Here is a 56,508-nt window from a genome sequence, read left to right as displayed (position 1 = left end):
CGACATCGTCCCGACGCTCGATGGCAATGTGTTCGACGAGACGGCGCCCAATGTCAATCGCGTTCTGATGCCGGGACCTCTCAGCCCCCTCGCAGCGCACGACAACCAGACATACGCTGACTCGGTCGCTGAATGGGAGAAGCAGTATGCCCAGTCGCACGGCGGTCCACCACCGGGCCTCGATGTACTCACCGGCGAAGTGGTGGACCACAGCGTCTTCACGACGCACGAGTGAGAACCTCGTACATTCGCCTGCACGAGCGGCGACCGACCGTGCCGCCGGCGTCGCCTCCCGCGCTCAAAGCATTCGCATAGGGCTGCGGTGAAAGGATGGAGGCATGAGCGAGTCCGTCACACCCCGCCGCCCGGTCGTCGTCGCGATCTGGCTGATCTTCGCGGGCGTCGTGGGATGGATCGCAGCGTTCTCTCTGACCATGGAACGCTTCCACCAGTTGCAGAACCCCGGGGCCGCGGCATCCTGTGACTTCAGCGTGCTGGTGCAGTGCTCGACGAACCTGCAGTCGGCGCAGGGAAGCGTGTTCGGCTTCCCGAACCCGATCATCGGCCTGGGAGCATGGATCGCGCCCATCGTGGTCGGAATGGCGCTGCTGGCCGGAGCGCGCTTCGCGAAGTGGTTCTGGGCGCTGTTCTGGCTCGGATTCGCGGGAGCGCTGACCTTCGTGATCTGGTTGATCGCGCAGAGCATCTTCGTCCTGGCCACCTTGTGCCCGTGGTGCATGGTGACGTGGTCGGTCGTGATCCCCTCGTTCTTTGTCGTGACTTTGCATGTGCTGCGCGAGGGCGTCGTTCCCGGAGCTCGGGTGCGCGAGGTCGCGGATCGATTGATGGTGTGGGTCCCGCTCATGACGCTCGCGGCCTACGTCGTGGTCGCCGTGCTCGCTCAGGCGCGACTGGACGTGCTCGCGCAGTTCTGAGCCGCGCGCGGACTGCTGCGTTGGTGTGCGCGGTCACGCTACGTCGTGCACAACCTCCGCGATGTGCACAACCTCCGCGATGTGAACAACCTCACCCCCCGGGCCGCGGATGCCGCGGAGGTTGCGCACATCACGGAAGTTCCGCGCGCGGCCGCCCCGCCTCGCGTCGTGCACAACCTCCGCGATGCGCACAACCTCACCCCGCGGGCTGCGGATGCCGCGGAGGTTGTGCACATCACGAAAGTTCCGCGCGCGGCCGAACACGACGAAGGCCGCCGCCCTGACGGGACGGCGGCCTCACGGCATCCGGCGAACCGGGTCAGACGCGGCTGGTCAGGCGAACCAGATGGCGAGCTCGCGCTCGGCCGACTCGACACTGTCCGAGCCGTGGACGAGGTTCTGCTGCACCTTGACGCCCCAGTCACGACCGAAGTCGCCGCGGATCGTGCCGGGAGCGGCGGTGGTGGGGTCGGTCGTGCCCGCGAGCGAGCGGAAGCCCTCGATGACGCGGTTGCCGGCGAGGCGGATCGCGACGGAGGGACCCGAGAGCATGAACTCGAGGAGCGGCTCGTAGAACGGCTTGCCCTCGTGCTCGGCGTAGTGCTGGGCGAGGGTCTCGCGGTCGGGCTCGACGAGGCGGATGTCGACGAGCGCATAGCCCTTCGCCTCGATGCGGGCGAGGATCGCACCGGTCAGTCCGCGGGCGACGCCGTCGGGCTTGACCAGGACGAGGGTCTCTTCGGTGGCCATGGGTCATTCTCCGTTCGAGAGGTCGGGGTCGGCGGCGTGCCGGGCGTTGCGTCGGTCCAGTGCCGCTCCCTTGATCGTTGCATACGCCCACATGCCACCGAAAATGACGGCGACGACCGCGAGCGCCGGAACGAGGAGCCCGCCGAGCAGCAGGATCACCTGCAGGGCCCAGCCGGCGAACAGCGCCCACCGATGGCGCAGCAGTCCCGACACAGCCACCATGGCCACCGCCAGGACGACACCGCCGACGATCCCCCACCATGGTTCAATCCCCGCGGGGAGCACCTTGAGGCCGTACACGACCAGACCGCCGAGGAAGACGACGATCGACTCGAAGCCGAGCACGACCGCACCGAGCGACTCCTGGGCGCCGCGCTGACGGCGCGGGCGCGGAGCGCGCGGCTCACGCGGACTCATGCCTGCCACCCGGCCTTCCAGTCCTCGAGCTCCGACAGGCGCAGCGCCTCTCCGGCGAGCACGACCGAACCGGCGATGACCACCGCGCGACGGTCGGACTCGGCGGCCCACGCGCGGGCCGCGTCGGCCGCGTCCTCGAGGGTGGGGTGAACGGTGACCGGGAGGTCGGCCGCCTCGGCGACATCGGCGATCGCGTCGGGGTCGGTGGCGCGGTCGCTGTCGGGAGCGGTGGCGAAGACGCGCGCCACGCCGGGGACCAGCGCCGACATGATGCCCGCGGCATCCTTGCCCTCGAGGATGCCGATGACGGCACCCCACTCGTCGATGTCGAAGGACTCGTCGAGGGCGGCGACCAGCGCCCGCGCGCCGTGCGGGTTGTGCGCGGCGTCCACCAGCACCGTCGGTGCCGTGCCGATGAGCTGCAGGCGGCCCGGAGACGTGGCGTTGCCGAGGCCGTCGGCCACCACGTCGGCGGCGAGAGGCTGCGTGCCTCCGCCGACGAGCGATTCGACGGCGGCCACGGCGAGGGCCGCGTTCGCTCCCTGGTGCGCCCCGTAGAGCGGCAGGTAGACCTCGCGGTAGGTTCCGGCGACCCCGCGGATGTCGAGCTGCTGACCGCCCACCGCCAGGGTCTGCGACTCCAGGGCGAACCCGTCGCCAGCCACGGCCACGGTCGCGCCCTCCTTGTCGGCGCGAGCGCGGATCGCGCGCAGGGCCTCGGCGGGCTGAGCGGCCGAGACGACCGCCGCGCCCGGCTTGATGATCCCGGCCTTGACCGTGGCGATCTCGGCGATGGTGGATCCGAGACGATCCGCGTGATCGATGTCGATGGGCGCGAACACGGCCACGTCGCCGTCGGCGGTGTTCGTGGAGTCCCACTCCCCGCCCATGCCGACCTCGAGCACGAGCACGTCGATCGGCGCGTCGGCGGCGACCACGAAGGCCAGCACCGTGAGCAGCTCGAAGAACGTCAGCGGGGCGTCTCCGGCGGCGTCGAGCTCACCGTCGACCATGCCGACGAACGGCTGGATCTCGTCCCAGGCGTCGGCGATGGCGGCATCCGCCACCGGTTCGCCGTCGATCAGGATGCGCTCGGTGAAACGCTCCAGGTGGGGGCTTGTGAACAGGCCGGTGCGCAGGCCCATCGCGCGCAGCAGGCTCTCGATCATGCGGCTGGTCGAGGTCTTGCCGTTGGTGCCGGTGACGTGGATCACACGGTACGTGCGCTGCGGGTCGGCGAGCAGCTCGAGCACGCGCCGCGTGCGCTCGACGCGCGGCTGGACCCACTGCTCGCCCTGGCGCTCGAGGAGGGCCGCATACACGGCATCGGCCCGGGTGCGGTCGCTCATGCGGGCGCTCCGATCCGCGCGACGGCCACCGTGACGGCGCCGACGTTCGCGTAGGTCTTGGCGGCGATCTGCGTCTCGTACTCGGCGGGCAGGGCCGAGCCGTGCTCGACGAGGCGGCCCTCGGGTCCAGCGAGCACGACCGCCTCGGCGAGGGTCTCGGATGCCACGCCCGCCACGTCGAAGGCCTGGGCGACGGCGCGGGCGTCGGCGTCGTCGACGAACGTCAGCGACAGGAAGATCCGGTCGCTCACGTCGAAGCCGGCGGCCTTGCGGGTGTCCTGGATGCCGCGGATCATGTCGCGCGCCAGTCCCTCGGCCTCGAGCTCGGGCGTCGTGACCGTGTCGAGCAGCACGAAGCCGCCCGACGACAGCACGGCCAACGCCTCACCCTCGGGACGGCCCGCGGTCTCGACGACGAGGTCGTACTCGGCGGGCTCGAGGGCGATCCCGCCCGCGACCACCTGTCCGTCGACCTCGCTCCAGTCGCCCTCTCGCGCGGCCTTGATCGCCTGCTGCACCTGCTTGCCCAGGCGCGGCCCCGCGGCGCGGGCGTTGACCGACAGGCGGTGGGTGATGCCGTACTCAGCGGCCGTGCCGTCCTGCAGGGCGACCTGCTCGACGCTCTTGACGTTGAGCTCCTCGCGCAGGATGTCGTCGAACTGCGCCAGGCCCGCGGCATCCGGAGTCACCACCGTCAGACGCGGCAACGGCAGGCGCACGCGCTTGCCCTCGCGCTTGCGCAGCGCGTTGGCGACGCTCGAGACCTCGCGCACGGTGTCCATCGCGGTGCGGATGTCTTCCGCGGCGGGGAACGCCGAGGCGTCGGGCCAGTCGGTCAGGTGGACGCTCCGTCCGCCCGTGAGGCCCTGCCACACGCGCTCGGTGACCAGCGGCAGCAGCGGGGCGGCGACGCGGGTCAGCGTCTCGAGCACGGTGTAGAGCGTGTCGAAGGCCTCGCGGCTGCGCGGGTCGTCGGTGACGCCCACCCAGAAGCGGTCGCGCGAGCGGCGGATGTACCAGTTGGTCAGCACCTCGGCGAAGTCGCGCAGGCGCTCGGCCGCGGTCGTGGAGTCGAGGCCCTCGAGGTCGGCGGCGACGTTCGCCACGAGGTCGCCGGTCAGCGCGAGGATGTACCGGTCGAGCACGTCGGTGGAGTCGGTGCGCCACTCGGCGGTGTACCCGTCGGGGCCCGAGGCGTTGCTGTACGTCGCGAAGAAGTACCACGCGTTCCACAGCGGCAGCAGGAACTCGCGCACGCCCGAACGGATGCCCTCCTCGGTCACGACGAGGTTGCCGCCGCGAAGCACGCTCGACGACATGAGGAACCACCGCATGGCATCCGACCCGTCGCGGTCGAACACCTCGCGCACGTCGGGGTAGTTGCGCAGCGACTTCGACATCTTCTGGCCGTCGTTGCCGAGCACGATGCCGTGGCACGACACGCCCGTGTAGGCCGGGCGGTCGAACAGCGCGGTCGAGAGCACGTGCATGACGTAGAACCAGCCGCGGGTCTGGCCGATGTACTCGACGATGAAGTCGGCGGGGGCGTGCTCGTCGAACCACTCGTGGTTCTCGAACGGGTAGTGCACCTGTGCGAACGGCATCGAACCCGAGTCGAACCACACGTCGAGCACGTCTTCGATGCGGCGCATCGTCGACTTTCCGGTCGGGTCGTCGGGGTTGGGCCGGGTGAGGTCGTCGATGTACGGGCGGTGCAGGTCGACCTCGCCCTCGGCGTTCACCGGCAGACGGCCGAAGTCGGCCTCCATCTCGGCGAGCGAGCCGTACACGTCGACGCGCGGGTAGTCGGGGTCGTCGCTCTTCCACACCGGGATCGGCGAGCCCCAGTACCGGTTGCGGCTGATCGACCAGTCGCGCGCGCCCTCGAGCCACTTTCCGAACTGGCCCTCTTTGACGTTCTCGGGCACCCAGGTGATCTGCTGGTTGTTGGCGAGCAGGTCTTCCTTGATGTCGGTCACGCGCACGAACCAGCTCGACACGGCCTTGTAGATCAGGGGGTTCCGGCAGCGCCAGCAGTGCGGGTACGAGTGCTCGTACGAGGCCTCGCGCAGCAGGCGCCCGCCCTGCTTGAGCAGGCGGATGAGGGGGCGGTTGGCCTCGAGCCACAGCTCGCCCGCGACGTCGGTGACGGCCGACAGGAACCGTCCGCCGTCGTCGAGCGAGATGATCGTCGGCAGGCCCGCGGCATCCGCGAGGCGCTTGTCGTCCTCACCGTAGGCGGGAGCCTGGTGCACGATGCCGGTGCCGTCGCTGACCGTGACGTAGTCGTCGACCAGGATCTTCCACGCGTCCTGCGTGCCCCACACCGACGCGTCGGCGTAGTAGTCGAAGAGCCGGTCGTACGACACGCCCTCGAGCTCCGCGCCCGAGATCGTCGTCTGCACGGCCGCGCGGGCGGCATCCGCGCTCTCGTATCCGAGGTCCTTGGCGTAGTTGGGCAGCAGATCCTCGGCCAGCAGGTAGCGGTGCGCGACCGCTTCGAAGGCCTCGTCGGGCGTACCGTCGGGCGTCGTGTGCACGTCGGCCGCGCCGCTCGGGCCGCCCTCGACCACGGCGTAGCGGATGCCGGGGCCCACCGCGAGCGCCAGGTTCGTCGGCAGGGTCCAGGGCGTCGTCGTCCACGCGAGGGCGCGGACGCCGGTCAGACCGAGCGCCTCGGCCTTGGCGCCGACGAGCGGGAAGGTCACGGTGACCGAGGGGTCCTGACGCATCTTGTAGACGTCGTCGTCCATGCGCAGCTCGTGCGTCGACAGGGGCGTCTCGTCGCGCCAGCAGTAGGGCAGCACGCGGTAGCCCTCGTACGCGAGCCCCTTGTCGTGCAGGGTCTTGAACGCCCAGAGCACGCTCTCCATGTACGTGGTGTCGAGCGTCTTGTAGCCGCGCTCGAAGTCGACCCAGCGCGCCTGGCGGGTGACGTAGTCCTGCCACTCGCGCGTGTACTCGAGCACCGACTCGCGGGCCTTGCCGTTGAAGGTCGCGACGCCCATGGCCTCGATCTCGTCCTTCTCGGTGATCCCGAGCTGCTTCATCGCCTCGAGTTCGGCCGGCAGCCCGTGGGTGTCCCAGCCGAAGACGCGGTCGACCTTCTTGCCGCGCATGGTCTGGAAGCGCGGGAAGACGTCCTTGGCGTATCCGGTGAGCAGGTGACCGTAGTGCGGCAGTCCGTTCGCGAACGGGGGCCCGTCGTAGAAGACCCACTCCTCGGCGCCCTCGCGGTTCGCGATCGAGGCGCGGAAGGTGTCGTCGGCCTTCCAGAAGGCGAGGGTCTCGTCTTCGATCGCCGGGAAGCGGGGACTGGGGACGACGGATGCCGAGCCCGCAGCGCTGGCGTCAGCGGCGGGGCCGAAGGATGAGGGGCGTGGGTAGGTCATGTCACTCCGCGGGTCGAGGTTCTCTCGCCGGGACGATCCGTGCGGACCGCGGTACCACCCTGCGTTGCGTCCCCTGGCGAGGACGCCGCTCTCACTGCGGCGGTGACGGGCCTGCCCCGCGCGGTTCTACTGGGGGCCGTGACCCCGTTCTTCCGCGAGCTCCCCGGTGATGGCCGGATCGGTGCTGATGGGTCCAGTCTACGCGAGGCGCGCGCGCCGCGCGCGGCCCGTCGAGTGTCCAGGACACGCCGGTCGCGCCGGCACGGGCGCGGCGCGTCTCGGACACTCGAGCGAAGGCGGACGCGGCCAGGGATGCACCCATCCGGTGGCGAGTGTCCAGGACACGCCGGTCGCGCCGGCACGGGCGCGGCGCGTCTTGGACACTCGGCGGAAGCGGAGGCGCCGCCGAGACCCGCGGGCTCAGGCGCGGGCGGGACCCAGACCCGCCGCGGCCAGCAGTTCCCGGGTGAAGGGATGCCGGGGGTCGGCGAACACGCACGACACCGCCCCCTCTTCGACCACCCGTCCGTCCTGCATGACGATCACGTCGTCGGCGATGCCGGCGACCACGTCGAGGTCGTGCGTGACGAAGACCATCGCGAGGTCCCGTCGCCGCTGCAGGTCGCGGAGGCGATCGAGGATGCGGGCGCGCACCGAGGCATCCAGCGCCGAGACGGGTTCGTCGAGCACGAGCAGGTCGGGCGACACCGCCAGCGCGCGGGCGATCGAAACGCGCTGACGCTGGCCGCCCGAGAGCTGCGCGGGCCGGCGCCGGACGAACGCGGGCGACAGCCCCACCTCGTCGAGCAGCCCCTCGACCGCCGCGCGCCGCTCGGCTCGGCGGACGCCACCGGCCGCGACGGCCTCGGCGAGCGTGCGACCCACGCTCCATCGCGGGTCGAGCGCGCCCCAGGGGTTCTGCTGCACGAGCTGCACCCGGCGTCGCGCGACGCCGCGGGCACTGCGCGGGGTCCAGGCCCGACCGTCGAAGGTCAGGGTGCCCTCGTCGGGCGCGGTCACGCCCACGATCATCCGCGCGAGCGTCGTCTTGCCCGACCCCGACTCCCCCACGACCGCCAGGGTGCGGCCCCGACGCACGGCAAACGACACCTCGTCGACCGCGCGACGCCCGTCGAAGCTCTTGACCAGCCCCTCGCCCGTGACGAGGGGCTCGTCGGTGCGCGGAGCGCGGCGCAGGGGCTCGTGCGACACCGCCGCGACCAGCTCACGGGTGTGCGGATCGCGGGGGGATGCCAGGACCTCGGCGGTGGGACCGGTCTCGACGACCCGCCCGTCGCGCATGACCACCACGCGGTCGGCGACGCGGGCGACCGCGCCCAGGTCGTGACTGATGAAGAGCACCGCGACACCGTCGTCGGCGATGCGACGCAGCAGCGTGAGCACGCGCGCCTGGACGGTGGCATCCAGAGCCGTCGTCGGCTCGTCGGCCACCAGGACGGCCGGACCGGCCGCGAGGGCCGAGGCGATCAGCGCGCGCTGGCGCAGTCCCCCCGACAGCTCGTGCGGGTACTGCCGGGCACGCCGGTCGGGCTCGGTAAGCGAGACGCGTTCGAGGCTCGCGCGCACGCGGTCCGCGAGTGCGGCGCCGCGCACGGCGGGCTCGTGGATGCGCACGGGTTCGGCGACCTCGGCACCCACGCGCCGCAGGGGGTCGAGCGACACGAGCGCGTCCTGCGAGACGAGGGCGATGCTCCGTCCGCGCAGCGCCCGCCAGCCGCGCGGAGACAGGTCGCGGACGTCGTTCCCGTCGATCCGCAGCGTCTCGGAGCTGACGCGCGTCGACGTGGGCATCAGCCCGAGCAGGGCTCTGGCCGTCAGGGACTTGCCGGCGCCCGATTCACCGACCAGCGCCACGCACTCCCCCGCGCGCACGTCCAGGTCGAGGTCGCGCACGAGAGCACCCTCGGGCCCGTCGATGCGCAGACCGCGGACCTGCACGCCGTCGCTCATGCGCCCCGCTCCTCTGCTCGGGCGCGCAGGATGCGTCCGACGACGCTGATGCTCACCACGGTCGCCGTGATCGCCAGGCCCGGGAACAGCGCGACCCAGGGCGCCTGCAGCAGCAGGTTGCGGCCGGCCGACAGCATCAGTCCCCACTCCGGCGTGGGCTCGGTGGGGCCGAGGCCCAGGAAGCTGAGCCCCGCCGCCGCGAGGATGCTCGTGCCCACGCCGATCGTGGCGAGTACGCTCACCGCACCGACGACACCCGGCAGCACGTGCCGCACGTGCACCAGGACCGCCGGGACCCCGATGTTCCGCGCGGCCTCGACATGCTCGGCCGCAGCCAGCGAACGCGTCTGCGCCCGCGCCAGCCGCACGTACACGGGAACGGCCGCGAGGGTCACCGCCAGGGCGACGTTCGCGGCCCCCGGACCCAGCACCGCCACGACGAGCAGGGCGACGAGGAACTCGGGGAACGCCAGCAGCACGTCGACCACGCGCATGGCCGCGGCATCAACGAACCGGGGCGCGACCGCCGACAGCGACCCGGCGACGACGCCGACGACCAGGGCCAGACCGGTCGCGAGCAGGCCGATCCCCACCGATCGGGCGGCGCCGTGGACGACCCGCGAGTACACGTCGCGACCGCTCTGGTCGGTGCCGAAGAGGTGCGCGGCGCTCGGCGGCTGCAGCGTCGCCCGCACGTCGGTGAGCAGGGGGTCGTGCGTGGCGAGCAGCCCGGGCGCGACGGCGGCCAGCGCGACGACGGCCAGCACGGCCCCCGCGGCCGAGAGGGCGACGATCCGACCCGCGCGCGCTCGCGCGACGGTGGTGGAGCTCACGCGGGCACCCCCGTCCGGGCCGCCAGGGCGGGTCTCGCCGCGCGCAACCGCGGGTCGATGAGCGGGACGACGAGGTCGACGATCGTGTTGACCACGACGAACACCAGCGCGCTCAGCAGGATCACCCCGGTGATGACGGGCAGGTCGCGATCCGTGATGGCCGTCAGCGTCACACGCCCGATTCCCGGTCGGGCGAAGACGGTCTCGACCAATACGGCGCCGCCCAGGAGCGAGCCCACGAGATACGCCGCCAGGGTGACTCCCCCGACGCTCGCGTGCCGCAGTGTGTGGTGCACGCTCTCGCGCAGCGGGGCCGCGCCGCGGGCCCGCACCGTCAACAGGAACGGTTCGCGCTCGGCCGCCTCGACCCCGTCGCGCAGCACCTGCGACAGCAGCGCCGCCACGGGTAGGGCGAGCGTCACCGCCGGCAGCACGATCGCCGCCCCGTCGCGGGCGCCCGACACGGGGAACCACCCGAGCTGGAACGAGAACACGCTCAGCAGCACCAACCCCGTCCAGAACACCGGCGACGACAGCACGACGAGTTCGATCCCGGATGCCACGGCCCGCCCGGTCCGTCCGCGTACGAGCAGAGCGGATGCCAGGGCCAGGACGACCGCGATCATCAGCGCGAGCGCCGACAGCTGCAGGGTGGGTCCGAGCTGCCGGCCGATGACCTCGGCGACGGGCTGGCGCAGCTGGTACGACTCGCCGAGGTCGCCGCGGACCAGCCGGCCGAGGAAGGCGACGTACTGCTCCCCCACGGGACGGTCCAGCCCCAGGTCGCTGCGGATCCCCGCCTTGACGGACTCGCTCACCTGCGCCTGCGGGCCGAGCATGACCGACACCGGGTCGCCCGGGATGATCCGGAACGCGGCGAACGCCAGCGTCGCCGCGCCCCACAGGACGAGGACGACGGATGCCACGACCCCGCCGAGGCGGCTCAGCAGAGCGCGCGGGCGGGGGCGTGGCATCCGGGGGTCCCTGTTCAGCCGACGGTGGCGGTCGCGAACAGCGGGCGACCGTACAGGTCGAAGGTCAGACCCGACACGTCGGGACGCACGGCCGAGATCAGCGTGGGGCTGTACAGCGGCACGATCGCCGCGTGCTCGGCGTTCCACTGCTGGACCTGCGCGTAGACGTCGTCGCGCGCGGCCTGGTCGGTGGTCGACGCGCCCTGGGCGAGCAGCTCGTCGAGCGTCGGATCGCTCACCTGCGAGGCGTTCTGGAAGCCGTCGGTGGCCAGGTGGCTGCGCAGCAGATCGGCGTCGACGCCCGAGAAGCCCCAGTCGGTGACGTCGTACGTCTTGGGACCGTACTGCTCGTTGTACGCGCCGGGCTCGAGAACCTCGCGCTGCAGGTCGAAGCCGACGGCCTTCAGATCGCTCTGCACGGCGTTGGCGAGCGCCGCCCGGTCGTCGGGTACGGGCGTCCACGCGATCCAGCGAGCCGTGAGGCGCTGACCGTCCTTGGTGCGGATGCCGTCGGCATCCCGTCCCGTCCAGCCGGCCTCGTCGAGAAGGGCGTTGGCCGCGGACGGGTCGAAGGGCCGGCTGTTCTCGAGGCTCGCGTCGTATCCGGGGGTGGTCGCCCCCAGGATGCTCCACGCGCGGGGGTACTGGCCGAAGAAGATCTGCTGCACGGCCGTGTCGACGTCGATCGCCCGCGTGAACGCCTGGCGGACCTTCTGGTCGGCGAAGACGCCGTACTTCTCGTTGAGGAAGAGCGAGTACGGCAGGCCGGGGTAGGCGATCGACTCGACGGTGTCGTCGGCGGGAACCTGCTCGACGAGGTTCGGCGGCAGGTTGGTCACGACGTCGGCCTGCCCGCTCGACAGCGCGCCGACGCGCACCGAGGCCTCGGGGAGGATGTCGACCCGCAGCGTCTTGAACGACGGCTTACCGGTGCCGTCGGGGCCCCAGGTGTAGTCGTCGTTGCGGGTGTAGACGATGTCCTGGTCGGGCGTGTACTCGGTCAGCTCGAAGGGGCCCGTGCCGACGGTCACATCGGGCCCGCCCGCGGCGAGCTGGTCTGCCTTGGTCTCGAGCACCTGCGGCGAGTAGAAGCCGAGCAGAGCCGTGCTCGCGGCCTGCAGGAACGGGGAGTAGGGCTCGCTGAAACGCACGCGCACGGTGTGCTCGTCGACGACGTCGGTGCCGGCGTACAGATCGCCGCCGAGCATGCTCGCGGCCTGCGCCGACGCGGTGTCGGGGTCGACGATGCGATCGAAGTTCGCCTTGACGGCGGCGGCGTCGAAGGGCGTGCCATCGTGGAAGGTCACGTCCGTGCGCAGGCGGAACAGGTAGCTCGCGCCGCCGTCCTCGACGTCCCACGACTCGGCGAGCCACGGCGAGAACGACCCGTCGGCCTCTTGGAACACCAGCGAGTCGAGCACGGCGCGCTGCACCATGGCGGTGACGTCGAGCTGGCTGGTCTGCGGGTCCATCTTGCCGGCCGAGAGGTTGGCGCCCTCGATGGCCCAGACGATCTCTCCGTCGCCCTGGGCGGCCGGGTCGGAACCGGCGCACGACGAGAGCGAGAGAGCGGCGACCGCGGCGACGGCGACCGCCGAGATCACGCGACGGTAAAGCTGTGAAGGCATGACGAAACCTCGAAGTGTCTGGTGGGGAAACTCCAGCCTACCCGCGTTGCTGGACCCGGTGCGGAAAGTGGGGGTTCGTGCGCGCCCCCGACACGACGAGCCCGTCCCGATACGATGGATGCCACACCCATCAGGCACGCTCACACAGTGCCGCCCATATCGCTCGAGGAGTACCCCCATGGCCACCATTCCCGACAAGCCCGCCCTGGAAGGCCTCGAGCAGAAATGGGATGCCGCCTGGAAAGAGCGCGGCACGTACGTGTTCGACCGCCCCCGCGCCGCCGAGGCCGGCCGCCAGGGCGTGTACTCGGTGGACACGCCGCCGCCGACGGCATCCGGAAGCCTGCACATCGGGCACGTGTTCTCGTTCACGCACACGGACGTGAAGGTGCGCTTCGAGCGCATGCGCGGCAAGACGGTGTTCTACCCGATGGGTTGGGACGACAACGGCCTGCCCACCGAGCGCCGCGTGCAGAACTACTACGGCGTGCGCTGCGACCCCTCGCTCCCCTACGACGCCGACTTCACCCCGCCGTTCGCGGGCGGCGACAACAAGAGCAGCAAGGCCGCCGACCAGGTGCCCATCAGCCGCCGCAACTTCATCGAGCTGTGCGAGCAGCTCACGGTCGAGGACGAGAAGCAGTTCGAGGACCTGTTCCGCGAGCTGGGCCTGAGCGTCGACTGGACGCAGACCTACCGCACCATCTCGGACGACTCCATCCGCACGAGCCAGCTGGCGTTCCTGCGCAACGTCGACCGCGGCGAGGCGTATCAGGCGCTCGCCCCGACGCTGTGGGACGTCGACTTCCGCTCCGCGATCGCCCAGGCCGAGCTCGAGGACCGCGATCAGCCCGCCGCGTACCACCGCGTGGGCTTCGCCAAGACCGACGGTTCGGGCGACGTGTTCATCGAGACCACCCGCCCCGAGCTGCTGCCGGCGTGCGTGGCGCTGGTGGCCAACCCGGACGACGAGCGCTACCAGCCCCTGTTCGGCACGACCGTGCGCACCCCGCTGTTCGACGTCGAGGTGCCCGTGCTCGCTCACCCGCTCGCGCAGAAGGACAAGGGCTCGGGCATCGCCATGATCTGCACCTTCGGCGACGTGACCGACATCATCTGGTGGCGCGAGCTCGACCTGCCAAACCGCACGATCATCGGCAAGGACGGCCGCATCGTCGCCGACGCTCCCGATGTGATCGTGACGGATGCCGCGAAGGCGGCCTACGCGGAACTGTCGGGCAAGACGGTGTTCAGCGCCAAGAAGCGCATCGTCGAGCTGCTGCAGGAATCCGGCGCCATGGAGGGCGCCCCCAAGCCCTTCACCCATCCCGTGAAGTTCTTCGAGAAGGGCGACCGCCCGCTCGAGATCGTGTCGACGCGCCAGTGGTACATCCGCAACGGGGCTCGGGATGCCGAGCTGCGCGAGCGCCTGGTGACCCTCGGCCGCGAGATGTCGTGGCATCCCGATTTCATGCGCGTGCGCTTCGAGAACTGGACCAACGGCCTCACGGGCGACTGGCTCGTGTCGCGTCAACGGTTCTTCGGTGTGCCGATCCCGGTCTGGTACGGCCTCGACGAGGACGGAGAGCGCGACTACGACCGCGTGCTCACCCCCGACCTGGCTTCGCTGCCGGTCGACCCGACCACCGACGTGCCCCCGGGCTACACGGAGGACCAGCGCGGCGTCCCGGGCGGCTTCGACGCCGAGCGCGACATCCTCGACACGTGGGCGACGTCGTCGCTCACCCCGCAGCTCGCCGGCGGCTGGCAGCGCGACGAGGAGCTGTGGAACCTCGTGTCGCCGTTCGACCTGCGCCCGCAGGGTCAGGACATCATCCGCACGTGGCTCTTCTCGACCATGCTGCGCAGCGCCCTCGAAGACGACCGGAGCCCCTGGACGGATGCCGCCATCTCGGGCTTCATCGTCGACCCCGACCGCAAGAAGATGTCGAAGTCCAAGGGCAACGTGGTCACGCCCGCCGACATCCTGCAGCAGCACGGCTCTGACGCCGTGCGCTACTGGTCGGCGTCGAGCCGCCTCGGCACCGATGCGGCCTTCGACCCCCAGAACCCGACCCAGGTCAAGATCGGCCGGCGCCTCGCGATCAAGCTGCTCAACGCGGCGAAGTTCGTGCTGTCGTTCCCCGTGCCCAAGGGCGCCGAGGTCACGCACGCGCTCGACGCGTCGATGCTCTCGACCCTGGATGCCGTGGTGCGCGACGCCACCGCCGCGTTCGAGGCGTACGACCACGCGCGGGCGCTCGAGATCACCGAGTCGTTCTTCTGGACCTTCTGCGACGACTACCTCGAGCTGGTGAAGGAGCGCGCGTACGACCAGTCCGACGCGGGACAGGCGTCCGCGGCCCTCGCGCTGCGCACCGCGCTGTCGACGCTCGTGCGGCTGTTCGCGCCCGTGCTGTCGTTCGCGTCCGAAGAGGTGTGGTCGTGGTTCGAAGAGGGCTCGGTGCACACCGCCGCGTGGCCCGAGCCGCTCGGCATCGAGGGCGACCCGGCCGTGCTGACCACCGTCAGCGCCGCGCTCATCGGCATCCGTCGCGCCAAGACCGAGGCGAAGGCCTCGCAGAAGACCCCGGTCACCTCGCTCACCGTCTCGGGCCCGCACGTCGAGGCCCTCCGCCTCGCCGAGGGCGACCTGCGCGCCGTGGGCCGGATCGAGGCGATCTCGTTCGCCGAGGCCGACGCCACCACCGTCACCGACATCGTGTTCGCACCCCAGGAGGCCTGATGCAACTCGGAACCCGTTGGACCGCCCGTGAGCAGCCCCCCAAGGCCGTTCCCGAGGCGCTGCACGCGCAGATCGCCGCGGTCGAGGCCGCTCTCAACCCCGACGGACTCAGTGCCCCCGCCCCGCGGTGGACGCTGACCTTCCTCGAGGGTCGACCCGTCGCCGAGCTCGACACCGGGGTCATCGTGAGCCAGGACGCCTCGGGTGAGGTCGTCGTGCGCTACGACGACGACGCCGAATTCGCCTGAGCCGCGTCTCGACGAGCCCCGAGCCCGCCGTCCCCGTCCGGGGGCGGCGGGCTCGTCCGCTTCGGAGCCTCTCGCGCTCCACCGGAGGGGGTGAGCCCAGGACGCTCGCGGACGTCCGTTCCTCTCCGTGACCGCGCACGGTCCGCCGCCTAGGCTGGACCGATGACGGATGCCCCCAATCCCCTGCTGTCCTCCCCCGCGCTCCCCTACGACCTGCCGCCCTACGGCAGCATCCGGTCCGAGCACTACCTCCCCGCCTTCCGCGAAGCGTTCGCCGCTCAGCGGGCCGAGGTCGACGCGATCACCGCTCAGACCGAGCCGGCGACGTTCGAGAACACGCTCGTCGCCCTCGAGCGCAGCGGAGAGCTGCTCGGTCGTGTCTCGCGCACGTTCTACACGGTGACGGGCGCCGACGGCACTCCCGAGATCCAGGCCGTCGAAGAGCAGCTCGCGCCCCTCATGTCCGCCCACCGCGACGCGATCCAGCTCGATGCCGCTCTGTTCGCCCGCATCGCCGCGGTGCACGAGCAGCTGGGCGATCTGGACCTGGATGCCGAGAGCCGCTACCTGGTGGAACGGCATCACCGCGAGATGGCGTTGGCCGGCGCCGGTCTGGATGCCGCGCAGAAGCAGCGTCTGACCGACCTCAACCAGCGCTTGTCCGTGCTGACGACCACGTTCGAGAAGAACCTGCTCGCCGACACGAACGACCTCGCCGTCGTGTTCGACGATGCCGCCGAGCTCGACGGGCTCGGCGACGGCGAGCTCTCGGCCGCCGCGCAGACCGCGACGAGCCGCGGACTCGACGGTCGTTACGTCGTCACCCTCACGCTCTACACCGGGCACCCGTACCTGTCGTCTCTGACGAACCGCGAGAGCCGCCGACGGCTGCTCGAGGCGTCGCGCTCGCGCGCGGCGCGTGACAACGCGCACGACAACCGCCCGGTGCTGCGTGAGATCGTGCGGCTGCGAGCCGAACGCGCGGCCCTGCTCGGCTACCCCTCTCACGCCGCGGCCGTGCTCGCCGATCAGACCGCCGGCTCCCCCGACGCCGTCGCGTCGCTGCTGCGGCGTCTGGCCGCGCCGGCCGCCGCGAACGCCCGCGACGAACAGGCCGCCCTGCAGCGGATCGCCGACGCCGACGGCATCCGGATCGAGGCCCACGACTGGGCGTTCTACACCGAGAAGGTGCGCGCCGAGAAGTACGACCTCGACCGTGCCGCGCTGCGCCCGTGGTTCGAGGCGGAGCGGGTGCTGCGCGACGGCGTGTTCTTCGCGGCCGAGCAGCTGTACGGCATCCGTGTCACCGAGAGGCACGACCTGCAGGGCTACCACCCCGAGGTCCGCGTCTTCGAGGTGCACAACGCCGACGGCAGTGAGCTCGGGCTCTTCCTGCTCGACCTGTACACGCGCGACACCAAACGCGGCGGCGCGTGGATGAACTCGATCGTCACGCAGTCGGCGCTGCGCGGGACCGCACCGGTCGTGGTGAACAACCTCAACGTGAACAAGCCCGCCCCCGGCACCCCGACGCTGCTGACGCTCGACGAGGTCACGACCCTGTTCCACGAGTTCGGTCACGCCCTGCACGGCCTCTTCGCGACCGTCACCTACCCGCACTTCGCGGGCACCGCGGTGTACCGGGACTTCGTCGAGTTCCCCAGCCAGGTGAACGAGATGTGGATCCTCTGGCCCGAGATCCTCTCGAACTACGCGCGGCACATCGACACCGACGAACCGCTGCCGGCCGACGTGGTCGAACGCCTGCACGCCTCCGAGGCGTTCAACCAGGGCTTCGCCACGAGCGAGTACCTGGCGGCATCCTGGATCGACCAGGCGTGTCACACCCTCTCTCTCGACGAGGCGTCGGCCGACATCGACGTCGCGGCCTTCCAGGCGGCGGCCCTCGCGGACATCGGGCTCGACAACCCCGTCGTCCCGACGCGATACGCCTCGACGTACTTCGCGCACGTGTTCTCGGGCGGGTACAGCGCGGGCTACTACTCGTACATCTGGAGCGAGGTGCTCGACGCCGACACCGTGGAGTGGTTCGGCGAGAACGGCGGACTCACGCGCGAGAACGGCGACCGATTCCGCCATCGTCTGCTGGGCGTCGGCGGTTCGGGCGACCCCCTCGCGGCCTACCGGGATTTCCGCGGTCGGGATGCCGAGATCCAGCCCCTGCTGGAGCGCCGCGGTCTCGCGGGCTGACGCGATTCCGGGCCCGGGTGCGCCGTGTACACGGGCCCGGAGGCGTCACAGCGCGTACTTGAAGCCGATGTGGGAGTCGGCGAAGCCGAGTCGCGTGTAGAACCGGTGGGCATCGACGCGCGCGGCGTCGGAGGTGAGCTGCACGAGGGTCGCGCCGGTCGCCGGGGCCGCGACGTGCATCACCCAGCGCATCACCGCGCTGCCTATTCCGCCGGAACGCGCGCTCGACGCCACCCGCACCGCCTCGACGAGCATGCGCGTGGCGCCCCGACGCGCCATACCGGGGATGACCGTGAGCTGGAGGGTCCCCACCACCGTGCCGTCGGCCGCCTCCACGGCGAGGAGGTCGTTCAGCGGCGCGTCGAGCACGCTGCGCAGAGCGCCGCCGTAGGCCTCGACGTCCGCATCATCGCCGCGGTCACCGCGTGCCGCGCTGATCGCATCGTCCGAGAGCAACGTCACGAGCGCCGAGAGGTCGGTCACGGTCGCCCGTCGGATGACGACCTCTCCGCCGCGGCTGGACAGGACGACAGGAAGCTGCAGGTCGGGGAGCATCCCCTCATCCTGTCGCGATCTCGGCTGCCGCCGGGCGCGACGCTCCGAACCGGTCCCTAGGCGCTGCGTCGCTTCTGCGCCAGCACGATCGTCGGCTGCGCGCGGTCTTCGACGGCAGCGCGGGTGATGACGACCTTGGCGATGTCGTCGGCCGACGGCACGTCGAACATGATCGGGCCGAGCACGTCCTCGAGGATCGCGCGCAATCCGCGGGCTCCGGTCTTGCGGGCGACGGCGAGGTCGGCGATCGCACGCAGGGCGTCCTCGTCGAACTCCAGCTGCACGCCGTCGAGCTCGAACATGCGCTGGTACTGCTTGACCAGGGCGTTGCGGGGCGCCGTGAGGATCTCCATCAGCGCGTCCTGGTCGAGCGGAGACACGGATGCCACGACGGGCAGACGCCCGATGAACTCGGGGATCAGGCCGAACTTGTGCAGATCCTCGGGCAGCGCCTCGCTGAAGAGGTCGGGGGCGTCCTCTTTGCGATGCAGCGGTGCACCGAAGCCGACGCCGTGCTTGCCGACGCGGGCCGAGATGATCTCTTCGAGGCCCGCGAACGCCCCGGCGACGATGAACAGGACGTTCGTCGTGTCGATCTGGATGAACTCCTGATGCGGGTGCTTGCGGCCGCCCTGCGGCGGAACCGAGGCGACCGTGCCCTCGAGGATCTTCAGCAGGGCCTGCTGCACGCCCTCACCCGACACGTCGCGCGTGATCGAGGGGTTCTCGGCCTTGCGAGCGATCTTGTCGACCTCGTCGATGTAGATGATCCCGGTCTCGGCGCGCTTGACGTCGAAGTCAGCCGCCTGCAGGAGCTTTAGCAGGATGTTCTCGACGTCTTCGCCGACGTAGCCGGCCTCGGTGAGGGCCGTGGCATCCGCCACTGCGAAGGGCACGTTGAGGCGCTTGGCGAGGGTCTGCGCCAGGTAGGTCTTGCCGCAGCCGGTCGGGCCGAGCAGCAGGATGTTGCTCTTGGCGATGTCGATCTCTTCGGCGCGGGCCTCGGCGGGCTGCAGGGTGCCGTGCGACCGGACGCGCTTGTAGTGGTTGTAGACGGCGACGGCCAGCGCGCGCTTGGCGGGCTCCTGACCGACGACGTACTCCTCGAGGAACGAGAAGATCTCGCGGGGCTTGGGAAGGTCGAACTCGGCGACCTCGCCGGCGGACGACTCGGCCATGCGCTCTTCGATGATCTCGTTGCACAGCTCGACGCATTCGTCGCAGATGTACACGCCCGGACCGGCGATCAGCTGCTGCACCTGCTTCTGGCTCTTGCCGCAGAAGGAGCACTTGAACAGGTCGGCGCTCTCACCGATGCGTGCCATGGCCGGATCCTCCCGTCACCCGGCCCCCGCCGGTGTGTTACCCGAGCCTAACCCGAGCCCGGGCGAACCGAGGGCATTTGCGCTCTCGGCGGTGTCGTGATCGCCCCCGGCGTCGTCGCCTGGGGCACGGCGGGCGGCGTGATGTCGGTTTCCGGGCGGTCTCGACCGCGGCCGACGCCACGAAACGGCATTCCCCTGACATCTCGGTTGCAGGATGTCGCCGACTTGTCAGCCGGGTGCAGTCTCGAGGCACTACCCGGCGCGGACCGGGTTCCGGCGCGAGACCTGGAGGAGCCGAACACACGCGAGCGCGTGCGGTGCCGCGCACGACGACGCCCCGCAGACCGGAACGGGTCTGCGGGGCGTCGAGGAGCAGCGGGTCAGGCGGTGAGAGCCGCAGGCTGACGCTTGCGGGTCGTCAGCACCTGGTCGACGATGCCGTACTCCATGGCCTCGTGGGCCGAGAGGATCTTGTCGCGGTCGATGTCCTTGTTGACCTTGGCGACGTCCTGGCCGGTGTGGCGGGCCATCGTCTCTTCGAGCCAGGTGCGCATGCGCAGGATCTCTTGCGCCTGGATCTCGATGTCCGACGCCTGACCGTGACCGGCCTCGCCCATGGCGGGCTGGTGGATCAGGATGCGGGCGTTGGGCAGGGCGAGACGCTTGCCGGGGGCGCCGGCGGCGAGAAGGACGGATGCCGCGGACGCGGCCTGTCCGAGCACGACCGTCTGGATCTGCGGCGAGACGTACTGCATCGTGTCGTAGATCGCCGTCATGGCGGTGAACGAGCCACCGGGCGAGTTGATGTACATGATGATGTCGCGGTCGGGGTCCTGCGACTCGAGCACGAGCAGCTGGGCCATGACGTCGTCGGCCGACGCGTCGTCGACCTGCACGCCGAGGAAGATCACGCGATCTTCGAACAGCTTGTTGTACGGGTCCTGGCGCTTGTAGCCGTAGGCCGTGCGCTCCTCGAACTGAGGAAGGACGTAGCGGCTGCTGGGCATGTGCGATGCGGCGCCGCCGAAGGTGGGGATGTTCATGATGGTGTCCTTTTCCTCTCGCCTCAGGCCGCGGTTCCGCCGCCGCCGGTGACGTCGGTGGCGTGCTCGCGCATGTGATCGACGAAGCCGTACTCGAGCGCCTCTTGTGCGGTGAACCAGCGGTCGCGGTCGCCGTCGGCGTTGATCTGCTCGACGCTCTTGCCGGTCTGGTTCGCCGTGATCTCGGCGAGGCGGCGCTTCATGTCGAGGATGAGCTGCGCCTGCGTCTGGATGTCGCTCGACGTTCCGCCGAAGCCGCCGTGCGGCTGGTGCAGCAGCACGCGCGCGTTGGGCGTGATGTACCGCTTGCCCTTGGTGCCGCTGGTCAGCAGCAGCTGACCCATCGACGCCGCCATGCCGATGCCGACCGTGACGATGTCGTTCGGCACGAACTGCATCGTGTCGTAGATCGCCATGCCGGCCGTGATCGAGCCGCCGGGCGAATTGATGTAGAGGTAGATGTCCTTCTGCGGGTCCTCTGCCGCGAGCAGCAGGATCTTGGCGCAGATCTCGTTGGCGTTCTCGTCACGCACCTCCGAACCGAGCCAGATGATGCGGTCCTTCAGCAGCCTGTCGAAGACGCTCGTTGCCATAAGGGGTTCGGGCATGTGTGCTCCTCTTCCGGTGATCTGCAACGAATCTACCGGCGGGCTCCGACACCGGATGCCGTGTTCGCCGCGGGCGGATCAGTCGAGGTGATCGGCGATTTCTCGCGCGTATCCGGTCACGGAACGGGTATAGCGGGGCAGGTGCGGCGCCAGCGCCTGCAGAGCGACGGATGCCGCCCGCTCGGCTTCCCCGTTCGACGCCAGAGCCAGGGCGTAGAAGGCGGCGGCCGCGTCGTGCAGCGGCCCGCGCGGCTCGCGCTCGTACTCGGCCCGGAGCATCCCCAGCGCCTCGTCCGTCTTGCCGAGGTTGCGGATCGTGCTGGCGAGCTGGATTGTCGCCCGCGTGCGCCGCTCGTCGTCGAGCCCGATCGCGAGGGCACGGCGGTACAGCACCTCGGCCTCGTCCTCGACCCCGGCGGAGTCGCGCGCCCCGGCGCGCTCGAAGAGGGCGACCGGGTCGTCGTCCGGCAGCTCGGCGGCGAGGGCGTCGATGCGGGCGATCACGTCGTCGGGGGCGAGCGTGTCGTCGGCCCAGACGGCATCCACTCTGTCCTGCCAGTCGTCCAGGTGTCGCATCACTCTCTGCTTTCTTCGGGTCGCGTGTCCGAGACGCGCCGCGCGATCCCGCGCGACGTTCCGCACACGAGACGGGGTCGGTGTCTCACCCGTCGAGTGTCCAAAACACGCCGCACGAGAAGGTCGTCGGGCGGCGTGCCCTGGACACTCAACGGCATGTGGGGATGAGAAAGGGGGTGGATGCCGTGGCATCCACCCCCTTCGTCAGGACTTACTCGGCGGCGTCGGCCTTCTTCTTGGCCGGGGCGCGCTTCTTGGCGGGCGCCTTCGCGGGGGCCTCGTCGGCGGGAGCCTCGTCGGCGGCGGGCGCCTCGGCGTCGGCCTTCTTCTTGGCCGGGGCGCGCTTCTTGGCGGGCGCCTTGGCGGGGGCCTCTTCGGCGGCGGGAGCCTCGTCGGCCTCGACCGTCTCTTCGTCGCCTTCGACGGGCTCTTCGCCCTCGACGGCGACGAAACCGGTCAGGTCGACGGTCTTGCCGGCGGTGTCGACGACCTTGACCTTGCCGAGCGCGATCGCGAGGGCCTTGTTGCGGGCGACCTCACCGACGAGCGCGGGCAGCTGGTTGCCCTGCTGCAGCGCGTTGACGAAGTCCTGCGGCGCCATGTTGTACTGCGCGGCCGACTGGATGAGGTACTGCGTCAGCTCGTCCTGCGAGACCTGGACGTTGGCCTCTTCGGCGATCTTGTCGAGGACCATCTGCGTGCGGAACTGCTTCTCGCTCGCCTCGGTGACCTCGGCGCGGTGCTCGTCGTCCTCGAGGCGGTTCTCGCCCTCGAGGTGCTGGTGCACCTCGTCCTCGATGAGCTGCGGCGGGACGGGGATCTCGACGGCCTCGAGCAGCGCCTCGATGAACTTGTCGCGCGCAGCGGAACCCTGCGTGAAGACGGCCTGCTGCGACACGCGCTCGCTGAGCGACTCGCGCAGCTCGGCGATGGTGTCGAACTCGGACGCCATCTGCGCGAAGTCGTCGTCGGCGTCGGGGAGCTCGCGCTCCTTGACGGCCTTGATCGTGACGGCCACCTCGGCCTCTTCGCCCGCGTGCTCGCCACCGACGAGTTTGGAGCGGAACGTGGTCTCTTCGTCGGCGGTGAGCGACTCGATGGCCTCGTCGATGCCCTCGAGCAGCTCGCCGGAACCGATCTCGTACGACACGCCCTCGGCGCGGTCGATCTCGTTCCCGTCGATCGTGGCGACCAGGTCGAGCTCGACGAAGTCGCCGGTCTTGGCGGGGCGGTCGACGGTCACGAGCGTGCCGAAGCGCGCGCGCAGACGGTCGAGCTCGGCGTCGATGCCGGCCTCGTCGGCCTCGGCCGCGTCGACGGTCACGGTGATGGTGTCGTAGGCGGGCAGGTCGAACTCGGGGCGGACGTCGACCTCGACGTCGACGACCAGGTCGCCGGAGAAGTCCTTGAGCTCTGGCAGCTCGACGATCTCGGCGTTCGGGCGGCCGATGACGCGCAGCTCGTTGGCCTCGACGGCCTGGCGGTAGAACCCGTCGAGACCCTCGTTGACGGCGTGCTCGATGACGGCGCCGCGGCCCATGCGCTGGTCGATGATCGGCGCGGGAACCTTGCCCTTGCGGAAGCCCGGGATCTGCACGTCGCGTGCGATGTGCTCGTAGGCGTGGGCGATGCTCGGCTTGAGCTCGTCGGGCGAGACCGTGATGTGCAGCTTGACCCGGGTGGGGCTGAGCTTCTCGACGGTGCTGTTGACCATGCGGTTCGTTCTCCTCGTGTGGCCCGCGCGCACGCGGGGGCCGGCTAGGCCTGTGGTCTGTGGGGCCGTGACGTCGGGGCGACAGGATTTGAACCTGCGGCCTCCCGCTCCCAAAGCGGGCGCTCTACCAAGCTGAGCTACGCCCCGGGGCGGCGCGCGGCACGCGCCGACGAAACGACCGCTGAAAGTCTAGTCGATCGGCCTGGATGCGCCGATTTCTCCGCTCGATCCGTGTCGGACTCGGCCCTCGCGCGTTCGCGAGGCGCTGTCGGGTGTCGTACAGTAGAGGACGTCCGATGCTTCGTGGCCGCAAAGCCGCGAAAATCCGGGGCTGTAGCTTAGTGGTAAAGCCTCTGTCTTCCAAACAGATGATGCGAGTTCGATTCTCGTCAGCCCCTCCATCTCACCTGATCGCGCACGTCGTTCAACGACGCCCGGGTCGTCCTCGATCGCGACGAGACCCGCGCACCGCCGCCGGAACGTCGACCACGTCCCCGCAGCGCGCCGATTCGCGGGGGTCCGGCTCACTCCCCGCCGTCGATGTCCGCAGCCGACTGCGCCTGCGCGTGGCGCGCCGAGTGAGACAGGTAGATCTCGGCGTTGCGCAACAGGCGGGAACGCTCCTCGGCGGTGAGCGCCCGGCGCACCTTCGCGGGGACACCCGCGACGAGCGAGCCCTCGGGCACGACGGTGCCCTCGAGGACCACCGCTCCCCCGGCGATCAGGCATCCCGGGCCGATCTGGGCGCCCGACAGGATGACGCTGCCCATGCCCACCAGCGACCCGTCGCCGATCCTGCACCCGTGCACGACCGCGTTGTGGCCCACCGAGACGTCTGCCCCGATGAGGACGGGGTGGTCGGCATCCACGTGCACCGACACGTTGTCCTGCAGATTGCTGCGGGCACCGATCGAGATCGCCGCGCTGTCGCCGCGGACGACGGCGTTGTACCAGACGCTCGCGCCCTCGCTCAGCGTCACGTCCCCCACCACTCGGGCTCCGGATGCCACGAACGCGGTCTCGTGCAGGCGGGGCGTTGCGCCGGGGAGCGACAGGATCGAGGCATCGGGGGCGATGGTCATGCGCCCGAGGCTAGCGCTACCGAGCCCCTACCGAGGACTACGTATCCGCCGTCGAAAACAGTAGACGGAGGCACGCGGTTCGGTAGTGGCGCTCTCTCGACGAACTCATAGCTTCGAGGCACGAAGCCCACCCGCGCCGAGGAGAGATCATGACACTCGCACCCGAGCCCACCGTCCCGACGAGAGCCACCTCGGCGCCGCGCCGCCCACGAGGGCGCGGTAGGGCGATCGTCTCGATCGCCGCAGGTACGGCGTTGCTGCTGGGAGGCGCGGGCACGTACGCCTTCTGGTCGACAGAGGTCGCTCTCGACGCCGCGCCCGTGTCATCCGGAGACCTGGATCTGTCGCTCGGCGACGCGGAGTGGACCTTGCAGGGCGTCCTCGGCCAGGCACAGCCGGTCGGGGACATCACGTCCGTGCGGATCGTGCCGGGTGACGTGCTGACGCTCCGCCAGACTCTCGACGTCACTCTGGTGGGCGACACCATCGAAGCAGACCTTGAGGCATCGCTCGGAGGAACGTTCGATGCGGGGTTGGGTGAGTACCTCGACGTCCAATTGTCGCTGGCCGGCTTCGGGAGCATGGTGGACGCCACCACCTACCACCTGGTCGAAGGCGATGTCACCGACCAGGACGGCACGCAAACGGTGGAGGCCACCCTGACGGTGACCTTCGACCCGCTCACCTCAGGCAGGAACGGCGTCAACAGCTCGGTCAACCTCGAGGATGTCGTCTTCACGTTGACGCAGACCGGTAACTGATCGCGGGCGGCCATGCCGAAGCGCGACAGGGACGTCTCGCATCGATGGCGTTGGGCGTGCGCGCTCTCCTTGGTACTCGTCGTGGGTGCGGGAAGCAGTGCCGCGCAGGCGTACTGGCAGCGCAGTCAACCCCTCCCGGCGGTGACGGTGACCTCGGGCGATCTGAATGTGGTCGCGACGTGGGCGGGCACCATGCCCGCTCCGGGACCTCTCTACCCCGGGCAGTACCGCGACTTGGCAAACCTCATCGTGACCGAGACCTCGGCGTCGGGGAGTACGTTGCGCTGGCGCCTGCGGCCGGCGGTCTTGCTGCCCATCTCAGCGCCTGGTTCGACATACGTCCAGACGACGGTGTACGTGCAATCGTGCGGGACGGGGGTCGTGATCGCGCCGGGTACCTCCTACGCCCCACCCGGTGGCCTGCTGCCCGGGGAATCGGTCGAGCTCTGCGTTCGGATCTCACTCAGGGCGGACGCCCCCGGCGATTTCACGAAAGTCGTACTCGATCCGACCGTCGAGGTGCGCGCTGTGCAGGCTCTGTCATGACTCGCGGGCCCCACCGACGACACGTGGCCTTCGTCGCCGCGCTCGCCGCCGTGACGATGTGGATAGCTCCGTCTTCGACTTCCGCTTCCGCAGCGTGGGACGCCTCCGCGAAGGCACCCGCCGTGTCGCTGACGACAGGGCTTCTGATCCCTCCCGAAACGCGATGCGAGTCCGTCTCGGCATCCCCACGGGCGGCTCGCATCGCCTGGCTGCCGGTCGAGGGCGCGACCGGTTATCGCATCGTGCTCGGGAACACGCAGAACGGGAACGCCGTCGAGCTGGCCGACGATCACGCGGGCCTGAGTTACGACATCACCGGGACACTGTTGCTGACCCTCGTGACGTCCGTGCTCGGATCGTTGCTGTTGGGGGGTTCCGTGTACGTGGAGGTTCAGGCGAAGAACAATGGGTGGATCTCGCCCGCGAGCAATCGTCAGAACGTCGTCCTGGCCGGTTCCCTCCTTCAGGCTCTCGGTGGGGGGCTCAAATGCCAGGGGCCATGACTCTTCGTCGAGACCGCCGAGACCAGTCCCCCCGTGAGCTGCGACAACCGGCCTGGCCGGGGGTCCGCGCCATCCTCGGTACCGTCCTTCTCGCCGTCGTCGCGCTCTTCGCGCTGATCACCGTCGTCATCCCCCTGCTCCTCGGCGCGCAGACCTACACCGTGCTGACGGGCAGCATGCAGCCCGGGATGCCCCCCGGAACCCTCATCGCCGTGCGCCCGACGCCGATCGAGGAGGTGCGTGTCGGCGACGTCGTGACGTACCAGATCCGCTCCGGCGATCCCGCGGTCGTCACGCACCGTGTCGTGGGGACGACCAGCAGCACGGGCGGCGACCGGCTGCTGATCACGCGCGGGGATGCCAACAACACCGACGATCCCCCCGTGCAGACCGAGCAGCTGCGGGGAACGGTGGTGCTCGCCGTCCCCTACCTGGGCTACCCCGGTGTCGTCTTCGGCGGGCAGGAGCGCGGCGCGGTGATCGCCGTGATCGGCGTCGCGGTCGTCGGGTACGGCGTCGCCCTGCTCGTCACCGATCTGCTGAGATCGCGCCGCCGCCGCGCGGCTCCGACCGCGGTGGTCGCCCTCGTCGTCGCGCTGTCGAGCGCTCCGCTGCTGTCTCCCGCACCCGCCGCCGCCGCCGACTCCCCCTCGCGGCTGCTGGTCAGCGACGACGGCGTCCGTTTCGTCGCCGACGGCTCTATCTGGGCCTTCGACGCGTCCGATCGCATCGTCCCCGGCGAGACGCAGCACTCGACGTTGTGGATCCGCAACGCCAGCGCCGACCCCGCGCGGGCCGGAATGCGTCTCGACACGGCACCCGCGTCGACGGACGACGCCGACCGGGCACTCGCCGACGCGATGCGCCTGGTGGTGGCGACGGCATCCCTCCCCCCGGGAACGCAGTGGGTCAGTGAGGTCATCCCCGCCGGTGAGACGCTGCGGGTCGAGATCGGATTGCGAATGGATGCCGCCGCCGACAACACCTCGCGCGAGGGAGACGCCCTCGTCACCCCGGTGGTGCTGCTCATCGATGCGACCGCCGACGGCTCGTCGGGTGCGGCGATCCCCCCGGGCCTCCTGCCGTGGACCGGGATCCGGGACACGCCCTTCGGCCTCTTCGTGGCGGCCGGCGGCGCGGTCGTCGCCGTCGGGATCCTGGTGCGGATCAGGCGCGTCCGGGATAGGTGAGGATTGCCTATTCACCAGGTATTTAGCCGAGCCTCAACTTGCTTGCGGAATGCGAGGGCGTGAGTACGGTTGCAGTCAACAGACTTCGTTCGTTGCGAGAAGGAGCATCACATGAGCACCGTCCAGACCCCCGCCGCCACCACCGTCGACCCGACGATGGCCGCCGGCACCGCCCAGTTCCTCTCCCCCGTCGTCATCGGCCTCGAGGCCCTCGTCGTCAACGGCAAGCAGGCGCACTGGCACGTGCGCGGCTCGAACTTCATCGGCGTGCACGAGCTGCTCGACTCGGTCGTCGCTCACGCGCAGGAGTGGTCCGACCTGGCCGCCGAGCGCATCGTCGCCCTGGGTCTGCCCGTCGACTCGCGCCTGTCGACCGTCGCCGCCAAGGCCAAGGCCACCGAGGTGCCCGCGGGCTTTGCGCAGTCCGACGTCATCATCCGCGCGGTGATCGCCGACATCGACGCCGTCCTCGTCGACATCGAGGCCGCCATCGAGGGCCTCGACGAGATCGACATGTCGAGCCAGGACGTCGCGATCGAGATCAAGCGCGGTCTCGACAAGGACCGCTGGTTCCTCTTCGCGCACCTCGCGGCGTAAGCACGGGTTCGACCCGAGGGGGGTGGCGCTTCGGCGCCGCCCCCCTCGTCGTTTCCGCGCCACCGAGGAAATCAGGCGTGGTGCGTGATCCGGCCGGCGACGAGCGTGGTGTGCACCGGCATGGCCCGCAGCGCCCGCTCGTCGGCCGTGAGCGGGTCGGCATCCACGATGACGAGGTCGGCGAGGGCGCCCGGGGCGATCTCGGCAGCGGCCGTCGACCCGCCGGCGGTGGATGCCGCGATCGCCGTGCCGATGTCGACCCGCTGCTGCGGCTGCCAGGACTCGCGCCCGTCGCGCGTGCGGAAGACCGCCGATGCCATCGCGGCCCACGGGTCGAGCGGGGCCACCGGGGCGTCGGAGCCGAAACGCAGGTTCGCCCCGCTGTCGGCCAGCGCCCGCAGGGGGTAGGGCTGAGCCGACTGCTCGGCCCAGATGGCATCCGTCATGTCCCGATCGTCGAGCGCGTGCTCGGGCTGCACGCTCGCCGCGACACCCAGCCGGGCGAAGCGCGGGATGTCGGCGTGCGCGACCAGCTGGGCGTGCTCGATCGTTCCCACCGCGCCCGTCCGCGCGTACGCGTCGAGGGCGTGGCTGTTGGCGACGTCGCCGATGGCGTGGATCGCGCACTCGATCCCGGACGCCGTGGCGCGCGTCATCATGTCGACGAGGTCGTCCGGGGAGACGGTCAGCAACCCGTGATTGGTCGGATCGCCCGGGTAGTGCTGACCGCACGCCGCGGTGCGCGTGCCGAGCGAACCGTCGGTGATTGCCTTGAGCGGGCCCACGCGGATCAGGTCGTTGCGCGCGCCGCGCACGGGCTCTCCCGTGCGCAGGCCCTCGGCGATCGCCCGGTCGAGATGCTGAGGGTAGGTGCCGTACGACACGCGCAGCACGTCGAAACCGCGCGCCGCCCGCCGCTGCCACGGCTCGTCGTTCCACGTCATGTCGAGGTCGACCAGGCCCACGACGCCGCGGGCGGCCGCGGCCCGGGCCATGCGCTCGACGGCGGTGTCGGCGGCATCCGGCTCCACCGCGTTCAGACGGCGCGAGATCTCGAACGCGTCCTCTTCGAGGAGCATCCCGGATGCCGTGGGCGCGAACCGCTCGCGGCGGAAGGCCGCGGAGTTCATCCACACGCTGTGCACGTCGGCGTTGACCAGATACGTCGGCGTCTCGCCGGTCGCGGCATCCAGCAGGTCGAGAGAGGGCGCATCGGGCCACAGACCGTCGCGGAAACCCGCGCCGATCCGCCGACCGTCGGTCACCGGCGCGGCGGACATGACGGCGGCGGCCTCGCGAGCCGTCGCCACCTCGCCGAGCGGAACGCGATCGGCGGCGAGAGCCCACTGCAGCACGTGCACGTGGTGGTCCCACAGCCCCGGCAGCAGCCAGCCCCCCTCGGCGTCGACGACGAGCCCCGTCGGACGCAGGTTGCCGGTGGGGGCGATGTCGGCGATCACGCCGTCGACGATCGCCAGGTCGACGGGTTCGTCGGTGGGCAGCAGCTCGCGCCCCGGTCCGGCGACGCGCACCGCACGGACGAACCCGACCTGTTCATCGATCATGCGCGCACCCGCGCATCGGCGGCGCGCTGCATCTCGGCAGCGAGGGCCGGATTGCCCTCCTCAAGCCCGGCGATGATGGTCTCGACCACCTCGGGGCTCCTGTTCTGACTGAGCTTGCGCTTCGCGGTGACGCGGGTCGGCGTCAGCCGGAAGCCCACCGTTCCCCGCTCGAGGCGCTCGACGAACGCGGCGTCGTTCGGCAGCGCGTACAGGCCCCGGGCGTCCTCTCCCCGACCCTCGAAGCGGTCGACCAGTCGATCCAGGACACGCAGGTTCTCGTCGGCCGAGAGCAGTTCCGGGATGCCGGACAGGTGCGCCGACACGAAGTTCCACGTCGGCACCGCGGGCACGTCGCCGTACCACCGCGGGGTGATGTAGCCGTGCGGCCCCTGGACGACGACCATCAGCTCGCGCTCCCCCAGGCCGAGGATCGCGTCGTCGGGCTTGCCGACGTGACCCACGATCGTCAGGTCGTCGCGGGAGTCGTCGAGCATGACGGCGTAGTGCGAGGCGACGAGGCCGTCGTCGGTGTGGCTGACGAGCGTCACCCACGGGCTCAGGTCGATGAGCCGGCGGATCTCGCCGACGTCGGTCAGGGCGAAGCTGGGGTTCTGGCGCACCGGATCAGCCTAGAACGCCCCCGCGATCGCTTCGACCGGTCCGGCGGCCCGAGATACGCGACGGGGTCGGTGCCTCCGCAGGGATCAGCCCGTCACGCCTGGCAGTTCGGGCACCAGTAGAGCTTGCGCCCCGCCGCCTCTTCCATCACGATCGCCGTCCCGCACACGCGGCACGGCAGGCCCTCGCGGTGGTAGACCCAGTGCCGGTCGGCGCGACGCGCCATCGCGCGGCGGTAGGCGGCCGGGTCGAGGTCGTCCATCGTCATCATCTGACCGGTCTCGACGCCGATGGGCAGCAGCCTCGCCCAGTCGCGCCACATCTCGCGCACGACCTCTTCGGGCACCTCGCGCCCGGGGGTGTGCGGGTTCTGCCGCGCGCGGAAGAGGATCTCGGCGCGGTAGACGTTGCCGATCCCGCTGACGACCGCCTGGTCCATGAGCAGCAGGCCGATCGGGGTGGGCTTCTTCTTCACCGTCGCGGTGAAGCGCTCCTCACCCTCGTCGAGGTCGTCCACCAACGGGTCGGGTCCGAGCTTGTCGATCGTGGCCTGCACCTCGTCGGGCGTCTGCAGCACGCACGCGGTGGGCCCGCGCAGATCGGCGCACGTCGTCTCGGTCAGCAGGCGCAGGCGCACCGCACCCACGGGCGGCGGAGGCCACTCGGACTGCTCCTCGAGGCCGGTGGTCTGCTCCGACATGCGCACGCGGGAACGACGTGGGGCCCCGATCGAGCTGAGCGAGTTCTCGCCCGCGGCATCCATGATCGCCTCGTCGACGACGGTGCCGCGCTGGTTCGTCTGCCCCATCCGGCCGTTCGACGATGCGATGGTGGCGTCGACCGACACGTCGCCCGAAAAGTCCCACGCGCCGTACATGCCGAGATGCACGCGCAGCCACACGTCACCGTCGAAGCGCAGGAACATCTGCTTCGCGACGGCCCGCACCTCGACGGCCTCGCGACCGTCGATCACCTCCGCGCCCTCGACGAACCGCCCCTGGGGACTGGATGCCGCGACGGTGCGGCCCACGATGTTCCGCTCGAACTGGCGGGCGATGCGGTGGACGGAATGCCCTTCGGGCATCAGCCTGCCTCGGGGTCGAACGAGTCGCTGGCGTCGGTCATGGTGTTCTGCTGGTGCCCCGCGCGCGGGTCGGGGAGCAGCACGCCGTCCTGCTCGTACGCGGCCAGCTGGCCGATGCGGCGGGCGTGACGTTCCTCACCCGAGAAGGGCGTCGCGATGAAGCGGTCGATGAAGGACGCGGCCTCGTCGAAGGTGTGCTGGCGCGCACCGATCGAGATGACGTTGGCGTCGTTGTGCTCGCGCGCCAGCTCGGCGGTCGAGATGTTCCACACCAGAGCGGCGCGGACGCCCAGCACCTTGTTGGCCGCGATCTGCTCGCCGTTGCCCGAGCCGCCGAACACGACGCCCAGGGCCTCGACGCCCGCCGCCTGGTCGCGCACGACGGCCTGCGCCGCGCGGATGCAGAACGAGGGGTAGTCGTCGAGCGGGTCGTACTCGATCGGACCGTGGTCGACGACCTCGTGCCCCTGCGAGGCGAGGTGGTGCTGGATTTGGGTCGAGAATTCGAGACCGGCGTGATCGGTGCCGAGGTGGATGCGCATGGGGCCAATCCTATTGAGGGCCGCCGACACGGCGGGCGCGGATGACGACGCCGCCCGCCCCACGAGGGGACGGGCGGCGTCTCGGGTCGTCAGGGGCGCAGACCTGCGGCGACGGGCTTGAAGCCGGCGCGGATGTTCTCGCAGCACCCGGGGCGGCAGACGTCGTACCACGGACCCAGGTCGGTCAGGTGCGGGCGCTCGGCCTTCGGCGTGCCGTTCAGGCGCTCCTCGACCAGGTCGATCAGGCCGGACACGTAGGCGGGGTCGATCCCGGGGGTGGGGGTGCGCACGGCCTTGATGCCGGCCTCTTCGGCGGCCTCCATCGCCTCGGTGTCGAGATCCCAGAGCACCTCCATGTGATCGCTGACGAAGCCGAGCGGCACGATCACCACGGCCTCGGCTCCGCGGCCGGGGAGCTCGGCGATGACGTCGTTGACGTCGGGCTCGAGCCAGGGCTGGGTGGGCGGGCCGGAGCGCGACTGGTAGACGAGCTCCCACTCGACGTCGGCGACGGCCGCGGCCACCTCGGCCATCACGAACGCGGCGACGGCCTTGTGCTGGGCCTCGTACGCCCCGCCCTCGCCGAAGTCCACGTCACGGGGACCGGAGCGCTCGGCGTCGGCGGTGGGGATCGAGTGCGTCGAGAAGAGCACGCGGATCTTCTCGGGGGCGATCCCCTCGGCGACGTACGCCGACACGGCATCCGTCACCCCGCGGACGAACGTGGTGACGAAGCCGGGGTGGTCGAAGAACTGACGGACCTTGTCGATCGTCACCGTCTCGCCCAGACCGGTCGCCTCGAGCACGCGGGCGTAGTCCTCGCGGTACTGCCGGCAGCTCGAGAACGAGCTGTAGGCGCTCGTCGCGATCGCGATGAGGGTGGTGTCGCCGGCCTGCGCGGCCTCGGTGACGGCCTCTTCGAGGTAGGGCTCCCAGTTGCGGTTGCCCCAGTAGACGGGAAGGTTCAGCCCGCGCTTGGCGATCTCGGCCTCGAGGGCGGCCTTCAGCTCGCGATTGTGCTGATTGATGGGGCTGACGCCGCCGAAGTGACGGTAGTGGTGAGCGACCTCTTCGAGGCGCTCATCGGGGATGCCGCGCCCGCGCGTCACATTGCGCAGGAACGGGATGACGTCGTCCTGGCCCTCGGGCCCGCCGAAACCGGCGAGGAGGATGCCGTCGTACGCGACGGGCGTCTCGACCCACTTGGGTCCGGATGCCGCCGCGGGCGAGGCGTAGAGGACGGTCTCAGGGCTGGTGTCCGTATCGGTCGTGCTCACGCAGACATCTTCGCACCTGCCCGCACAGCCTGGACGGGGGGTATCTCGACACTAGGCTTATGTGGTTGTCGTCGTCGCCGACGGCGTCCGTCGTCACCCACGCCGGCGCGTCATCCGCGACGATCCCACCCTCATCCCCGGGAGAACGCCAGTGCCAGGAGAGAACCTGACCCGCATCGAGGCGCAGGAGCGCCGCGCGATCGTCGACACGCACGAGTACCACGTGCAGCTCGACCTGACCCGCGGAGACGAGGTGTTCTCGTCGCGGACGGTCGTCACCTTCGCCGCCACCGAGGGAGCGTCCACCTTCATCGACCTCATCGCGCGCGACGTGCACAGCGTCACGCTGAACGGTCGTGAGCTCGACCCCTCGGTCGTCTTCGCCGACTCGCGGATCGCGCTCGACGGGCTCGACGCCTCGAACGAGCTCGTCGTCGAGGCCGACTGCGAGTACACGAACACGGGTGAGGGACTGCACCGCTTCGTCGACCCCGTCGACGGCGAGGTCTACCTCTACTCGCAGTTCGAGGTGCCCGACTCGCGTCGCGTCTTCACGGTCTTCGAGCAGCCCGACCTCAAGGCCGCCTTCACCTTCTCGGTCACGGCGCCCGCGCGGTGGAAGGTCGTCTCCAACTCCCCCACCCCCGAGCCCGTCGCGCTCGAGGGCGACGCCGCGCGCTGGGACTTCCCCGCGACGCCGCGCATCTCGTCGTACATCACCGCCCTCGTCGCCGGCCCCTACGAGGCCACCTACAGCGAGCTGACCAGCGCCGACGGCCGCGTGATCCCGCTCGGCGTCTTCGCCCGCAAGAGCCTGTGGCAGTACCTCGACGCCGACTACGTCTTCGAGAAGACCCGTCAGGGCTTCGCCTACTTCGAGCAGAAGTTCGGCTTCCCCTACCCCTTCGCCAAGTACGACCAGCTCTTCGTCCCCGAGTTCAACGCGGGCGCGATGGAGAACGCCGGTGCGGTGACCTTCACCGAGACGTACGTGTTCCGCTCCAAGGTGACGGATGCCGTCAAGGAGCGCCGCGTCGTGACGATCCTGCACGAGCTGGCGCACATGTGGTTCGGCGACCTGGTCACCATGAAGTGGTGGAACGACCTGTGGCTGAACGAGTCGTTCGCCGAGTGGGCGTCGACGATCGCCACCGCCGAGGCCACCGAGTGGGAGGCCGCCTGGACGACCTTCAACGCGATGGAGAAGACCTGGGCCTACCGTCAGGACCAGCTGCCCTCGACGCACCCCGTGGTCGCCGAGATCAACGATCTCGAGGACGTGCAGGTCAACTTCGACGGCATCACCTACGCGAAGGGCGGGTCGGTCCTCAAGCAGCTCGCCGCGTGGGTCGGCATCGAGCAGTTCTTCGCCGGGGTCGGCGCGTACTTCCAGAAGCACCAGTGGTCGAACACCGAGGTGGGCGACCTGCTCGCCGAGCTCGAGGCCACGAGCGGCCGTGACCTCGGTGATTGGGCCAAGAAGTGGCTCGAGACCGCGGGCGTCAACACGCTCACTCCGCTGATCGAAGAGGGGGCCGACGGCACCATCTCGCGCTTCGCGATCGTGCAGACCGCGCCCAGCGACTACCCCACGATCCGTCCCCACCGCCTCGGCATCGGCTTCTACTCGCTGAACGACGCCGGCGCGCTCGAGCGCGTCCACCACATCGAGCTCGACGTGGACGGCGACCGCACCGAGGTCGCCGAGCTGCGCGGCATCCGTCGCCCCGACCTCGTGCTGCTCAACGACGACGACCTCGCGTACGCCAAGATCCGCCTCGACGAGCGCTCGCTGGCCACCGCGATCGCCCACCTGAAGGACATCTCCGACCCGCTCGCGCGCTCGCTCGTGTGGGGTGCGGCCTGGGATCAGACGCGGGATGCCGAGGCCTCGGCGACCGATTACCTCGACCTCGTGCTGCGCAACATCGGCTCCGAGACCGAGTCGACGACCGTTCGCACGACGCTGGCGCAGCTGCAGCAGGCGGCGAACTCGTACGTCGCCCCGGCGACCCGCGACGCGGCGCGTGCACGGGTCGCCGACGGCCTGTGGGAGCTGGCTCAGGCGGCCGAGGCCGGCAGCGACAGCCAGCTGCAGTTCGTCACGGCGTTCGCCTCGGCGGCGTCCACGCCGGCGCACGCCGAGACCGTGAAGGCGCTGCGCGACGGCACGCTGTCGCTCGACGGGCTCGAGATCGACACCGACCTGTCGTGGCAGCTGCTCGTCTCGCTCGCCGCGTCGGGCGTCGTCACCTCCGCCGACATCGACCAGGCGCGCGCCGCCGACAACACGGCCAAGGGCGGCGAGTTCGCCGCCATGGCGAAGGCGTCGCTGCCGTCGCACGAGGCCAAGCAGCAGGCGTGGGACTCGCTCATCGCCCGCGCGGACGCGCCCAACACGATCGTGCGCTCGACGGCCGCCGGGTTCACGAACCCGACGACGGTCGGGGTGCTGGCCGACTTCGTCGAGCCGTACTTCGCCATGCTGCTGCCCATCTGGGAGTCGCGCAGCTACCAGATCGCGAACTACCTCATCGTGGGGCTCTACCCTGCGGCTCTGGCGAACACGGCGCTGCGCGACGCGACGCGTTCGTGGCTGTCGCAGCACAAGGACGCCGCGCCGGCGCTCCGCCGCCTGGTCGGCGAGAACCTCGCCGGTGTCGAGCGGGCGCTCGCCGTGCAGGAGCGCGACGCGCAGTAAGAACACCGAATGACGGATGCCCTCGCCCCACCGGGAGGGGGCATCCGTCGTTCCGGACAGGCGCCGGGGTGTTCAGCCGGCGCCGAGGGTTCGCTCGTTAGTCTGAAACGGATGTCTGTCCTCGCCGAAACCCCCGACCCGAGTCCGACGCCGACCATCACGTCTCCCGCCGACCTGACCAACCCCGACAACCTGAGTTGGTTGGGCGGTCAGCTGCTCAGCTTCGGCGGCACCATGCTGAAGGTGCTCGGCGTGATCATCGGCATCGCCGTCGCCGCCTGGATCCTGCGCGTGATCATCCGCCGCGTCGTCGATCGCATCGTCAACGGCGCCAAGAGCAAGGCGCGCGTCGACGACACCCAGGCCCTCGACCGCTCACCGCTGAGCGCGGTGCGTCTCGTGCAGCGCACCCGCACGCTCGGCACGATCCTGCAGAACATCGTCAACGTGGTGCTCGTCATCGTGGCCCTCGTGTGGGTGGCCTCGATCGTCGCCCCCGACGCCCTGGCATCCCTCACTCTGCTCACCGCGGCGGTCGGTGCCGGTCTGGGCTTCGGCGCGCAGAACATCGTCAAGGACGTGCTGAACGGGATCTTCATCGTCGCCGAGGACCAGATCGGTATCGGCGACGTCGTCGACCTGGGCCTGGCGACGGGCATCGTCGAGTTCGTCAGCGTTCGCATCACGCACGTGCGAGACGTGAACGGGACGCTCTGGTACGTCCGCAACGGAGAGATCACCCGCATCGGCAACATGTCGCAGGGGTGGTCGCGCGTCATCATCGACCTCGCCGTCCCGACCGACGCCGATATCGACGACGTCGAGAAGGCCATGCTGTCGGCCGCGAAGACCATGGCCAAAGAGAACAAGTGGCGCTCGCGCATCATCGAGCAGCCCGAGATCTGGGGGTTGGAGTCGATCAGCGGCGACGCCCTGGTCATCCGCCTCGTCATGAAGACCCGATCCAGCGCCAAGGACGACGTCGCCCGCGAACTGCGCGCCCGCCTCAAGCGCGCGATCGACGAGCTCGGCATCGCCCTGCCGCACCTCAACTCGATCGTCCTGACCGGCGCCGAGGGGGCGCAGAGCATCCGCGGCGCCCACCCGCCGCAGACGAAGGAGACCGCACTGCCCTCGGGTGCCGAGCGGCCCGTGTGGCGTCCGCGTCGCCGCCCGAAGGCATCCGCCGCCGCACAAGGGGACGAGACGCCCGAGGACGAGCCCGCGAAGCCGGTCACGAAGAAGACCATGCGCGACGCGGCGCCCACCACCGCTGTCGAGCTGCCCGGTGCCGACACCCCCAAGCCCACGCCCCCCGCGGTGCGCGCCGACGAAGGGGACCACCCGTGAGCGAGCCGATCAGCTTCTATGACCAGGTGGGCGGCATGGACACGTTCCGTCGCCTGGTGGACGCGTTCTACCGCGGCGTCGCCGTGGACGAGGTGCTCAAGCCCATGTACCCCGAAGAAGACCTGGGTCCCGCCGCCGAGCGTCTGACGCTCTTCCTCGCGCAGTACTGGGGCGGGCCGACCACCTACGGCGAGACCCGCGGCCACCCGCGGCTGCGCATGCGGCACATGCCGTTCCACGTCGATCCCGACGCCCGCGACCGGTGGCTCGCGCACATGCGCGCCGCCGTCGACGAGATCGCGCTTCCGCCGGCCCTCGAAGCGCCCCTCTGGGACTATCTCGAGCGCGCGGCCCACGCGATGGTCAACACGTTCCAGCCACGCGGGATCGGCCCCCAGCAGGACGGTCGGCCCGACACCGGTCTTCCGGTCCGCGCGGCGGACTAGCCGCGGGCGGGCGGGCCTCCCGCCCACCCGCGACGGGCGTCAGCGTCCCAGGAAGTCGCCGAAGCCCGGGATGTCGAGGTTCGACAGCTGCTCGCCGAACCCGCTCACCTGGTCGCCGACGCCCGAGACGGCGTCCTGTGCTCCCCCGGCCCACTCGCCCGCGGCGCCGAGGTCGACACCGGATGCCAGGGCCTCCAGGTCGACGCCCTCGGCGAGACCCGCGAAGTCCACGCCCATCTGCCCGGCCTGCGCCAGCAGCGGTGCCGCGACGGCGCTGACGACCGCACCGCCGGCCACCGCGGCCAGCAGCCCGCCCGCACCGACCACGCCGGCCCCGATCAGCCCGGTCCTCCCGGCGCGCGCGAACAGCTGCGACAGGCGTCCCGGTCGCGTGGCCTCGGCGCGCGCCGCGGTGCGCGCGAGGTCGTCGGGTGCGTCCGAGCGCGGACGCTCGTGGGCCGAGAACTCGGCATCCATCCGCTCTTTGACGTGCGCGCGCTGGGCGGGGGTGAGCCGGGCGAAGGCCTCGCGGTGCATCTGCTCGATGCGGTCGGGGTCGGCCGTGCGCAGCAGGTAGTCGTAGCGGGCGATCGCGGCGCGGTCCTCGGCGGACACGGCCGTCCGGCCGGAGGCGGGCGGGGCGTAGCGGCCCGGCGCCGCGGGACGCGAGTGCGCCGGGGGTGCGTCGTTTCGACGGTCCCCGGTCACCGCGTCGGCGGCGGAGCGGACGACGTCGCGCCAGTCGCGACCTCCCTGCGACGGGTTCGCACGCTGCGACGACGAGGCCTTGTCGACGGCCTTCGAGGCGAGGGAGATGAGACGGGACAGGTTGACCATGACGAGACCTCTCGACGGGCGGCGCACGGCCGCGACGTCAAGGTCTCCTCCGCCCCGCGGGACCGGCGCACCCGGAGCCCAACCGTGGTCTCGTACTGACGGATGCGTCGCGTCGGGAGTACTCCCCTTGCTGCCTCCATCGTACGGAGGCCACCTGTGCGCGTGCTGTACTAGCTGCCGGTCGCGCGCACGGCGGTCAGCCCGGAGCGCACCGGACCGCGCACCAGTACGTGACCGCGGGCCAGGCTCACCCGGGTCCACGAGCCGCTGCGGCGCACCGGCGCCTCTTCGGACCCGGCGATGAAGCCCAGCGCGAAGGCGGCGAAGGCGGTGCCCAGCGGCAGGCCGCCGAGGGCGTCGTCGGGCTGACCCCACACCTGCGCGCGGACCACCCGCACGACGTCCTCGCCGGCGTCGGCCGGAAGGGCGTCGGCCACGGCCGCCACCCCGTACTGGGCCCGGGATGCCAGGACCGAGGCGTCGATGGCATCCGTCTGCTCCCATCCGCTGCGCGGGGGCGAGATCCCCGCCCACGCCGGAAGCGACGCGGTGTCGGGAAGGACCACCGCCGTGGCGTCGTCCGGAGCGGGGAGGAGGGATGCCGCGTCGACGACCAGATCGCACTCGAGCTCGGGGTCGATCGCCGACACCCGCAGACCCAGCACCGTGGGAGTCGCGTCGAGCAGCCCCTTGGGAGCGAGCGGAGCGGCGGTCGACACCAGCACGCCGCCGTCGGCCCGCAGGCGGACGGTACCGTCACCGAGCCGGATGGCGCGGGAGGCGAAGGTGAGCAGGTCGGCTGCCGCCTGCGGGTCGGGGAACAACAGGCGCGCGGACACCCGCCCTAAACTATCAAGCGGTGCGCGTTCGTCGTGCCGGAACGGGAGTCCGCATGTCCGACGCCGTCGATCCCGTGACCTCGCTGCTCGCGGTCCTCGACCTGCGCGATGCGGGCGCGCGGACCACCGAGGACATCTTCACGGGTGTGTCGCAGCCGATGCCGTTCGGCCGGGTCTACGGCGGCCAGGTGCTCGCGCAGTCGATCGTCGCGGCCTCGCGCACGCTCCCTCCCGAGCGCACGGTGCACTCGATGCACGGGTACTTCCTGCGGCCGGGCGACCCCGCCGACGGGATCACCTTCTCGGTCGACCGCATCCACGACGGTCGGTCCTTCTCGACGCGGCGCACGCAGGCCTTCCAGGGCGGCGTGCCGATCTTCTCGATGATCGCGTCGTTCCAGGACGAGGACCCGGGGTTCGAGCATGCCGAGCCGATGCCCGAGGGCATCCCTCAGCCCGAGGAGCTGACGCCGTTCGACCCCGAGGGTCTGCATCCCCTCAGCCGGCGCATGTTCTCGGAGCGTCCCGTCGACGTGCTGCACGTGCCGTCGCCGGTGTACACCTCGGTCGAGGGGCCGCACGTCCCGCGCCAGGCGGTGTGGATGAGGGTCAGCCGCACGCTGCCCGACGACCCCGCGGTGCACCGCGCCGCGCTGGCCTACCTGAGCGATCTGACGATCCAAGAGACCATCCTGCGCGCGCACGGCGTCGCGTGGAACGCCCCCGGGCTGAAGGTCGCGAGCCTCGACCACGCGATGTGGTGGCACCGCCCCGGGCGCGTGGACGACTGGCTGCTGTACGTGCAGGAGTCGCCGAACGCGCGCGGCGGCCGCGGTCTGTCGACGGGCCGCATCTACACGCGCGACGGCGTCCTGGTGGCCAGCGTCGCGCAGGAGGTCATGGTGCGGCTCCCCCGCGACTGACCACCGGATGCCGCCCGCCTGGCGGAGGGACCGCGCGGCGGAGCGATGAGCCGGCGGCAGGCTCCGAGGGTAGTCGCGTCGGAGGCGGACGTCTCAGCTGCGGGCGGAGCGCCGCCGGTAGTCGATCGGATCGCCGACGTAGGGCGCCCACGCCGTGCGCTCCGCTTCGCTCCAGCGGATCGGGCGGCCGCTGGCGGTGTCGACGAGCACGACCACGACGGTCGCGCGAGCGTAGAGCACCTGCTCGGCGTCGCCGACGGGGCTGAAGACCTCGAAGCAGACGTCCGAGCTGGATCCGCCCATCGCGCCGATCCACATGCGCACGTCGAGGGGACGCTGGCTGTAGGGAACCGGGCGCAGGTACTCGATCTCCTGCCGCGCGATGAGCGTGGCGCGTTCGCCCCCGCTGTCGAGCACGCTCATGTCGAACACCGCGGTCGGCAGGGCCTCACCCTCGCCGTCGCTGCGCCAGAAGGCGCGCAGACGGGCCTCTTCGAGCAGCTTGAGCATCGAGGTGTTGTTGACGTGGCCCAGCGCGTCCAGGTCGCCCCAGCGCAGGTGGATCGGCACGTGCAGCCGCTCGGGCCCCGCCGTGGCGGAGCCCGAGCCGGTGGTGACGTTCGCGTCAGTCACGCGTGAGCTTGCGGTAGGTCGAGCGGGCCGGGTTCGCGGCATCCGCTCCGAGACGCTCCACCTTGTTGGCCTCGTAGGCCTCGAAGTTGCCCTCGAACCAGTGCCACTGGTCGGGGTTCTCTTCGGTGCCCTCGTAGGCCAGGATGTGCGTCGCGATGCGGTCGAGGAACCACCGGTCGTGCGTGATGACCACGGCGCAGCCGGGGAACTCGAGCAGGGCGTTCTCGAGCGAGCTCAGGGTCTCGACGTCGAGGTCGTTGGTGGGCTCGTCGAGGAGCAGCAGGTTGCCGCCCTCTTTCAGCGTGAGCGCGAGGTTGAGGCGGTTGCGCTCTCCACCCGACAGCACACCGGCCTTCTTCTGCTGGTCCGGGCCCTTGAAGCCGAACTTCGACACGTAGGCGCGCGAGGGGATCTCGGTCTTGCCGACCGTGATGATGTCGAGCCCGTCGGAGACGACCTCCCAAAGCGTCTTCTCGGGGTCGATGTTGGCGCGGGACTGGTCGACGTAGCTGATCTTGACGGTCTCGCCGATCTTGAGCGTGCCGCCGTCGAGCGGCTCGAGGCCGACGATCGTCTTGAAGAGCGTCGTCTTTCCGACGCCGTTCGGGCCGATCACGCCGACGATGCCGTTCGGGGGCAGGTTGAAGCTGAGGTTGCTGATGAGCGAGCGGTCGCCGAAGCTCTTCTCGAGCTTCTTCGCGTCGATCACGATGCTGCCCAGGCGCGGACCCGCGGGGATCTGAATCTCGTCGAAGTCGAGCTTGCGCGTGCGCTCCGCCTCGGCCGCCATCTCTTCGTAGCGGGCCAGACGCGCCTTGGACTTGACCTGGCGGCCCTTGGCGTTGGAGCGCACCCACTCGAGCTCCTCTTTGAGTCGCTTGGCGAGCTTGGCGTCCTTCTTGCCCTGGACGTCGAGGCGCTGCCCCTTCTTCTCGAGGTAGGTCGAGTAATTGCCCTCGTAGGGGTAGAGGTGACCGCGGTCGACCTCGGCGATCCACTCCGCGACGTTGTCGAGGAAGTACCGGTCGTGGGTGATCGCGATGACAGCGCCCTTGTAGGCCTTGAGGTGCTGCTCGAGCCACAGCACGCTCTCGGCGTCCAGGTGGTTGGTGGGCTCGTCGAGCAGCAGCAGGTCGGGCTTCTGCAGCAGCAGCTTGGCCAGGGCCACGCGGCGACGCTCACCACCGGACAGCGGGACGACGGAGGCATCGGCGGGCGGGGTGCGCAGGGCGTCCATCGCCTGCTCGAGCTGCGAATCGAGGTCCCAGCCGTCGGCGGCGTCGATCTCTTCTTGCAGGGTGCCCATCTCGGCGAGCAGCGCGTCGAAGTCGGCGTCGGGGTCGGCCATGAGCGCCGAGATCTCGTTGAACCGGTCGAGCTTGGGCTTGATGGCCACGCCGTCCTGGATGTTCTCGAGGACCGTCTTGCTGTCGTCGAGCTCGGGCTCCTGCATCAGGATGCCGACGGTGAAGCCCGGGCTGAGCCGCGCCTCGCCGTTCGAGGGGTTGTCGAGTCCGGCCATGATCTTGAGGATCGTGGACTTACCGGCACCGTTGGGACCGACCATGCCGATCTTGGCGCCGGGCAGGAACGACATCGTGACGTCGTCGAGGATCAGCTTGTCGCCCACGGCCTTGCGCGCGCGGACCATGGAGTAGATGTACTCAGCCACCGAGGTGTACCACCTTCGAGATTCGGGGATCGGGCCGTCTCGCACCGGGATGCACCGCCGATGCGGCAGCGAGGTCCTGGTCGAGCGGAAGTCGCTTCGATCCTATCAACCGAGGTGCGTAGGACCGGCGAGGGAGCCCGGCGTCACCAGTCAATCGTGCGCGTCTGGCCGATGAGACAGCCACCCGAGGACAATCCGGGCAGGACCGTCGTGACCGGGTCGCCGATCGAGGGGCCGACCTGGCCGACGAGGCACTGATCGCCCAGCCGCACCGCGAACTCGATGCTCTCCGCCGCGTTTCCGATCGTGGAGTAGTCCGCCGTGACCTGCATCGCCGATTTGTCGAAGCCCGCCGCGGTCAGGGCGTCGATGTACGCCCGGCCGGACACCTGGTCGGGGCCCGACCAGACACCCGACACGACCTGCGCGAAGAACGGGAGGTTCTGCTGCGCGCTCCCCCCGGGAACGAGGACCGGCGCGGCCGCGGTCGGAGCAGCCGAGGGCGCGACGCTCGGGTCAGCCGCCGACGCGGAGGGCTGTTCGGTGGTCGTTGGAGCGGGCTCGGGCGCCTCGCCCGTGCAGCCGGCGAGGCCGAGGGCGGCCACGAGGGCGAGCGCGGCGAGAGGACGACCGAAGGCGCGAGTCACGGGTCGAGTCTACGGAAGCGGCTCGACGCCCCGAACCCGGCCGCCCCGAACCCGACCGCCCCAGGCCGACCGTCCGTCGCGCCCGTCGGCCGTCCTGAGTCCCCGCTCAGAAGGGACCGTCTCCTCCCCCGACGGGGACGGCATCCGTCATCTGCTCGCGATCGGCCACGGCCTCCGCTCCCGCCCCCGGGACGGCCCACCCGTCGGCGCCGGCCGGATCCGTGCGCGCCTGCTCCGACCCGTCCTCGTGCGCGGGCTCGGACGGGCTGCCCGCGGCATCGCCCGGCCGCTCCGCGCGGACGAAACGCGTGGTCCCCCAGCGCAGGTCGTGCCCGATGGCGTCGGCGACGACGTCGGCGCTCACGCCGCGCGTCGTCTCGTTCTCCCACTCGCGCAGGCGCAGCCGTCCGGTCACGACGACCCGCTCGCCCTTGCGCAGGGACCGCAGGGCGTTGGCCCCGAGGTCGCCGAAGGCCGAGATCGCGTAGAAGCTCGTGTGTCCATCGACCCACTCGTTGCGCTCGCGGTCGAGTCGACGCTCGCCGACCGCGAGCCGGAACGCGGCGACGGGACCCCCGTCGCGCGTCGTGCGCCGCTCCAGTTCTCCGACGACGTTGCCCACGAGGCTGATGTGGTCGCTCATGTGTGTTCTCCTCTCGACGTGGTGTGCGCTCCGGCATCCGTGTGCCCGACGGATGCCGGAGCCACGCTCAGACTGACCGCGACGCGGGGACCGCGACGGCGGGAAAGGGCCGATCCGGGGATCGATCGGCCATGCCGCCGGGTGGGGAGGAGAGGCGGACGCTCCCCCGCGGAGGCGATGTCGGAGGTCCGTCGTACGGTCATCGCATGCACACCGCACTGTGGAACGACCCCGCACCGGCTCCGCGCTCGGCCGGCTGGGGCGCGGCGACGCACGTCGCCGCCGGTCTGTGGCGCATCGCCGATCCGCGGGGCATCGTGGTCGGCCACATCCGCGCCATCGCGGCCGAGGGCGGGTGGCGCTACGCGGCTGAGCGCTTCCACGTCGCGTCGGGGGGCTTTCGTCGGCTGGGCGAGTTCTGGTCGTCGTCCGACGCCGTCGAGTGCCTGCGTTACGCGCGGTGAGCGGAGCGGTATGCGACCCATCTCCCGGCGCTCGCGGGCGGAGGCACCGTCACACCACCGTCGCGTAGTCCTCACGGGCGACCACCGCGCTTCCTCCGCGGACGTCGTCCCACGCGGCGCGCAGAATCCCGACGGCCCGCTCGAGGGCGGCCGGGGGTGCGGTGAACGGCACCCGCAACCGGCGGTCGTGTCCCCCCTCGACGGCGAAACGGGATCCCGCCGACAGCGCCAACCCGCGCCCTCGGGCGTTCATCACGAGGGGGGTGCTCAGGGGCTCCCCCAGCCCGACCCACAGCGACACCCCGCCCGACACGTCGGGAACGTCCCACTCCGGCATCGTCGAGCGCAGGGCGCGGACGAGGCTGTCCCGACCGGCGCGCAACAGGTCGCCGCGCTGGTGGGCGATCTCGTCCAGGCGGGGTACGAGACGTGTCGCGATCGCCTGCTCCAGCTCGGGCGTGCCCAGGTCGTGCACCGGTCGTCCCGCGGCCAGCCGTCGCACGATGTCGGGCGCCGCGCGCACCCACCCGACCCGCAGCCCGCCCCACACGGTCTTGCCGAGCGAGCCGATGCGCAGGATGCGCTCGTCGTCGGGGAACGGCGCCGCACCACCGACGCGGTCGATGTCGAGCTGGGCGGTGGTCTCGTCGAGCACCAGCAGAGTGCCCGCCGCTCGTGCCGCCGCGACGAAGGTCTCGACCTCGAGAGCCGTCATCGTCCGCCCGGTGGGGTTGTGGAAGTCGGGCATCAGGTACGCCAACGACGGCGCCGCCCGCGCGAACGTCTGCTCGGCCCGACCGAGATCCCACCCGGTGTCCGAGGCCACCGGTACGCCGATGAGCCTCGCGCCGACCCGGCGGAATGCGTCGGCCGCGTGCGGATAGGTCGGCGTCTCGAGCAGGACGCGACCCGCCCGCCCGAGCAGGACCGACGCGATCAGGTGGATCGCGCTCTGCGCTCCCGTCGTCACCAGCACCTGGTCGGGGGTCGTCACCAGACCGCGAGCCCCGTAGTGCGCGGCGATGGCCGCGCGCAGGCCCGCGTCGCCCACCACGTCGTAGCCGATCCGCGCGACCAGCGCCGGAGCCTCCTGCATCACCTCGGCCATCACCGCCGGCAGTCCGGGCCAGGCGGCGGGGCTCGCTTGCTGCAGATCGATCGCCGCGCCGTCGACCTCGTGCCGCCCCGGATCGGTCCGGCGCAGCGGCAGGGTGACGCTGCCGCTACCGCGCAGACTCTCGATGTGCCGCGTTTCGCGCAAGCTGCGGTAGGCCGCGGCCACGGTGGTGCGGCTCAGCGACAGGGCGGCCGCGAGCTCGCGCTCGGCCGGCAGCGCGGTCGACGGGGCCAGCCTGTTGTCGAGGCAGAGCAGACGGATGCCGTCCGCCAGCGCCTCGTAAGCGGGCCCGGTCCCCCGCCACCCGCCGAGAGCCGTCGCCAGGGCCCGAGCCGATATCCGCGAATCCATGGGTCCACCGTAGTGGAATTGGCATCCTTACCAAGATCCAATCGCGTGATTGGATCGTCACATGGTCACCCGCGTCACCCGTCTGCTCATCGGTCTCGTGCTCTACGGCGTCGGCTGCGCCGTCACCGTCGCCGCCGGACTGGGTGTCGACCCTTGGACGGTTTTCGCCCAGGGAATCGCCCGCGTGACCGGGCTCGGCCTCGGATGGGTCACCAACATCATCGGCCTCGGCGTGCTGCTGCTGTGGATCCCCCTGCGGCAGAAGCCCGGCATCGGGACGGTCGCCAACATCCTGCTCGTCGGCACCAGCCTGCAGCTCGCCCTGGGCGTCCTCCCGCACCCCGACGTCTTCTGGGCCCAGGCCCTCATGCTCGTCGGAGGCGTCGTGCTGGTGGCCGTGGCATCCGGTCTCTACATCGGAGCGCACTTCGGACCCGGCCCGCGCGACGGGCTGATGACCGGCCTGAACGGGCGCTTCGGCTGGCCGATCTGGGCGTGCCGGCTGGTCGTCGAGGGCAGCGTCCTCATCCTCGGTTGGCTGCTCGGCGGAACGGTGGGCATCGGCACGGTCGTCTTCGCGCTCGGCATCGGCCCCCTCGTGCACGTGGCGATGCCCCTGCTCGCCACCCGACGTCCGGCACCGCACGCCCGCCCGGCTGCGCACGTCTGACGCGTCGGGTGCGGCTCCCGCGAGAACGCGACGGACCGCACCCGACGGCGGTCCTCAGTGCTCCCGGAACTCGGGGCGATCGCTCCCCGGCTTCAGGTGCGCGTGCAGGGCGTTCTTGGCGATCTCCATCGAGGGATACACGCCGAGGCGTTCGTCCTTGCCGGCCATGTGGACGGCATAGCCCTCGGCATCCTTCTGGATCTTTCCGACGACGCCCACGGGGCCGTAGGCGACCCAGAGGCGTCGTGTCGCGGTGTCCGACATGAGTGCTCCTTTGCTCTCGTTCGCCGCGAGGGTACGCCCGCATCGGGGCCGCCGCCAGGGGCTGGTGCGGGCCCGGGCCGCCGGTCGCTATCCTGGAGCCGACCCCCAGTAGCTCAGTGGATAGAGCAGCGGCCTTCTAATCCGCCGGTCACACGTTCGAATCGTGTCTGGGGGACCAGACCCCCTCTCCCCCGCGATCACTAAGCTGTGGGGATGGTAAACGCCTCCGAGAACGACCGGCTCGTCTGGATCGACTGCGAGATGACCGGGCTCGACCTCGCGGTCGACGAACTCGTCGAGATCGCCGTCGTCGTCACCGATTTCGAGCTGAACGTGCTCGACCCGGGGTTCCAGATCGTCATCAAACCCGACGCGTCCGCCCTGGCGAACATGGGTGAGTTCGTCACCGACATGCACCGCTCGTCCGGACTGCTCGACGAGATCCCGAACGGTGTGAGCCTCGCGGATGCCGAGTTCCAGACCCTCGAGTACATCCAGCGCTTCGCGCCGGTCGAGGGAAAGGCGCCCCTCGCCGGCAACACGATCGGCACCGACCGCATGTTCCTGGCCAAGTACATGCCGCGCGTGGACCGCTGGCTGCACTACCGAAACGTCGACGTCTCAAGTGTCAAGGAGCTCTCGCGCCGGTGGTACCCGCGGGCGTACTTCCAGGCCCCGGCCAAGAACGGCGGGCACCGCGCCCTCGCCGACATTCGCGAGTCGATCCGCGAGTTGGCGTACTACCGCGCCGCGGTGTTCGTGCCGCAGCCCGGGCCGACCAGCGACGAGGCGAAAGCGGTGTCGCAGGCGGCCGTGTCGTCGTTCGCGCTCGACGTGTGACATAATCTTTCAGTTGTCTTCTTCTGAAGACACATGGTGGCTATAGCTCAGTTGGTAGAGCACCGCGTTGTGGTCGCGGGGGCCGCGGGTTCAAGTCCCGTTAGCCACCCCAACATCGACAAGGCCCGGAAAGTCATCGCTTCCGGGCCTTTGTCGTTCGAGACGGCCGCGCCCGCGCGCCGTAGAATCGACTCCGGATGCCGCGGCCCGACACCGCGGCGCATCACCGGCCCGAACCCCGGGAGGCCCGCCGTGCACGACGATGTCGACGAGCGACCGGCCCTCGAGATGGATGCGATCGCGTTCGAACGCCTCGTCGTCGACGAACTCGACCGGCTGCCCGACGACATGGTCGAGGGACTCGACAACGTCGTCTTCGTCGTCGAGGACCGCCCCGAGGACGGCTCCCTCGATCTGCTCGGCCTGTACGACGGATGGGCGCTGACCGAGCGGGAACGCTACGGAGTCGGCGAGCTGCCGGACCGCATCATCCTCTACCGTGAGCCGCACCTCGCCGTGTGCGCCGACGAGCACGAACTGCGCGACGAGATCCACACGACACTCGTGCACGAGATCGCCCACTTCTACGGCATCGACGACGAGCGCCTGCACGAGTTGGGGTGGGCCTGATGGCGGGCACCGCCGCTCCCGACCTCGATCTCGACCTCGAGGGCCGGGTGGAGTCGTCGCCGCCCTCGTCGTGGCAGACGGTCGTATGGAACGACCCCGTGAACCTCATGAGCTATGTGAGCCACGTCTTCCGCACGTACTTCGGCTTCGACGCGGCGACGGCGCACCGGCTCATGCTCGCCGTGCACCACGACGGTCACGCCGTCGTCGCCCGTGGCCCCCGCGAGGTCATGGAGGCGCACACGCAGGCCATGCACGACTACGGCCTGTGGGCCACCGTCCGGAAGGATCCCGCGTGAGCGAACGCATCGTCGTCCTCGAGATCAGCGGTCTCGAGGCGCTCCACCTCGCGGGCATCGTGGGGCAGTTCCGCGATCTGCTCGCTGACTCGCGCGCCGACACCGACCCCGCCGTGGAGCGCTTGCTGCCCGATGCATACCCCGACGACGCGTCCGCCAGCCGCGAGTTCCGGCGCCTCACCGGCGGCGACCTGCTCGGACGGCGGGCGGAGGATGCCGCCACCGTCCTGCGCACGCTGGGGGGCGACGGCGGCGACCTCGATCCGCACAGCGATCCCGACGCGACCATCGCCGTCGCCCTGGGCGAGACCGAGGCGCTCGCGTGGATGCGCACGCTCGCGGCGGTGCGTCTCGTGCTCGCGGAGCGGCTCGGCATCCGCACCGAAGACGACCACCAGCCCGAGGACCCGCGCTTCGGCGTCTACGACTGGATCGGCTACCGCCTCGACGGTCTGATGACGGCGCTGGACCGCACCTGACGACCGCGTCGGCCGGGTTCAGGGGACGCGGACGACGACCTGGGCGAGGGATGCCGGGTCGTGCTGCGCGATGTGAGCGTCCTCTTGGCGAGCCCAGCGATCCCAGTGCGGGCGATAGGTCTCGCCGTCGCGGTCGAGCGCGCGCGAGCGGCGCGAGGGCGTCGGGGCGTCGACCCAGACCGACACATCGGCGAGCCGCGCCGCCTCGGGCGTGAGCAGACCCGCTCCCTCGACGATCAGGGGCAGCGAGGGATCGACCGCATGGGCTTCGGCGCGGGCGTCGGCGACCCAGTCCCAGCGCTGCCACACGCCCATGATTCCCCGCGCGTGCGGTCGCAGGATCGTCTCCTGCGCGTACTCGGCGCCGGCGGCGAGCCCGTCCCACCCGGGATACACGTCGTCGAGGGCGACGAGCTGCACGCGACCGCGGCCCGGCCACGACGCGACGAGCCGACGCGCCAACGAGCTCTTGCCCGCACCACTGCGCCCGTCGATGACGACCGCGGGGTTGGCGGCCCCCACCGCGACGATGCGCGCCGTCACGGCCGCGATCGCGGCGGAGAGGGCGTCGTCGACCGGGTCCGGGTTACTTCTTGAGGGCGCGGATGACACGGCTGAGGGCGCGACCGGCCACCCACACGAAGGGGATCCCGACCGCGAGGAGCGCCACGAGGTTCGGGTCGAAGCGCAGGTCGTCGCCGCGACGGATGTAGGCGCCGAGCGGCAGCGTGTAGCCGCCGCCCCCGCCGCCGCCGTTGCCCTGCTCGTCGGAGCCGCCGCCGTAACCCGCCCAGGTCAGCGCGACGGGGACGATGCGCACGCCGTCGACGTCCTGCTGCTCCCCGTAGGCGGAGGTGATTCCGAAGCTCGTGGCCTGCTTACCGAGTTCCAGTGCGATGTTGGGCATGGACCGAGCGTAGCGGTCCGTCCGCGACCGGCCCAGGGGCGTTGCGCCCGGCGGCGGGTCGTGTCAGTGCTCGTACGACGGGCGGGGATTGGTCGGCAGGGCTCCCCCGCCGCGCGCGGGCCCGAGCAGCGAGCCGCGCGTCACCGCGCCGCGACCGAACCGGGCCGCCGCCCCGTCCAGGGCGCCCTCGACGCGACGCCACTCGGCGTCGTCGTCCCACAGCGTCGCCGCCATGGCCGCGGGCTTGAGCTTCTCCCCCCGCACCCCGACCAGCCGGACCGCCTGGCGCCGGTCGATGCCGTCGAACAGTTCGATCGCCGCATCGCTGATCCGCTGTCCCACCGACGTGGGCTCCGGGAGCGTGCGCGAACGGCTGAGCGTGGTGAAGTCCGAGAAGCGCACCTTGATCGAGATCGTCGACGCCTCGTACTGCTGCGTGCGCAGGCGGGCGCCGACGCGATCGGCGAGGCGGCGCAGCTCGACGTGCAGCGTCCGCGTGTCCGAGATGTCCGTGTGGAAGGTCTCTTCGTGGCCGACGCTCTTCTCGCTGCGGCCGGTGTGCACCTCGCGCGCGTCGATTCCGCGCGAGAGGTGCCAGATCCGCTCCCCCATCGCGGCGCCGAGCACCTGATCGAGGGCGTGGCGCGGGGTGTCGAGGATGTCGGAGATGAGCCGGATGCCGCGGGACTCCAGCGCCTCGGCGGCTTTGGGACCCACCCCCCACAGCGCGCGCACCGAGCGGGGCCGCAGGAAGGCCTCGGTGTCGGCCGCCGCGACCACGAGCAGCCCGTCGGGCTTGGAGATCGTCGATGCCATCTTGGCCACGTGCTTCGTGGCGGCCACGCCGATGCTGCAGGTGAGCCCCGTCTCGGCCTTGACGCGCGCGCGGAGGTCGCGCGCGATCGTGCCGGGACTGCCCCACAGTCGCCGCGCGCCCCGGACGTCGAGGAATGCCTCGTCGATCGACAACGGCTCCACCAGCGGCGTGACGTCGTGGAAGATCGCCATCACCTGCCGCGACATCTCGGTGTAGCGGTGATACGGCGGGTTGACCACGATCGCCGTCGGGCACAGCCGCAGGGCGATCGACACGGGCATCGCGGACTTCACCCCGTAGCGACGCGCCTCGTACGACGCGCTCGAGACGACGCCACGCCCCTCGGACCCGCCGATGATCAGCGGCTTGCCTGCGAGCGAGGGATCGTCGAGCACGGCGACCGAGGCGAAGAACGCGTCCATGTCGACGTGCAGGATGCCGGTGCCCGTGTCATCGGCGTCGGGGCGCGAGACGAGGCGCCCCGTACCGTCACCGCGTCCCATGGCATCCATTCTCCCCCGGACCTCCGACATCGGGCCCGCCCGTGCCCCGCCCCCGCGCACAACCTCCACCATGCGCACGACCTCCGCGGATCCGTCGGCGTTCGTGCCCATCACCGACCCGGGGCGAGGCTCGCCGTTCCGCTGCGCGCGGCCCGGCAGCACGTCCGCAGATGCACGGATGCCACGGCCCCACCCTCGATACGGGCGGGTGCCGTGGCATCCGGTGTCTCACTGAGCGGCGGCGCGCTCCAGCACGAGCTCGCGCACGCGCGCGGCGTCGGCCTGACCCTTCATGGCCTTCATGACCGCGCCGATGACGGCGCCGGCGGCCTGGACCTTGCCGTCGCGGATCTTGGCGAGCACGTCGGGCTGAGCGGCCAGGGCGTCGTCGATCGCGGCGATGAGGGCCCCGTCGTCCGAGACGACGGCGAGCCCGCGCGCGTCGACGACCTCTTGCGGCGTGCCCTCGCCGGCGATGACGCCCTCGAGCACCTGCCGGGCGAGCTTGTCGGTCAGGGTGCCGGCATCCACCAGCTTCTGCAGCGCGGCGACGTTCTCGGGCGAAACGAGATCGGCGGCATCGCGCTCCTGCGCGTTGGCCACGCGGGTGATCTCACCCGTCCACCACTTGCGCGCGGCGGCCGGGGCGGCACCCGCGGCGATGGTGTCGGCCACGGCGTCGAGCAGGCCGCCGTTGGCGACGTCCTGGAACTCCAGGTCGGTGAAACCCCACTCGCCCTTGAGCCGGCGACGGCGGGCGGCGGGCGGCTCGGGCAGGGCCGCGCGCAGCTCTTCGATCAGTTCGGGCGCGGGCACGACCGGCAGCAGGTCGGGCTCGGGGAAGTACCGGTAGTCGTCGGCATCCGACTTGGGACGACCGGGCGACGTACGACCCGTGTCCTCGTGCCAGTGACGCGTCTCTTGCGTGATCGTCCCGCCCTTGGCGAGGATCGCGGCCTGGCGCTGGATCTCGTACCGGACGGCGCGCTCGACCGAGCGCATCGAGTTCACGTTCTTGGTCTCGGTGCGCGTGCCCAGCTTCTCTTGGCCGCGGGGCCGCAGCGACACGTTGGCATCGCACCGCAGGTTGCCGCGCTCCAGGCGCGCCTCGGAGATGCCGAGACCGCGCACGATGTCGCGGATGGTCGCCACGTACGCCTTCGCCAGGGCGGGAGCGGAGTGCTCGGCGCCGAAGATCGGCTTCGTGACGATCTCGACCAGGGGGACGCCCGCGCGGTTGTAGTCGACGAGCGAGTACTCGGCGCCCTGGATGCGACCCGTGGCGCCACCCATGTGGGTGAGCTTTCCGGCATCCTCTTCCATGTGCGCCCGCTCGATCGGAACGGTGACGACGGTGCCGTCCTCGAGCTCGACCTCGACGGAGCCCTCGAAGGCGATCGGCTCGTCGTACTGCGAGATCTGGTAGTTCTTGCCGAGGTCGGGGTAGAAGTAGTTCTTCCGCGCGAATCGGCTGGACGGCGCGATCGAGCAGCCGAGGGCCAGGCCCAGGCTGATCGACGAACGGATCGCCTCGGCGTTGACCACGGGCAGCGCCCCGGGCAGTCCCATGTCGACCGGGGCGACCAGCGTGTTGGGCTCGGCGCCGTGGTGCGCGTCGTTCGCGGGGTTTGGCGCGGCCGAGAACATCTTGGTCGCGGTGTTCAGCTCGACGTGCACCTCGAAGCCGAGGACGGGCTCGAACATCTCGAGCGCCGCGTCGAAGTCCATCAGGGCGTCTTTCGCCATCAGAGCGACGCTCCGTTCGTGAGAGAGGGGGCCTTGTCGAGAAGCGGTCCGCCCCACTGGTCGACCAGCAGGGCTTCGAGCGCCGCGCCGACGCGGTACAGGCGCGCGTCCTCGCGGGCGGGGGCGAGGAACTGGATGCCGACGGGCAGACCGTCCTCGGCGGCGAGGCCGCTGGGCACCGAGATGCCCGGGACGCCCGCGAGGTTCGCGGGGATCGTCGTGACGTCGTTGAGGTACATCTGCAGCGGGTCGTCGATCTTCTCGCCCAGGCGGAAGGCCGTGGTCGGCGCCGACGGGGTCGCGATGACGTCGACCTCGGCGAACGCCGCGTCGAAGTCCTGCTGGATGAGCGTGCGCACCTTCTGGGCGCTGCCGTAGTAGGCGTCGTAGTAGCCCGCCGACAGCGCGTAGGTGCCCAGGATGATACGGCGCTTGACCTCGGGACCGAAGCCGGCGTCGCGGGTGGCCGCCATGACGTTCTCGACCGTGGCGGCGCCCTGCGGGTTCACCCGCAGGCCGAAGCGCACGGAGTCGAACTTGGCCAGGTTGCTCGACGCCTCGGCGGGGAGGATCAGGTAGTACGCGGCGACGCCGTACTCGAAGTGCGGCGCGCTGATCTCGACGATCTCGGCACCCTGCGCCTGCATGGCCGCGAGCGACGCGCGGAACGAGTCCGACACGCCCTTCTGGAAGCCGCGGTCGTCGAGCTCGCGGATGACGCCGACCTTCAGACCCTTGAGCACCTCGCCGGTCGCGCCCTCGCGGGCGGCCGCGGCGAAGGACGGCCACGCGTCCGACAGCGAGGTCGAATCGTTCGTGTCGTGACCGCCGATCACATCGTGCAGCAGGCCCGCGTCGAGCACGGTGCGCGTCACGGGGCCGACCTGATCGAGGCTGGATGCCAGGGCGATCGCGCCGTAACGGCTCACGCCGCCGTAGGTGGGCTTGACGCCGACCGTGCCGGTGACGTGCGCCGGCTGACGGATCGACCCGCCGGTGTCGGAGCCGAGGGCCAGCGGCGCCTCGAAGGCGGCGACGGCCGCGGCCGAACCGCCACCGGATCCGCCGGGGATGCGGTCGAGGTCCCACGGGTTGCGGGTGGGCCCGTACGCCGAGAACTCGGTGGACGAGCCCATCGCAAACTCGTCCATGTTGGTCTTGCCGAGCGGGATCAGACCCGCGGCGCGGGATCGGGCGACGACCGTGGCGTCGTAGGGCGACATGTAGCCCTCGAGGATCTTGGATCCGCTCGTGGACGGCATGTCGGTGGTGACCAGAACGTCCTTGACCGCGAGCGGCACACCGGCCAGCTCGTGCAGCTGCTCGCCCGCGGCGCGGCGGCGGTCGATGTCGGCGGCGGCGTCGAGGGCGTGGTCGCTGACGTGGAGGAAGGCGTGCACGTCTGCGTCGACGGCGGCGATGCGGTCGAGGTGGGCCTGCGTCGCCTCGACGCTCGACACCTCGTTGCGGGAGAGCGCGGATGCCAGCTCGGCGGCGGTGAGGCGGGTGAGATCGGTCATCGGCCCTCCTCCTTCGCGACGGCGGCGGGGGTGAAGGAACTCATGCGGCTCACTGCTCTTCTCCGAGGATCGCGGTCACGCGGAAACGGCCGTCGGCCTGGTCCGGCGCGTTCGACAGGGCCTGCTCGCGCGTGAGCGTCTGTCCGACCACGTCGGGGCGGAAGACGTTCTGCAGGGGGATCGGGTGGCTCGTGGCGACGATGTCGGGCGTTGCCACCTCGGAGACCTTCGCGATGTTGTCGACGATGGCATCCAGCTGGCCGGTGAGGCTCTGGACCTCCTCGTCGCTCAACTGGATCCGGGCGAGCACACCGAGATGGCGCACGAGATCGGGAGTGATTTCAGACACCCGCCAATCCTAGTTCGCCGCGCCAGCCGCGACCGCCCCCTCACCGTCCTTCGGCACCGTCGCCGCCTGTGGAGGGGACGGCGGGCCGGGCGCGGCTCGGCCTAGGCTGGCGGGGTGACGAGCTTCGAACCGCCGCGCCCCTGGACCTCGAGCTATGCCGCGGGGGTGCCCGAAGACCTGGCCCCCGTGAGCGGCTCGCTCGTCGACATCGTCGACGCCTCGACCCGCGACTACCCCGACGCCCCGGCCCTGCAGTTCTTCGGCCGCGAGACCACGTACGCGCGGCTCTCGGCCGACATCGCCCGCGTCGCCGCGGCCCTCGCGGCGCACGGCGTGCGCGCGGGCGACCCCGTGGCGATCGTGCTGCCCAACTGCCCCCAGCACATCGTCGCGTTCTACGCGGTGCTGCGCCTGGGCGCGGTCGTCGTCGAGCACAACCCGCTCTACACCCCGCGCGAGCTGCGCAAGCAGTTCGAGGACCACGGCGCGAAGCACGCGATCGTGTGGAGCAAGGTGGTGGCCACCGTGCAGGAGTTCCCCGCCGACCTACGGGTCGACACGCTCGTCTCGGTCGACGTCACGCGGGCCATGCCGTGGACGACGCGCCTCGCGCTGCGCCTGCCGGTGGCCAAGGCGCGCGAATCCCGCGCCGCGCTGTACGCCAAGACGCGGGATGCCGTTGCCTGGGACGACCTGGTGCGGCACGACCCGCTGCCCGAGACGCATCCGCGGCCGGCCTCGGGCGACCTGGCGATCATCCAGTACACCAGCGGCACGACGGGAACACCCAAGGGCGCGATGCTCACGCACGCCAACCTGCTCGCGAACGCCGCTCAGGCGCAGGCGTGGACGCCCCAGATCGTCCGCGGCGAGGGCTGCGTCGTCTACGCGGTGCTGCCGATGTTCCACGCCTACGGGCTGACGCTGTGCCTGACCTTCGCGATGTCGATGGGCGCGCGGCTGGTGCTGTTCCCCAAGTTCGACCCCGACCTGGTCCTCGCGGTGACGAAGCGGCATCCCGCGACCTTCCTCCCGCTCGTCCCGCCGATCGCCGAACGGCTGCTGAAGGCCGCGACCGACAAGGGGGTGTCGCTCGCGGGGACGGACATCGCCATCTCGGGGGCCATGGCGCTCCCCCACGACCTGGTGGTGCCGTTCGAGCACGCGACGGGCGGCTATCTCGTCGAGGGGTACGGACTGAGCGAGTGCTCCCCCGTGCTCATGGCCAACCCCGTCGCCGACAACCGGGTCGCCGGCACGGTGGGGTTGCCCCTGCCGGGTACCGAATGCCGCGTCGTCGACCCCGACGACCCCCGCACCGACGTCGAACGCGGTGAACTGCTCGTGCGCGGGCCGCAGGTGTTCTCGGGCTACTACGGCAAGCCGGACGAGACCGAGGCGGTCTTCGTCGACGGGTGGTTCCGCACCGGCGACATCGTCACGATCGACGACGACGGCTTCGTGCGCATCGTCGATCGCATCAAAGAACTCATCATCACGGGCGGGTTCAACGTCGCGCCGACCGAGGTCGAGAACGTCCTTCGTCAGCACCCCTCGGTCGCCGACGTCGCGGTGGTGGGGGTGCCGGACGCCCACGCCGGTGAGGCGGTGGTGGCGGCCGTCGTGCCCGCGACGCCCGGCGAGTTCGACGCCGAGGCCGTGCGCGCGTTCGCGCGGAGCATTCTGACGCCCTACAAGGTGCCCAAGCGCCTCGTGATCGTCGACGACCTGCCGCGTTCGCTCATCGGAAAGGTACTGCGTCGGCAGGTGCGTCGAGCGATCACGAGGCGCTTGGGCACCTTGTAGGGCGTCAGAATGCTC

55 protein-coding genes and 4 tRNA genes (1 of these 59 only partly in view) are annotated in these 56,508 nt (G+C 70.7%); 24 read left to right on the top strand and 35 right to left on the bottom strand.

The features are described from left to right. Positions 1-235, top strand: partial view of a hypothetical protein gene (locus DC432_RS06475; protein ID WP_116537164.1) — the final stretch only. Its footprint begins 1,292 nt before the window's first position; 235 of the gene's 1,527 nt are visible here — the last part of the coding sequence; its start codon lies beyond the left edge, outside the window; its stop codon occupies positions 233-235. Between the two features lie 103 nt (positions 236-338). Next, entirely contained in the window at positions 339-935 is a 597-nt protein-coding gene (locus DC432_RS06470) for a vitamin K epoxide reductase family protein (protein WP_116537163.1), read from the top strand. Positions 936-1,268: 333 nt separating this feature from the next. Here DC432_RS06470 and ndk read toward each other — a convergent pair whose 3' ends face one another. From ndk to DC432_RS06425, 8 genes are all read right to left on the bottom strand, one after another. After that, the gene (gene ndk / locus DC432_RS06460; protein WP_108318329.1) at positions 1,269-1,685 is read right to left on the bottom strand and encodes a nucleoside-diphosphate kinase; all 417 of its coding nucleotides are present in this window, start codon (positions 1,683-1,685) and stop codon (positions 1,269-1,271) included. Positions 1,686-1,688: 3 nt separating this feature from the next. Further along, positions 1,689-2,102 carry a DUF4233 domain-containing protein gene (locus DC432_RS06455; protein WP_116537161.1) on the bottom strand — a complete coding sequence of 138 codons (414 nt, stop codon included), beginning with the start codon at positions 2,100-2,102 and terminating at the stop codon, positions 1,689-1,691. Then, entirely contained in the window at positions 2,099-3,451 is a 1,353-nt protein-coding gene (locus DC432_RS06450) for a bifunctional folylpolyglutamate synthase/dihydrofolate synthase (RefSeq protein ID WP_116537160.1), read from the bottom strand. The genes DC432_RS06455 and DC432_RS06450 overlap by 4 nt, the downstream gene beginning before the upstream one ends. Next, positions 3,448-6,843, bottom strand: a complete 3,396-nt coding sequence (gene ileS / locus DC432_RS06445; protein ID WP_116537159.1) for an isoleucine--tRNA ligase — start codon at positions 6,841-6,843, stop codon at positions 3,448-3,450. Before ileS ends, DC432_RS06450 begins: the two co-directional genes overlap by 4 nt. A 420-nt stretch (positions 6,844-7,263) precedes the next feature. Then, positions 7,264-8,814, bottom strand: a complete 1,551-nt coding sequence (locus tag DC432_RS06440; protein WP_116537158.1) for a dipeptide ABC transporter ATP-binding protein — start codon at positions 8,812-8,814, stop codon at positions 7,264-7,266. Next, the gene (locus DC432_RS06435; protein ID WP_116537157.1) at positions 8,811-9,647 is read right to left on the bottom strand and encodes an ABC transporter permease; all 837 of its coding nucleotides are present in this window, start codon (positions 9,645-9,647) and stop codon (positions 8,811-8,813) included. The genes DC432_RS06440 and DC432_RS06435 overlap by 4 nt, the downstream gene beginning before the upstream one ends. Beyond that, positions 9,644-10,621, bottom strand: coding sequence for an ABC transporter permease (locus DC432_RS06430; RefSeq protein WP_116537156.1), 978 nt, complete (start codon positions 10,619-10,621; stop codon positions 9,644-9,646). The genes DC432_RS06435 and DC432_RS06430 overlap by 4 nt, the downstream gene beginning before the upstream one ends. Before the next feature lie 14 nt (positions 10,622-10,635). Further along, positions 10,636-12,249, bottom strand: a complete 1,614-nt coding sequence (locus tag DC432_RS06425) for an ABC transporter substrate-binding protein (protein WP_116537155.1) — start codon at positions 12,247-12,249, stop codon at positions 10,636-10,638. 178 nt (positions 12,250-12,427) lie between these two features. Between DC432_RS06425 and valS the strand changes: the two genes are divergently transcribed. The 3 genes from valS (at position 12,428) to DC432_RS06410 (ending at position 17,454) form a co-directional block, all read left to right on the top strand. Further along, positions 12,428-14,995, top strand: coding sequence for a valine--tRNA ligase (valS, locus tag DC432_RS06420; protein ID WP_116537154.1), 2,568 nt, complete (start codon positions 12,428-12,430; stop codon positions 14,993-14,995). Next, on the top strand, positions 14,995-15,243 hold the full coding sequence (locus tag DC432_RS06415; RefSeq protein ID WP_116537153.1) for a hypothetical protein: 249 nt from the start codon (positions 14,995-14,997) through the stop codon (positions 15,241-15,243). Before valS ends, DC432_RS06415 begins: the two co-directional genes overlap by 1 nt. Positions 15,244-15,405: 162 nt before the next feature. Further along, positions 15,406-17,454 carry a M3 family metallopeptidase gene (locus DC432_RS06410; RefSeq protein ID WP_116537152.1) on the top strand — a complete coding sequence of 683 codons (2,049 nt, stop codon included), beginning with the start codon at positions 15,406-15,408 and terminating at the stop codon, positions 17,452-17,454. A 45-nt stretch (positions 17,455-17,499) separates the two neighbouring features. Here DC432_RS06410 and DC432_RS06405 read toward each other — a convergent pair whose 3' ends face one another. The 7 genes from DC432_RS06405 to DC432_RS06375 form a co-directional block, all read right to left on the bottom strand. After that, a complete protein-coding gene (locus DC432_RS06405) occupies positions 17,500-18,009 on the bottom strand; it encodes a GNAT family N-acetyltransferase (protein WP_116537151.1) in 510 nt (169 codons plus the stop codon). Between the two features lie 56 nt (positions 18,010-18,065). Continuing rightward, positions 18,066-19,334, bottom strand: coding sequence for an ATP-dependent Clp protease ATP-binding subunit ClpX (gene clpX / locus DC432_RS06400; RefSeq protein WP_108320608.1), 1,269 nt, complete (start codon positions 19,332-19,334; stop codon positions 18,066-18,068). A 380-nt stretch (positions 19,335-19,714) separates the two neighbouring features. Further along, complete coding sequence (locus tag DC432_RS06395) at positions 19,715-20,377, bottom strand: ATP-dependent Clp protease proteolytic subunit (RefSeq protein ID WP_076675865.1); 663 nt, start codon at positions 20,375-20,377, stop codon at positions 19,715-19,717. Between the two features lie 23 nt (positions 20,378-20,400). Beyond that, positions 20,401-20,985: an ATP-dependent Clp protease proteolytic subunit gene (locus tag DC432_RS06390; RefSeq protein WP_058231493.1), complete on the bottom strand. Its 585-nt coding sequence runs from the start codon at positions 20,983-20,985 to the stop codon at positions 20,401-20,403. A gap of 78 nt (positions 20,986-21,063) precedes the next feature. Next, positions 21,064-21,561 (bottom strand): tetratricopeptide repeat protein, encoded by a 498-nt coding sequence (locus tag DC432_RS06385; protein ID WP_347707122.1) that lies wholly within the window; start codon positions 21,559-21,561, stop codon positions 21,064-21,066. Between the two features lie 211 nt (positions 21,562-21,772). Continuing rightward, positions 21,773-23,275, bottom strand: coding sequence for a trigger factor (tig, locus tag DC432_RS06380; RefSeq protein WP_116537150.1), 1,503 nt, complete (start codon positions 23,273-23,275; stop codon positions 21,773-21,775). 73 nt (positions 23,276-23,348) lie between these two features. Beyond that, positions 23,349-23,422: transfer RNA gene (locus DC432_RS06375), tRNA-Pro, on the bottom strand. A 180-nt stretch (positions 23,423-23,602) separates the two neighbouring features. Between DC432_RS06375 and DC432_RS06370 the strand changes: the two genes are divergently transcribed. Continuing rightward, a tRNA-Gly gene (locus DC432_RS06370) sits at positions 23,603-23,676 on the top strand. Positions 23,677-23,799: 123 nt separating this feature from the next. Here DC432_RS06370 and DC432_RS06365 read toward each other — a convergent pair. Next, complete coding sequence (locus DC432_RS06365; RefSeq protein WP_116537149.1) at positions 23,800-24,357, bottom strand: gamma carbonic anhydrase family protein; 558 nt, start codon at positions 24,355-24,357, stop codon at positions 23,800-23,802. Between the two features lie 149 nt (positions 24,358-24,506). Between DC432_RS06365 and DC432_RS06360 the strand changes: the two genes are divergently transcribed. The 5 genes from DC432_RS06360 to DC432_RS06345 all read left to right on the top strand — a co-directional run bounded on the left by DC432_RS06360 (position 24,507) and on the right by DC432_RS06345 (position 27,954). Beyond that, entirely contained in the window at positions 24,507-25,118 is a 612-nt protein-coding gene (locus tag DC432_RS06360) for an alternate-type signal peptide domain-containing protein (RefSeq protein ID WP_116537148.1), read from the top strand. Between the two features lie 12 nt (positions 25,119-25,130). Next, the gene (locus DC432_RS06355; RefSeq protein ID WP_116537147.1) at positions 25,131-25,664 is read left to right on the top strand and encodes a hypothetical protein; all 534 of its coding nucleotides are present in this window, start codon (positions 25,131-25,133) and stop codon (positions 25,662-25,664) included. 23 nt (positions 25,665-25,687) lie between these two features. Next, positions 25,688-26,167, top strand: coding sequence for a hypothetical protein (locus tag DC432_RS16355; RefSeq protein WP_165801204.1), 480 nt, complete (start codon positions 25,688-25,690; stop codon positions 26,165-26,167). Further along, positions 26,164-27,357: a signal peptidase I gene (locus DC432_RS06350; RefSeq protein ID WP_165801203.1), complete on the top strand. Its 1,194-nt coding sequence runs from the start codon at positions 26,164-26,166 to the stop codon at positions 27,355-27,357. The genes DC432_RS16355 and DC432_RS06350 overlap by 4 nt, the downstream gene beginning before the upstream one ends. Before the next feature lie 111 nt (positions 27,358-27,468). Then, a complete protein-coding gene (locus DC432_RS06345) occupies positions 27,469-27,954 on the top strand; it encodes a Dps family protein (protein ID WP_108319650.1) in 486 nt (161 codons plus the stop codon). Between the two features lie 71 nt (positions 27,955-28,025). Here the strand turns inward: DC432_RS06345 and DC432_RS06340 are convergent, their stop codons facing one another. The 5 genes from DC432_RS06340 to DC432_RS06320 form a co-directional block, all read right to left on the bottom strand. Beyond that, the gene (locus DC432_RS06340) at positions 28,026-29,519 is read right to left on the bottom strand and encodes an amidohydrolase (protein WP_116537145.1); all 1,494 of its coding nucleotides are present in this window, start codon (positions 29,517-29,519) and stop codon (positions 28,026-28,028) included. Further along, positions 29,516-30,139, bottom strand: coding sequence for an FMN-binding negative transcriptional regulator (locus DC432_RS06335; protein ID WP_165801202.1), 624 nt, complete (start codon positions 30,137-30,139; stop codon positions 29,516-29,518). The genes DC432_RS06340 and DC432_RS06335 overlap by 4 nt, the downstream gene beginning before the upstream one ends. Before the next feature lie 92 nt (positions 30,140-30,231). Next, on the bottom strand, positions 30,232-31,221 hold the full coding sequence (locus DC432_RS06330; protein WP_116537144.1) for an Fpg/Nei family DNA glycosylase: 990 nt from the start codon (positions 31,219-31,221) through the stop codon (positions 30,232-30,234). Beyond that, positions 31,221-31,763: a ribose-5-phosphate isomerase gene (locus DC432_RS06325; protein ID WP_116537143.1), complete on the bottom strand. Its 543-nt coding sequence runs from the start codon at positions 31,761-31,763 to the stop codon at positions 31,221-31,223. Before DC432_RS06325 ends, DC432_RS06330 begins: the two co-directional genes overlap by 1 nt. Before the next feature lie 89 nt (positions 31,764-31,852). Then, entirely contained in the window at positions 31,853-33,040 is a 1,188-nt protein-coding gene (locus tag DC432_RS06320; RefSeq protein ID WP_108319640.1) for a ferrochelatase, read from the bottom strand. 151 nt (positions 33,041-33,191) lie between these two features. On the opposite strand from DC432_RS06320, the gene pepN reads away from it, so the two are divergent. From pepN to DC432_RS06305, 3 genes are all read left to right on the top strand, one after another. Further along, entirely contained in the window at positions 33,192-35,741 is a 2,550-nt protein-coding gene (gene pepN, locus DC432_RS06315; RefSeq protein WP_116537142.1) for an aminopeptidase N, read from the top strand. Positions 35,742-35,852: 111 nt separating this feature from the next. Further along, entirely contained in the window at positions 35,853-37,091 is a 1,239-nt protein-coding gene (locus tag DC432_RS06310) for a mechanosensitive ion channel family protein (protein WP_116537141.1), read from the top strand. Beyond that, positions 37,088-37,537 carry a globin gene (locus tag DC432_RS06305; protein WP_116537140.1) on the top strand — a complete coding sequence of 150 codons (450 nt, stop codon included), beginning with the start codon at positions 37,088-37,090 and terminating at the stop codon, positions 37,535-37,537. Before DC432_RS06310 ends, DC432_RS06305 begins: the two co-directional genes overlap by 4 nt. A gap of 39 nt (positions 37,538-37,576) precedes the next feature. Here DC432_RS06305 and DC432_RS06300 read toward each other — a convergent pair whose 3' ends face one another. Beyond that, positions 37,577-38,374, bottom strand: a complete 798-nt coding sequence (locus DC432_RS06300) for a cation-transporting ATPase (RefSeq protein WP_116537139.1) — start codon at positions 38,372-38,374, stop codon at positions 37,577-37,579. Between the two features lie 170 nt (positions 38,375-38,544). Continuing rightward, on the bottom strand, positions 38,545-39,213 hold the full coding sequence (locus DC432_RS06295) for a hypothetical protein (protein WP_116537138.1): 669 nt from the start codon (positions 39,211-39,213) through the stop codon (positions 38,545-38,547). Between the two features lie 53 nt (positions 39,214-39,266). Here DC432_RS06295 and DC432_RS06290 point away from each other — a divergent pair, with 53 nt between their 5' ends. Continuing rightward, entirely contained in the window at positions 39,267-40,136 is an 870-nt protein-coding gene (locus DC432_RS06290; protein ID WP_108318975.1) for an acyl-CoA thioesterase, read from the top strand. 93 nt (positions 40,137-40,229) lie between these two features. Here the strand turns inward: DC432_RS06290 and DC432_RS06285 are convergent, their stop codons facing one another. From DC432_RS06285 to DC432_RS06270, 4 genes are all read right to left on the bottom strand, one after another. Further along, positions 40,230-40,769 (bottom strand): acyl-CoA thioesterase, encoded by a 540-nt coding sequence (locus DC432_RS06285; RefSeq protein WP_243393053.1) that lies wholly within the window; start codon positions 40,767-40,769, stop codon positions 40,230-40,232. Next, positions 40,762-42,441, bottom strand: coding sequence for an energy-dependent translational throttle protein EttA (ettA, locus tag DC432_RS06280; protein WP_108318973.1), 1,680 nt, complete (start codon positions 42,439-42,441; stop codon positions 40,762-40,764). Before ettA ends, DC432_RS06285 begins: the two co-directional genes overlap by 8 nt. Before the next feature lie 143 nt (positions 42,442-42,584). After that, positions 42,585-43,088 carry a DUF6993 domain-containing protein gene (locus DC432_RS16350; protein WP_165801201.1) on the bottom strand — a complete coding sequence of 168 codons (504 nt, stop codon included), beginning with the start codon at positions 43,086-43,088 and terminating at the stop codon, positions 42,585-42,587. Between the two features lie 106 nt (positions 43,089-43,194). Beyond that, a complete protein-coding gene (locus tag DC432_RS06270; RefSeq protein WP_116537137.1) occupies positions 43,195-43,731 on the bottom strand; it encodes a single-stranded DNA-binding protein in 537 nt (178 codons plus the stop codon). 206 nt (positions 43,732-43,937) lie between these two features. On the opposite strand from DC432_RS06270, the gene DC432_RS06265 reads away from it, so the two are divergent. Continuing rightward, the gene (locus tag DC432_RS06265) at positions 43,938-44,195 is read left to right on the top strand and encodes a hypothetical protein (RefSeq protein WP_108318969.1); all 258 of its coding nucleotides are present in this window, start codon (positions 43,938-43,940) and stop codon (positions 44,193-44,195) included. Between the two features lie 49 nt (positions 44,196-44,244). Here the strand turns inward: DC432_RS06265 and DC432_RS06260 are convergent, their stop codons facing one another. Then, positions 44,245-45,663 (bottom strand): PLP-dependent aminotransferase family protein, encoded by a 1,419-nt coding sequence (locus DC432_RS06260; protein ID WP_116537136.1) that lies wholly within the window; start codon positions 45,661-45,663, stop codon positions 44,245-44,247. 61 nt (positions 45,664-45,724) lie between these two features. Here DC432_RS06260 and DC432_RS06255 point away from each other — a divergent pair, with 61 nt between their 5' ends. Continuing rightward, a complete protein-coding gene (locus DC432_RS06255; protein WP_116537135.1) occupies positions 45,725-46,333 on the top strand; it encodes a YczE/YyaS/YitT family protein in 609 nt (202 codons plus the stop codon). A gap of 54 nt (positions 46,334-46,387) precedes the next feature. Here the strand turns inward: DC432_RS06255 and DC432_RS06250 are convergent, their stop codons facing one another. Next, positions 46,388-46,597 (bottom strand): methyltransferase, encoded by a 210-nt coding sequence (locus tag DC432_RS06250; RefSeq protein ID WP_108318688.1) that lies wholly within the window; start codon positions 46,595-46,597, stop codon positions 46,388-46,390. 102 nt (positions 46,598-46,699) lie between these two features. Between DC432_RS06250 and DC432_RS06245 the strand changes: the two genes are divergently transcribed. From DC432_RS06245 to DC432_RS06220, 6 genes are all read left to right on the top strand, one after another. Further along, positions 46,700-46,775 (top strand) — tRNA-Arg (locus DC432_RS06245). Between the two features lie 35 nt (positions 46,776-46,810). Next, positions 46,811-47,437: an oligoribonuclease gene (gene orn / locus DC432_RS06240; protein WP_116537134.1), complete on the top strand. Its 627-nt coding sequence runs from the start codon at positions 46,811-46,813 to the stop codon at positions 47,435-47,437. Between the two features lie 36 nt (positions 47,438-47,473). Beyond that, positions 47,474-47,549, top strand: a tRNA-His gene (locus DC432_RS06235). A 176-nt stretch (positions 47,550-47,725) separates the two neighbouring features. Next, the gene (locus tag DC432_RS06230) at positions 47,726-48,067 is read left to right on the top strand and encodes a metallopeptidase family protein (protein WP_116537192.1); all 342 of its coding nucleotides are present in this window, start codon (positions 47,726-47,728) and stop codon (positions 48,065-48,067) included. Beyond that, a complete protein-coding gene (clpS, locus tag DC432_RS06225; RefSeq protein ID WP_116537191.1) occupies positions 48,067-48,366 on the top strand; it encodes an ATP-dependent Clp protease adapter ClpS in 300 nt (99 codons plus the stop codon). The genes DC432_RS06230 and clpS overlap by 1 nt, the downstream gene beginning before the upstream one ends. Next, a complete protein-coding gene (locus DC432_RS06220; protein WP_243393052.1) occupies positions 48,363-48,845 on the top strand; it encodes a DUF2017 family protein in 483 nt (160 codons plus the stop codon). Before clpS ends, DC432_RS06220 begins: the two co-directional genes overlap by 4 nt. A gap of 18 nt (positions 48,846-48,863) precedes the next feature. On the opposite strand, the gene DC432_RS06215 is transcribed toward DC432_RS06220, so the two are convergent. The 6 genes from DC432_RS06215 to gatC all read right to left on the bottom strand — a co-directional run bounded on the left by DC432_RS06215 (position 48,864) and on the right by gatC (position 54,687). Next, on the bottom strand, positions 48,864-49,457 hold the full coding sequence (locus DC432_RS06215) for a hypothetical protein (protein WP_116537132.1): 594 nt from the start codon (positions 49,455-49,457) through the stop codon (positions 48,864-48,866). Continuing rightward, a complete protein-coding gene (locus DC432_RS06210; RefSeq protein ID WP_116537131.1) occupies positions 49,432-49,752 on the bottom strand; it encodes a hypothetical protein in 321 nt (106 codons plus the stop codon). Before DC432_RS06210 ends, DC432_RS06215 begins: the two co-directional genes overlap by 26 nt. Before the next feature lie 63 nt (positions 49,753-49,815). Then, on the bottom strand, positions 49,816-51,072 hold the full coding sequence (locus DC432_RS06205) for a DNA polymerase IV (RefSeq protein WP_116537130.1): 1,257 nt from the start codon (positions 51,070-51,072) through the stop codon (positions 49,816-49,818). 228 nt (positions 51,073-51,300) lie between these two features. After that, positions 51,301-52,818, bottom strand: coding sequence for an Asp-tRNA(Asn)/Glu-tRNA(Gln) amidotransferase subunit GatB (gene gatB / locus DC432_RS06200; protein WP_108318700.1), 1,518 nt, complete (start codon positions 52,816-52,818; stop codon positions 51,301-51,303). Next, positions 52,818-54,338 carry an Asp-tRNA(Asn)/Glu-tRNA(Gln) amidotransferase subunit GatA gene (gene gatA / locus DC432_RS06195; RefSeq protein WP_116537129.1) on the bottom strand — a complete coding sequence of 507 codons (1,521 nt, stop codon included), beginning with the start codon at positions 54,336-54,338 and terminating at the stop codon, positions 52,818-52,820. The genes gatB and gatA overlap by 1 nt, the downstream gene beginning before the upstream one ends. Before the next feature lie 49 nt (positions 54,339-54,387). Beyond that, positions 54,388-54,687, bottom strand: coding sequence for an Asp-tRNA(Asn)/Glu-tRNA(Gln) amidotransferase subunit GatC (gatC, locus tag DC432_RS06190; protein WP_116537128.1), 300 nt, complete (start codon positions 54,685-54,687; stop codon positions 54,388-54,390). Positions 54,688-54,801: 114 nt separating this feature from the next. Between gatC and DC432_RS06185 the strand changes: the two genes are divergently transcribed. Continuing rightward, a complete protein-coding gene (locus tag DC432_RS06185; protein WP_116537127.1) occupies positions 54,802-56,493 on the top strand; it encodes a long-chain-fatty-acid--CoA ligase in 1,692 nt (563 codons plus the stop codon). The last annotated feature ends 15 nt before the right edge of the window (positions 56,494-56,508 follow it).

The organism is Microbacterium testaceum (genome assembly GCF_003075375.1).
GTDB lineage: Bacteria > Actinomycetota > Actinomycetes > Actinomycetales > Microbacteriaceae > Microbacterium > Microbacterium testaceum_E.
The sequence above is the reverse complement of the archived record's forward strand: the minus strand, read 5'-3'. Positions and strand labels throughout refer to the sequence as shown.

Coding starts and splice junctions, on each gene's coding strand:
- DC432_RS06470 (WP_116537163.1), top strand. CDS start 339: ATGAGCGAGTCCGTCACACCCCGCCGCCCGGTCGTCGTCGCGATCTGG.
- ndk (WP_108318329.1), bottom strand. CDS start 1,685: ATGGCCACCGAAGAGACCCTCGTCCTGGTCAAGCCCGACGGCGTCGCC.
- DC432_RS06455 (WP_116537161.1), bottom strand. CDS start 2,102: ATGAGTCCGCGTGAGCCGCGCGCTCCGCGCCCGCGCCGTCAGCGCGGC.
- DC432_RS06450 (WP_116537160.1), bottom strand. CDS start 3,451: ATGAGCGACCGCACCCGGGCCGATGCCGTGTATGCGGCCCTCCTCGAG.
- ileS (WP_116537159.1), bottom strand. CDS start 6,843: ATGACCTACCCACGCCCCTCATCCTTCGGCCCCGCCGCTGACGCCAGC.
- DC432_RS06440 (WP_116537158.1), bottom strand. CDS start 8,814: ATGAGCGACGGCGTGCAGGTCCGCGGTCTGCGCATCGACGGGCCCGAG.
- DC432_RS06430 (WP_116537156.1), bottom strand. CDS start 10,621: ATGCCACGCCCCCGCCCGCGCGCTCTGCTGAGCCGCCTCGGCGGGGTC.
- DC432_RS06425 (WP_116537155.1), bottom strand. CDS start 12,249: ATGCCTTCACAGCTTTACCGTCGCGTGATCTCGGCGGTCGCCGTCGCC.
- valS (WP_116537154.1), top strand. CDS start 12,428: ATGGCCACCATTCCCGACAAGCCCGCCCTGGAAGGCCTCGAGCAGAAA.
- DC432_RS06415 (WP_116537153.1), top strand. CDS start 14,995: ATGCAACTCGGAACCCGTTGGACCGCCCGTGAGCAGCCCCCCAAGGCC.
- DC432_RS06410 (WP_116537152.1), top strand. CDS start 15,406: ATGACGGATGCCCCCAATCCCCTGCTGTCCTCCCCCGCGCTCCCCTAC.
- DC432_RS06405 (WP_116537151.1), bottom strand. CDS start 18,009: ATGCTCCCCGACCTGCAGCTTCCTGTCGTCCTGTCCAGCCGCGGCGGA.
- clpX (WP_108320608.1), bottom strand. CDS start 19,334: ATGGCACGCATCGGTGAGAGCGCCGACCTGTTCAAGTGCTCCTTCTGC.
- DC432_RS06395 (WP_076675865.1), bottom strand. CDS start 20,377: ATGAACATCCCCACCTTCGGCGGCGCCGCATCGCACATGCCCAGCAGC.
- DC432_RS06390 (WP_058231493.1), bottom strand. CDS start 20,985: ATGCCCGAACCCCTTATGGCAACGAGCGTCTTCGACAGGCTGCTGAAG.
- DC432_RS06385 (WP_347707122.1), bottom strand. CDS start 21,561: ATGCGACACCTGGACGACTGGCAGGACAGAGTGGATGCCGTCTGGGCC.
- tig (WP_116537150.1), bottom strand. CDS start 23,275: ATGGTCAACAGCACCGTCGAGAAGCTCAGCCCCACCCGGGTCAAGCTG.
- DC432_RS06365 (WP_116537149.1), bottom strand. CDS start 24,357: ATGACCATCGCCCCCGATGCCTCGATCCTGTCGCTCCCCGGCGCAACG.
- DC432_RS06360 (WP_116537148.1), top strand. CDS start 24,507: ATGACACTCGCACCCGAGCCCACCGTCCCGACGAGAGCCACCTCGGCG.
- DC432_RS06355 (WP_116537147.1), top strand. CDS start 25,131: ATGCCGAAGCGCGACAGGGACGTCTCGCATCGATGGCGTTGGGCGTGC.
- DC432_RS06350 (WP_165801203.1), top strand. CDS start 26,164: ATGACTCTTCGTCGAGACCGCCGAGACCAGTCCCCCCGTGAGCTGCGA.
- DC432_RS06345 (WP_108319650.1), top strand. CDS start 27,469: ATGAGCACCGTCCAGACCCCCGCCGCCACCACCGTCGACCCGACGATG.
- DC432_RS06340 (WP_116537145.1), bottom strand. CDS start 29,519: ATGATCGATGAACAGGTCGGGTTCGTCCGTGCGGTGCGCGTCGCCGGA.
- DC432_RS06330 (WP_116537144.1), bottom strand. CDS start 31,221: ATGCCCGAAGGGCATTCCGTCCACCGCATCGCCCGCCAGTTCGAGCGG.
- DC432_RS06325 (WP_116537143.1), bottom strand. CDS start 31,763: ATGCGCATCCACCTCGGCACCGATCACGCCGGTCTCGAATTCTCGACC.
- DC432_RS06310 (WP_116537141.1), top strand. CDS start 35,853: ATGTCTGTCCTCGCCGAAACCCCCGACCCGAGTCCGACGCCGACCATC.
- DC432_RS06300 (WP_116537139.1), bottom strand. CDS start 38,374: ATGGTCAACCTGTCCCGTCTCATCTCCCTCGCCTCGAAGGCCGTCGAC.
- DC432_RS06290 (WP_108318975.1), top strand. CDS start 39,267: ATGTCCGACGCCGTCGATCCCGTGACCTCGCTGCTCGCGGTCCTCGAC.
- DC432_RS06270 (WP_116537137.1), bottom strand. CDS start 43,731: ATGAGCGACCACATCAGCCTCGTGGGCAACGTCGTCGGAGAACTGGAG.
- DC432_RS06265 (WP_108318969.1), top strand. CDS start 43,938: ATGCACACCGCACTGTGGAACGACCCCGCACCGGCTCCGCGCTCGGCC.
- DC432_RS06260 (WP_116537136.1), bottom strand. CDS start 45,663: ATGGATTCGCGGATATCGGCTCGGGCCCTGGCGACGGCTCTCGGCGGG.
- DC432_RS06255 (WP_116537135.1), top strand. CDS start 45,725: ATGGTCACCCGCGTCACCCGTCTGCTCATCGGTCTCGTGCTCTACGGC.
- DC432_RS06250 (WP_108318688.1), bottom strand. CDS start 46,597: ATGTCGGACACCGCGACACGACGCCTCTGGGTCGCCTACGGCCCCGTG.
- orn (WP_116537134.1), top strand. CDS start 46,811: ATGGTAAACGCCTCCGAGAACGACCGGCTCGTCTGGATCGACTGCGAG.
- DC432_RS06230 (WP_116537192.1), top strand. CDS start 47,726: ATGGATGCGATCGCGTTCGAACGCCTCGTCGTCGACGAACTCGACCGG.
- clpS (WP_116537191.1), top strand. CDS start 48,067: ATGGCGGGCACCGCCGCTCCCGACCTCGATCTCGACCTCGAGGGCCGG.
- DC432_RS06210 (WP_116537131.1), bottom strand. CDS start 49,752: ATGCCCAACATCGCACTGGAACTCGGTAAGCAGGCCACGAGCTTCGGA.
- DC432_RS06205 (WP_116537130.1), bottom strand. CDS start 51,072: ATGGGACGCGGTGACGGTACGGGGCGCCTCGTCTCGCGCCCCGACGCC.
- gatB (WP_108318700.1), bottom strand. CDS start 52,818: ATGGCGAAAGACGCCCTGATGGACTTCGACGCGGCGCTCGAGATGTTC.
- gatA (WP_116537129.1), bottom strand. CDS start 54,338: ATGACCGATCTCACCCGCCTCACCGCCGCCGAGCTGGCATCCGCGCTC.